The organism is Dyadobacter sp. CY261, assembly GCF_021440085.1.
Taxonomy (GTDB): domain Bacteria; phylum Bacteroidota; class Bacteroidia; order Cytophagales; family Spirosomataceae; genus Dyadobacter.
The window spans coordinates 230,687-288,357 of the sequence record NZ_JAKCPW010000002.1 but is presented as its reverse complement, the minus strand read 5'-3'; the positions used below and the strand labels follow the sequence as shown (position 1 = coordinate 288,357).

The 57,671-nt window shown below is 48.5% G+C and carries 49 protein-coding genes and 1 riboswitch (2 of these 50 running past the window's edge); of the genes, 28 read left to right on the top strand and 21 right to left on the bottom strand.

What is annotated here, in order from left to right; translation table 11 throughout:
- Window positions 1-502 carry the 3' portion of a sterol desaturase family protein gene (locus LZD49_RS08490; protein WP_234666913.1) on the top strand. The gene continues 452 nt to the left of window position 1, outside the view, so the window shows 502 of its 954 coding nt (coding positions 453-954); the start codon falls outside the window, past its left edge; it ends in the stop codon at window positions 500-502.
- 79 nt (window positions 503-581) lie between these two features.
- Here LZD49_RS08490 and LZD49_RS08485 read toward each other — a convergent pair whose 3' ends face one another.
- The gene (locus LZD49_RS08485; RefSeq protein ID WP_234666912.1) at window positions 582-1,745 is read right to left on the bottom strand and encodes an acyl-CoA dehydrogenase family protein; all 1,164 of its coding nucleotides are present in this window, start codon (window positions 1,743-1,745) and stop codon (window positions 582-584) included.
- 92 nt (window positions 1,746-1,837) lie between these two features.
- Window positions 1,838-2,761 (bottom strand): sugar phosphate isomerase/epimerase, encoded by a 924-nt coding sequence (locus tag LZD49_RS08480; protein ID WP_234666911.1) that lies wholly within the window; start codon window positions 2,759-2,761, stop codon window positions 1,838-1,840.
- 177 nt (window positions 2,762-2,938) lie between these two features.
- Between LZD49_RS08480 and LZD49_RS08475 the strand changes: the two genes are divergently transcribed.
- The 6 genes from LZD49_RS08475 to LZD49_RS08450 all read left to right on the top strand — a co-directional run bounded on the left by LZD49_RS08475 (window position 2,939) and on the right by LZD49_RS08450 (window position 11,743).
- A complete protein-coding gene (locus LZD49_RS08475; protein WP_234666910.1) occupies window positions 2,939-4,522 on the top strand; it encodes an NAD(P)/FAD-dependent oxidoreductase in 1,584 nt (527 codons plus the stop codon).
- A 116-nt stretch (window positions 4,523-4,638) separates the two neighbouring features.
- On the top strand, window positions 4,639-4,803 hold the full coding sequence (locus LZD49_RS08470) for a hypothetical protein (protein WP_234666909.1): 165 nt from the start codon (window positions 4,639-4,641) through the stop codon (window positions 4,801-4,803).
- A 60-nt stretch (window positions 4,804-4,863) separates the two neighbouring features.
- Window positions 4,864-5,517 carry a CoA pyrophosphatase gene (locus tag LZD49_RS08465; RefSeq protein WP_234666908.1) on the top strand — a complete coding sequence of 218 codons (654 nt, stop codon included), beginning with the start codon at window positions 4,864-4,866 and terminating at the stop codon, window positions 5,515-5,517.
- A 167-nt stretch (window positions 5,518-5,684) separates the two neighbouring features.
- A complete protein-coding gene (locus LZD49_RS08460) occupies window positions 5,685-8,447 on the top strand; it encodes a DNA gyrase/topoisomerase IV subunit A (protein ID WP_234666907.1) in 2,763 nt (920 codons plus the stop codon).
- Between the two features lie 177 nt (window positions 8,448-8,624).
- Window positions 8,625-9,230 (top strand): vancomycin high temperature exclusion protein, encoded by a 606-nt coding sequence (locus LZD49_RS08455; protein WP_409021309.1) that lies wholly within the window; start codon window positions 8,625-8,627, stop codon window positions 9,228-9,230.
- Window positions 9,227-11,743, top strand: coding sequence for a DUF5686 and carboxypeptidase-like regulatory domain-containing protein (locus tag LZD49_RS08450; protein WP_234666906.1), 2,517 nt, complete (start codon window positions 9,227-9,229; stop codon window positions 11,741-11,743). The genes LZD49_RS08455 and LZD49_RS08450 overlap by 4 nt, the downstream gene beginning before the upstream one ends.
- A gap of 4 nt (window positions 11,744-11,747) precedes the next feature.
- Here LZD49_RS08450 and LZD49_RS08445 read toward each other — a convergent pair whose 3' ends face one another.
- Window positions 11,748-12,725 carry an ABC transporter ATP-binding protein gene (locus LZD49_RS08445; protein WP_234666905.1) on the bottom strand — a complete coding sequence of 326 codons (978 nt, stop codon included), beginning with the start codon at window positions 12,723-12,725 and terminating at the stop codon, window positions 11,748-11,750.
- 2 nt (window positions 12,726-12,727) lie between these two features.
- Entirely contained in the window at window positions 12,728-13,306 is a 579-nt protein-coding gene (locus tag LZD49_RS08440) for a nitroreductase (protein ID WP_234666904.1), read from the bottom strand.
- Window positions 13,307-13,528: 222 nt separating this feature from the next.
- Here LZD49_RS08440 and LZD49_RS08435 point away from each other — a divergent pair, with 222 nt between their 5' ends.
- Window positions 13,529-13,849: a heavy metal-binding domain-containing protein gene (locus LZD49_RS08435; protein WP_234666903.1), complete on the top strand. Its 321-nt coding sequence runs from the start codon at window positions 13,529-13,531 to the stop codon at window positions 13,847-13,849.
- 46 nt (window positions 13,850-13,895) lie between these two features.
- Here the strand turns inward: LZD49_RS08435 and metF are convergent, their stop codons facing one another.
- Both metF and LZD49_RS08425 read right to left on the bottom strand, forming a co-directional pair.
- A complete protein-coding gene (metF, locus tag LZD49_RS08430) occupies window positions 13,896-14,852 on the bottom strand; it encodes a methylenetetrahydrofolate reductase [NAD(P)H] (RefSeq protein WP_234666902.1) in 957 nt (318 codons plus the stop codon).
- Between the two features lie 438 nt (window positions 14,853-15,290).
- A complete protein-coding gene (locus LZD49_RS08425) occupies window positions 15,291-15,764 on the bottom strand; it encodes a GNAT family N-acetyltransferase (RefSeq protein WP_310590476.1) in 474 nt (157 codons plus the stop codon).
- 100 nt (window positions 15,765-15,864) lie between these two features.
- On the opposite strand from LZD49_RS08425, the gene LZD49_RS08420 reads away from it, so the two are divergent.
- Entirely contained in the window at window positions 15,865-16,578 is a 714-nt protein-coding gene (locus tag LZD49_RS08420) for a YebC/PmpR family DNA-binding transcriptional regulator (RefSeq protein WP_234666901.1), read from the top strand.
- On the opposite strand, the gene LZD49_RS08415 is transcribed toward LZD49_RS08420, so the two are convergent.
- On the bottom strand, window positions 16,575-17,021 hold the full coding sequence (locus LZD49_RS08415; protein ID WP_234666900.1) for a transcription elongation factor: 447 nt from the start codon (window positions 17,019-17,021) through the stop codon (window positions 16,575-16,577). The genes LZD49_RS08420 and LZD49_RS08415 overlap by 4 nt on opposite strands.
- Before the next feature lie 348 nt (window positions 17,022-17,369).
- Between LZD49_RS08415 and LZD49_RS08410 the strand changes: the two genes are divergently transcribed.
- Window positions 17,370-20,981, top strand: coding sequence for a CotH kinase family protein (locus tag LZD49_RS08410; RefSeq protein WP_234666899.1), 3,612 nt, complete (start codon window positions 17,370-17,372; stop codon window positions 20,979-20,981).
- 47 nt (window positions 20,982-21,028) lie between these two features.
- On the opposite strand, the gene LZD49_RS08405 is transcribed toward LZD49_RS08410, so the two are convergent.
- Window positions 21,029-22,744: a T9SS type A sorting domain-containing protein gene (locus tag LZD49_RS08405; protein WP_234666898.1), complete on the bottom strand. Its 1,716-nt coding sequence runs from the start codon at window positions 22,742-22,744 to the stop codon at window positions 21,029-21,031.
- Window positions 22,745-23,205: 461 nt separating this feature from the next.
- On the opposite strand from LZD49_RS08405, the gene LZD49_RS08400 reads away from it, so the two are divergent.
- Complete coding sequence (locus LZD49_RS08400) at window positions 23,206-24,126, top strand: aspartate carbamoyltransferase catalytic subunit (RefSeq protein WP_234666897.1); 921 nt, start codon at window positions 23,206-23,208, stop codon at window positions 24,124-24,126.
- Here the strand turns inward: LZD49_RS08400 and LZD49_RS08395 are convergent, their stop codons facing one another.
- Entirely contained in the window at window positions 24,127-24,837 is a 711-nt protein-coding gene (locus LZD49_RS08395; protein WP_234666896.1) for a DNA alkylation repair protein, read from the bottom strand.
- Between the two features lie 83 nt (window positions 24,838-24,920).
- On the opposite strand from LZD49_RS08395, the gene LZD49_RS08390 reads away from it, so the two are divergent.
- The 3 genes from LZD49_RS08390 (at window position 24,921) to rlmB (ending at window position 27,928) form a co-directional block, all read left to right on the top strand.
- The gene (locus LZD49_RS08390) at window positions 24,921-25,811 is read left to right on the top strand and encodes an SDR family oxidoreductase (RefSeq protein ID WP_234666895.1); all 891 of its coding nucleotides are present in this window, start codon (window positions 24,921-24,923) and stop codon (window positions 25,809-25,811) included.
- Window positions 25,812-25,961: 150 nt separating this feature from the next.
- Window positions 25,962-27,182 carry a GWxTD domain-containing protein gene (locus tag LZD49_RS08385; protein WP_234666894.1) on the top strand — a complete coding sequence of 407 codons (1,221 nt, stop codon included), beginning with the start codon at window positions 25,962-25,964 and terminating at the stop codon, window positions 27,180-27,182.
- Window positions 27,158-27,928: a 23S rRNA (guanosine(2251)-2'-O)-methyltransferase RlmB gene (gene rlmB / locus LZD49_RS08380; RefSeq protein ID WP_234666893.1), complete on the top strand. Its 771-nt coding sequence runs from the start codon at window positions 27,158-27,160 to the stop codon at window positions 27,926-27,928. The genes LZD49_RS08385 and rlmB overlap by 25 nt, the downstream gene beginning before the upstream one ends.
- A 102-nt stretch (window positions 27,929-28,030) precedes the next feature.
- On the opposite strand, the gene mnmA is transcribed toward rlmB, so the two are convergent.
- Both mnmA and LZD49_RS08370 read right to left on the bottom strand, forming a co-directional pair.
- Window positions 28,031-29,140, bottom strand: coding sequence for a tRNA 2-thiouridine(34) synthase MnmA (gene mnmA / locus LZD49_RS08375; protein WP_234666892.1), 1,110 nt, complete (start codon window positions 29,138-29,140; stop codon window positions 28,031-28,033).
- A gap of 131 nt (window positions 29,141-29,271) precedes the next feature.
- Window positions 29,272-30,315, bottom strand: a complete 1,044-nt coding sequence (locus tag LZD49_RS08370; RefSeq protein WP_234666891.1) for a hypothetical protein — start codon at window positions 30,313-30,315, stop codon at window positions 29,272-29,274.
- 49 nt (window positions 30,316-30,364) lie between these two features.
- Between LZD49_RS08370 and LZD49_RS08365 the strand changes: the two genes are divergently transcribed.
- The 5 genes from LZD49_RS08365 to LZD49_RS08345 all read left to right on the top strand — a co-directional run bounded on the left by LZD49_RS08365 (window position 30,365) and on the right by LZD49_RS08345 (window position 35,363).
- Complete coding sequence (locus LZD49_RS08365; protein ID WP_234666890.1) at window positions 30,365-30,988, top strand: molybdenum cofactor guanylyltransferase; 624 nt, start codon at window positions 30,365-30,367, stop codon at window positions 30,986-30,988.
- Complete coding sequence (fdhD, locus tag LZD49_RS08360; RefSeq protein WP_234666889.1) at window positions 30,960-31,787, top strand: formate dehydrogenase accessory sulfurtransferase FdhD; 828 nt, start codon at window positions 30,960-30,962, stop codon at window positions 31,785-31,787. The genes LZD49_RS08365 and fdhD overlap by 29 nt, the downstream gene beginning before the upstream one ends.
- A gap of 2 nt (window positions 31,788-31,789) precedes the next feature.
- Window positions 31,790-32,155 (top strand): DUF7009 family protein, encoded by a 366-nt coding sequence (locus LZD49_RS08355; protein WP_234666888.1) that lies wholly within the window; start codon window positions 31,790-31,792, stop codon window positions 32,153-32,155.
- Between the two features lie 3 nt (window positions 32,156-32,158).
- Window positions 32,159-34,471 carry an FdhF/YdeP family oxidoreductase gene (locus tag LZD49_RS08350; protein WP_234666887.1) on the top strand — a complete coding sequence of 771 codons (2,313 nt, stop codon included), beginning with the start codon at window positions 32,159-32,161 and terminating at the stop codon, window positions 34,469-34,471.
- 121 nt (window positions 34,472-34,592) lie between these two features.
- Entirely contained in the window at window positions 34,593-35,363 is a 771-nt protein-coding gene (locus tag LZD49_RS08345; RefSeq protein ID WP_234666886.1) for a glycerophosphodiester phosphodiesterase family protein, read from the top strand.
- Between the two features lie 82 nt (window positions 35,364-35,445).
- On the opposite strand, the gene metX is transcribed toward LZD49_RS08345, so the two are convergent.
- Window positions 35,446-36,498, bottom strand: coding sequence for a homoserine O-acetyltransferase (gene metX / locus LZD49_RS08340; RefSeq protein ID WP_234666885.1), 1,053 nt, complete (start codon window positions 36,496-36,498; stop codon window positions 35,446-35,448).
- Between the two features lie 131 nt (window positions 36,499-36,629).
- Window positions 36,630-36,738: riboswitch (SAM riboswitch) on the bottom strand.
- Between the two features lie 146 nt (window positions 36,739-36,884).
- Here metX and LZD49_RS08335 point away from each other — a divergent pair.
- The 3 genes from LZD49_RS08335 to LZD49_RS08325 all read left to right on the top strand — a co-directional run bounded on the left by LZD49_RS08335 (window position 36,885) and on the right by LZD49_RS08325 (window position 40,330).
- On the top strand, window positions 36,885-37,826 hold the full coding sequence (locus LZD49_RS08335) for a M20/M25/M40 family metallo-hydrolase (RefSeq protein ID WP_234666884.1): 942 nt from the start codon (window positions 36,885-36,887) through the stop codon (window positions 37,824-37,826).
- Between the two features lie 39 nt (window positions 37,827-37,865).
- Window positions 37,866-39,416, top strand: a complete 1,551-nt coding sequence (treA, locus tag LZD49_RS08330) for an alpha,alpha-trehalase TreA (protein ID WP_234666883.1) — start codon at window positions 37,866-37,868, stop codon at window positions 39,414-39,416.
- 125 nt (window positions 39,417-39,541) lie between these two features.
- The gene (locus LZD49_RS08325; RefSeq protein ID WP_234666882.1) at window positions 39,542-40,330 is read left to right on the top strand and encodes a PhzF family phenazine biosynthesis protein; all 789 of its coding nucleotides are present in this window, start codon (window positions 39,542-39,544) and stop codon (window positions 40,328-40,330) included.
- Between the two features lie 38 nt (window positions 40,331-40,368).
- Here LZD49_RS08325 and LZD49_RS08320 read toward each other — a convergent pair whose 3' ends face one another.
- Window positions 40,369-41,253 (bottom strand): DMT family transporter, encoded by an 885-nt coding sequence (locus tag LZD49_RS08320; protein WP_234666881.1) that lies wholly within the window; start codon window positions 41,251-41,253, stop codon window positions 40,369-40,371.
- A 73-nt stretch (window positions 41,254-41,326) separates the two neighbouring features.
- Here LZD49_RS08320 and LZD49_RS08315 point away from each other — a divergent pair, with 73 nt between their 5' ends.
- Window positions 41,327-42,724, top strand: coding sequence for an OmpA family protein (locus LZD49_RS08315; protein ID WP_234666880.1), 1,398 nt, complete (start codon window positions 41,327-41,329; stop codon window positions 42,722-42,724).
- 589 nt (window positions 42,725-43,313) lie between these two features.
- Here the strand turns inward: LZD49_RS08315 and pth are convergent.
- A complete protein-coding gene (pth, locus tag LZD49_RS08310) occupies window positions 43,314-43,874 on the bottom strand; it encodes an aminoacyl-tRNA hydrolase (protein WP_234666879.1) in 561 nt (186 codons plus the stop codon).
- A 63-nt stretch (window positions 43,875-43,937) separates the two neighbouring features.
- On the opposite strand from pth, the gene pyrR reads away from it, so the two are divergent.
- Window positions 43,938-44,480 carry a bifunctional pyr operon transcriptional regulator/uracil phosphoribosyltransferase PyrR gene (gene pyrR, locus LZD49_RS08305; protein ID WP_234666878.1) on the top strand — a complete coding sequence of 181 codons (543 nt, stop codon included), beginning with the start codon at window positions 43,938-43,940 and terminating at the stop codon, window positions 44,478-44,480.
- Between the two features lie 8 nt (window positions 44,481-44,488).
- Here the strand turns inward: pyrR and LZD49_RS08300 are convergent, their stop codons facing one another.
- Window positions 44,489-46,009: a hypothetical protein gene (locus LZD49_RS08300; RefSeq protein ID WP_234666877.1), complete on the bottom strand. Its 1,521-nt coding sequence runs from the start codon at window positions 46,007-46,009 to the stop codon at window positions 44,489-44,491.
- 202 nt (window positions 46,010-46,211) lie between these two features.
- Between LZD49_RS08300 and argS the strand changes: the two genes are divergently transcribed.
- The 4 genes from argS (at window position 46,212) to LZD49_RS08280 (ending at window position 50,056) form a co-directional block, all read left to right on the top strand.
- A complete protein-coding gene (gene argS / locus LZD49_RS08295; protein ID WP_234666876.1) occupies window positions 46,212-47,990 on the top strand; it encodes an arginine--tRNA ligase in 1,779 nt (592 codons plus the stop codon).
- 137 nt (window positions 47,991-48,127) lie between these two features.
- Entirely contained in the window at window positions 48,128-48,685 is a 558-nt protein-coding gene (locus tag LZD49_RS08290; RefSeq protein ID WP_234666875.1) for a glutathione peroxidase, read from the top strand.
- 118 nt (window positions 48,686-48,803) lie between these two features.
- Window positions 48,804-49,139, top strand: coding sequence for a DUF5618 family protein (locus LZD49_RS08285; protein ID WP_310590475.1), 336 nt, complete (start codon window positions 48,804-48,806; stop codon window positions 49,137-49,139).
- 23 nt (window positions 49,140-49,162) lie between these two features.
- Window positions 49,163-50,056, top strand: a complete 894-nt coding sequence (locus LZD49_RS08280; RefSeq protein WP_234666874.1) for a 1,4-dihydroxy-2-naphthoate polyprenyltransferase — start codon at window positions 49,163-49,165, stop codon at window positions 50,054-50,056.
- A gap of 3 nt (window positions 50,057-50,059) precedes the next feature.
- Here the strand turns inward: LZD49_RS08280 and LZD49_RS08275 are convergent, their stop codons facing one another.
- From LZD49_RS08275 to LZD49_RS08250, 6 genes are all read right to left on the bottom strand, one after another.
- Window positions 50,060-51,841 (bottom strand): SGNH/GDSL hydrolase family protein, encoded by a 1,782-nt coding sequence (locus tag LZD49_RS08275; RefSeq protein WP_234666873.1) that lies wholly within the window; start codon window positions 51,839-51,841, stop codon window positions 50,060-50,062.
- Between the two features lie 73 nt (window positions 51,842-51,914).
- Window positions 51,915-52,355, bottom strand: coding sequence for a DUF4920 domain-containing protein (locus tag LZD49_RS08270; protein ID WP_234666872.1), 441 nt, complete (start codon window positions 52,353-52,355; stop codon window positions 51,915-51,917).
- 173 nt (window positions 52,356-52,528) lie between these two features.
- The gene (locus LZD49_RS08265) at window positions 52,529-55,990 is read right to left on the bottom strand and encodes a gliding motility-associated C-terminal domain-containing protein (protein ID WP_234666871.1); all 3,462 of its coding nucleotides are present in this window, start codon (window positions 55,988-55,990) and stop codon (window positions 52,529-52,531) included.
- A 21-nt stretch (window positions 55,991-56,011) separates the two neighbouring features.
- Complete coding sequence (locus LZD49_RS08260) at window positions 56,012-56,632, bottom strand: ABC transporter ATP-binding protein (RefSeq protein ID WP_234666870.1); 621 nt, start codon at window positions 56,630-56,632, stop codon at window positions 56,012-56,014.
- A 24-nt stretch (window positions 56,633-56,656) separates the two neighbouring features.
- Window positions 56,657-57,547 (bottom strand): class A beta-lactamase, subclass A2, encoded by an 891-nt coding sequence (gene bla, locus LZD49_RS08255; RefSeq protein WP_234666869.1) that lies wholly within the window; start codon window positions 57,545-57,547, stop codon window positions 56,657-56,659.
- 30 nt (window positions 57,548-57,577) lie between these two features.
- Window positions 57,578-57,671, bottom strand: partial view of a hemolysin family protein gene (locus tag LZD49_RS08250; RefSeq protein ID WP_234666868.1) — the end only. The gene runs 1,121 nt beyond the window's last position; 94 of the gene's 1,215 nt are visible here — the last part of the coding sequence; the start codon falls outside the window, past its right edge; the stop codon is at window positions 57,578-57,580.

The following is a 57,671-nucleotide window of genomic DNA, read 5'->3' as shown; positions in this document are numbered from 1 at the left end:
TCCGCTTGCATTAGTTGGGTTCGATCCCGCTGATATTATCGTCATGTATTCGATTACCCAGATTTACGGCATTGTCGTGCATACCGAATACGTACGTAAGCTGGGTTGGCTTGAATATATCTTCGTAACGCCCTCGCACCACCGCGTGCATCATGCGAGCAATGTGCAGTATCTCGATAAAAACATGGGCATGTGCCTCATCATCTGGGATCGCATTTTTGGCACATTCCAGGAAGAATTGCCCACCGAGCCACCGCGTTACGGCCTCACCAAACCCATTGATCAGCAGGGACTGACCGACACCGTTTTCCACGAATGGAAAGCCATCGGAGAAGATTTCAAACAGCCCATAGACTTCAAAACAAAGCTAAAATACCTCTTCAAAGCACCAGGCTGGTCACCGGACGGGTCGAGGGAGACGAGTAAGGATTTGCAGCGAAAAATGGCTGCTGCGCAGCCGACGATGGACCATGGACCATCGACGATGGATCGTGTATCCTAATTTTGTCGTGGTGTGATCTCATCAAAGTGATGTTCAAGCCAAATACCTGGTCTATGGCCCATAGTCAACACCGCAGCGTTCATTTAAACGCCGCCACCCCCGTAATCTCAGCCCCCAAAATAAGGAGATGAATATCATGCGTCCCCTCATAGGTAATCAGCGATTCGAGGTTCATCATGTGGCGCATAATGGGATATTCGCCGGTAATGCCCATGGCGCCGAGGATTTGGCGGGCTTCGCGGGCAATGTTGAGCGCCATTTCCACATTGTTTCTTTTCGCCATCGAGATTTGCACCGTAGTCGCCTCTCCGGCATCCATTAGATTTCCTAAGCGCCAGGCCAGCAATTGTGCCTTTGTAATCTCCGTGAGCATTTCAGCCAGCTTTTTCTGTGTTAATTGAAAGGCAGCAATCGGTTTATCGAACTGAATGCGTTCTGCGGCATATTTCACAGCGGTTTCATAACAATCGATCGCCGCACCGATGGCACCCCAGGCAATGCCGTAGCGCGCTTTGTCGAGGCATTTCAGAGCGGCTTTCAATCCAACTGCGTCGGGAAGTATATTTGTTTGGGGGATGAATACATTGTCAAAAACCAGCTCGCCGGTCGCACTTGCCCTTAACGACCATTTGTTATGAATTTCGGGCGTTGTAAAACCTTCCATCCTTCGTTCCACGATCACACCCTGAACTCTTCCTTCCTCACTTCTGGCCCACACCACGGCAATATCCGCGAATGGTGCGTTGGAAATCCACATTTTGGAACCATTGAGCGTATAACCATTGTCGGTTTTAGCCAGATATGTTTTCATTCCGGCGGGATTGGAACCGTGGTCGGGCTCCGTTAATCCGAAGCAGCCAAGCCATTCGCCCGTAGCAAGTCTAGGCAGATATTTCTGTTTCTGCTCTTCCGAACCGAATGCATAAACGGGCCACATGACCAGCGAACTCTGCACCGAAACCGTCGACCGCATTCCCGAATCGCCTCTTTCAATTTCCTGGCACATCAGGCCATAACTGGTATAATCAAGCCCGCCTCCGCCATATTCAACCGGAATCGTTGGCCCGAAAACGCCCAGCTCTCCGAATTTCGGGATTAAATGCCGGGGAAATTCGGCTTTCTGGGCCAGCTCTTCAATAATAGGTTTGATTTCCCGATCCGAAAAATCACGCACAGCCTGCTGAATGAGGCGTTGCTCCGGGGATAGCAGGTCGGAGATATTGAAAAAATCGGTGCTAGGCATGATAGAATCAGGCGTACATCAGTTTAACTTTGGGTTTGGGGATTTCCCTTCCAAGCTCAATTTCAAAATTAATCTTACATCATCAAAGCAAATCAAACCCCAAAAACCTTCTTCACATACACCAAATCCTCTTGATGCGCCTGAACGCCATCCATCGTTTTCGGCGAAGTCTTTTCGAGGCATTGTTCCAAAACCAAATGCGGCTTCACACCCAGGCCATCGAGCATTTGCACTAAACGCGGGTAGTCAATATCGCCTTCCGTAAATGTCTCCTGCCAGATTCCGCCTTTCGATTGCCGCAAATGCAGCTCCGAAATGCGCTTGCCGTACAATTTCACAATGTCGAATAACGCCACCTGCGAATTTCCAGATCCGCGGTACACCCAATGCACATCCAGGCAAAGCGACACGTTTTTCGGATCGGTCGCGAGGAGCATGTGGTGAAACTCACGCGCCGCTGCACGGAGCTCTACGTCGTGCGTGTGGTATGCGAGGGTCATTCCTCGTTTTTTGAGTTCCGCACCCAATTTGTCGAGATTTTTGGCTTGCTCGGTAAGCTGCTCGTCGGATTTGTTTTTATCACTTCCCCACTGAATGGGATTCGGGTTGGTTACGATAATTTTCGTTTCTGCCGGTTTCAGCGCGTCGGCAATGGCTAATACAGATTCTATGGATTTCGAGGCGTCCGCTGCCTCGTGCAATGCGGTGTTTACATAAACAGAAGGCATTGCCAGTTTGTATTTTTTGAGCAAAGGCAACAACTTCGGCACCTCTTCGGCATGGTTAAATGCAGGTTCATAGGCTTTCAAACCAGTTGACGCAAACTCCGCAAGAGAGGCGTCCGGATCCTTTCCCCAGTCTTTGCCATCACGGGCGTAGAATGTGATCCAGGAATATTGGTTGCATGATAGTGGAAATGGTGTGGCATGCTGCCCGGCCCGGGCGACTTCGGACAGTGCGGCTACTCCGGCCGATACGGCGAGTGTGTTCAGGAATTGGCGGCGGTTCTGCGACATGGTTGAATGTTTTGAAGTCTTCTTGATCGTCGGTATGCAGAAAAGAAAATCTCTGCAGTTTGCTACCCGGAAGCTGGTCAGAGGTGATCAAAAATGGTCAGGGGGGTGATCAGAGATTGTCCGCTTCAAAAGTCTGCTTACCTTTGCGGTATTAAAGGATAAATCCCTTTCTGTACCATGCATCAAACACTTCAACTGACCCTGGCGCCCGAAATTGCGCTGGACGAAGACAATTTCCGTCGCCACATTATTCATAAACTCCGCCTGCGCGACGGCGACAATCCCATTATCCGCAAAACACGCCAGTCGATAGATGCCCGCAGCCGACAGGTAAAAATCAATGTTCAAGCGGAAGTTTATGTAGGCGAAACGCCTCCTGCACTCGCTGGTGAGCGAATAATGTACCCGGATGTAAGCAACCGCCCCCAGGCACTAATCGTCGGTTGTGGCCCCGCAGGAATGTTCGCAGCATTGCGATTGATCGAACTGGGTATCAAACCGGTGCTTTTTGAAAGAGGCAAAGACGTCCGCACGAGGCGACGCGATTTAGCGGCAATCAATAAGGAACATCAGGTCAATCCCGAATCCAATTACTGTTTTGGCGAAGGCGGTGCCGGAACTTATTCGGATGGAAAACTTTATACGCGCTCCAACAAACGGGGCGATATTCGGCGTGTACTTGAAATATTCGTAGCCCACAGCGCCAGCGAACAAATCCTGATTGACACGCACCCGCATATCGGCACCAACAAACTGCCGGTGGTAGTTTCGGAAATGCGCGAAACCATTCTGAAAGCAGGGGGAGAAATTCATTTTGATAACAAAGTAACCGATCTGATCATCCGCGACAATCAGATCACGGGTGTGGTCACCAACGATAAAGACGAGCACACCGGCATCGGCGTCATCCTGGCGACAGGCCATTCCGCACGGGACATTTACGAGCTTTTGCATTCGAAAAACATCCTGATCGAAAGCAAATCCTTCGCCATGGGCGTGCGTATTGAGCATCCGCAAAATACTATCGACAAAATTCAATATCACTGCGAGACCGATCGCGGGCCATATTTACCCGCGGCATCGTATAGTCTGGTCACGCAAACCCGCTATAACGGCGTGCAGCGGGGCGTCTTCTCTTTCTGCATGTGCCCCGGCGGCTTTATCGTTCCGGCAGCGACGGCATCGGGTGAAGTGGTGGTAAATGGGATGTCGCCTTCCCGCCGCGATTCTCCCTATGCCAATTCGGGCATGGTCGTAGCCATCGAAGAAGCCGATCTCGCGCCCTACAAGGATTACGGCCCGATGGCCGGTTTGCAACTGCAACGCGAATTGGAACAAGCCGCCTGCAAACTTGCAGGGGCTACTCAAACAGCGCCCGCCCAGCTCGCCCTGGATTTTGTCAAAGGCCGTACGTCGGCCCGGTTGCGCGATACTTCCTATCAGCCCGGCCTGCAATCGGTAGACCTGTACGAAGTTTTGCCCGCGCACATCGCATTCCCGTTACGCGATGCATTATCGGATTTCGGCCGCAAAATGCGCGGCTACCTCTCCGGCGACGCACAACTGATCGGTGTTGAAAGCCGCACTTCCTCCCCCATCCGCATCCCGCGCGAACGCGAAAGCTGCGAGCACCCCGAAATCAAGGGCCTGTTCCCCTGCGGCGAAGGTGCAGGCTATGCAGGAGGCATTATGTCCGCTGCCATGGATGGCGAAAGATGCGCCGAGCAGCTGGCGACGTTGTATGCGCACAGGCCGGTGTAAGCCATTACAATCATTACTGGTAATTGTTATATTTGCATCTATTGATCCAATCAAACCACACTATACTATGCCAGAAATTTTCCGGATGTTCGGGCTGAGGTTCTTCTTTTTGAGATATGAAAATCAGCAAAGTGTGGTTCGACGAAACCAATAGATATCTGGTACTCGACAGCGGTCATACGATCGGCAATCCGCTTGCGTGGTTCAAGCGGCTGGATGAAGACCTGAGCCTCGAAAGCTTCTTTGATTTCAAAAGAGAGCTTCATTATGCAAAAATTTAGGTTGGATAGTTTAAATTACAAAAATGTCCGTCACCTAAGTATCCCATTAACTCCGCCAAAATGGCCGCACTGGAATCATTTTCCGCATTTACCGAACAGCTAACCCAGAAACTTAAATTCCCTCTGCCTGGTGAAACGGCCCACCAGCTCATGATGTCGACCAGCAAACTGCGCCTCACGTTTAAACCCAACACACGCACCCGGAAGAGCGCGGTATTGGTTCTGTTTTATCCCTACCAGAACGACATTTATTTCCCGCTTATCCTTCGACCAGCTTATGACGGCGTCCACAGCGGCCAGGTGGCATTTCCGGGCGGGCGTTATGAACTGAGCGACGAAAACCTGATCCGCACGGCTTTGCGTGAGGCGCAGGAAGAAATAGGTTTAAGGCTTAATGATGTCAAAATCCTGGGTGCATTGACGGAGCTATTCATTCCTGCCAGTAATTTCCATGTCCTGCCGGTCGTGGCGGCCATGCCTTATCGACCCGGCTTTTATCCTGATCCGCGCGAGGTCGAAGATATTTTTGAGATCAAACTTGAAGAGATTTCTGATGTTAATATTATCGGTTCGAGTGACATTCAAGTGCGTGGGGAACAGGTACATGCACCGCATTACATGGTGCAGGGTTACAAAATTTGGGGTGCTACGGCGATGATGATCAGCGAACTGTTGGCCGTCCTCAACGCGTCTGAGCCGGGCGCTGAAAGCTGAGTTTTATCGCTTATTTTGCTATATTAGCAGTTAATTCAACCCAATCTTCCGGCAAACTTCACCCTGTTTCTTCCTTTTGGATTGAGCCAGTCCCCTAATGAAGACCGGGAAATCGGAAGGTCAATTAATTTTTACTGAATTCTTAAAACCTGGTTCCTCCTGCATTTATGGACGAAAACGGAGCTACGCCCGAAGTAGAAGATAGCGGATTGCATGATAAACTGCCCATTTCGGGCTTATACGAAAACTGGTTTCTCGATTATGCTTCTTATGTAATTCTGGAACGTGCCGTCCCGGCGATCGAAGACGGCCTGAAACCCGTTCAGCGGCGCATCATGCACGCGCTCAACGAAATGGACGACGGCCGCTTCAACAAGGTGGCCAACGTCGTCGGGTCGTCGATGCAGTACCACCCGCATGGCGATGCTTCTATCTATGATGCCATTGTCAATATCGGGCAGAAGGAGCTACTTTTTGACACCCAGGGTAACTGGGGTGATATCCGTACCGGTGACGGTGCCGCTGCGGCCCGCTACATCGAGGTGCGCCTTTCCCGATTTGGCAAAGATGTCGTTTTCAACGACGACACCACCGAATGGCAGCTATCCTACGACGGCCGTAAACGCGAACCCGTTACATTGCCGGTCAAATTCCCCATACTGCTCACGCTGGGTGTAGAGGGTATCGCAGTGGGCTTGTCTACCAAAATACTCCCGCATAACTTCTGTGAACTGATCGAGGCTTCAATCGGCATTTTGCAGGGGAAAGATGTCATTATTTATCCCGACTTTCTGACCGGCGGCCTTGCCGACATCTCCAATTACAACGATGGTCACCGTGGCGGCAAGGTCCGTGTCCGTGCCAAAATCGAGGAGGAAGACAAAAAGATGCTCGTCATCCGTGACATTCCCTTCGGCACCACCACCACTTCGCTGATCGAATCGATCATCAAGGCGAACGACGGGGGCAAGATCAAGATCAAGAAAGTGGTGGATAACACCGCCGCCGACGTGGAAATCCAGGTACATCTGGCACCGGGCGTGTCGCCCGACATTACGATGGACGCGCTCTATGCGTTCACCGAATGCGAGGTCTCCATTTCGCCTAATGCCTGTATAATTATTGGCGAGAAGCCTCATTTTGTCGGTGTTACCGAGATTTTGAAATACAATACCCAGCAAACCGTCCATTTATTACAGCGCGAGCTGGAAATCAAGCGGTTGGCATTGCTGGAAAAGATCCTGTACGGCTCACTGGAAAAGATTTTCATCGAAAACCGCATTTACAGGGATATCGAAGAATGTGAGACTTTCGAAGCAGTGATCCGCACGATCGACAAAGGATTAGAGCCTTATAAAGCACAATTTTACCGCGTGATCACCGACGACGACATTGTGGAACTGACCGAGATCCGCATCAAACGGATCTCGAAGTACGACGGTTTCAAGGCGGATGAGCTGATGCGTAAATGGGAAGAAGACCTTGCCGAAACCGAGGATAACCTGGCCAACATCACGCGTTTCGCCATTGAGTATTACAGGGAATTACTCAAAAAATATGGAAAAGGAAGGGGCAGAAAAACCGAGATTCGTGCATTCAATCAGATTTCAGCCAATGTCGTTGCGGCCAACAACCAGAAATTGTATGTCAACCGCACGGAAGGTTTTATAGGTTATGGCCTCAAAAAAGACGAATACGTAATGGATTGCTCGGATATCGATGACATTATCGTGTTCCGTGGCGACGGCCGCTGTGTGGTTACCAAAGTGCAGGACAAAGTCTTTGTCGGCAAAGACATTATCCACTGCGCCGTTTTTCTTAAAAATGATGAGCGTAAAGTTTATAACCTGGTTTATGTGGATGGTAAAACCGGTGTTTCTTACGCGAAACGTTTCCAGGTAACCGCCATCACCCGCGACCGCGAATATGAGCTCACGCAGGGCACGCCGAAATCGAAGATTACCTACTTCACGGCCAACGACAATGGCGAAGCGGAGATCATTACCGTCAACCTCACCGCGCAGAGCAAAGCCAAGGTCAAGCAATTTGACTATAATTTTGCGGACCTGCTGATCAAAAACCGCAGCGCAATGGGTAATATTCTGACGAAATATCCGGTTAGAAAACTCACCCTGAAACAGGCCGGACGTTCGACGCTGGGCGGCGTGGATATGTGGTTCGACCCGATCATCGGCCGCTTGAACCGTGACGAGCGCGGCGAATACCTTGGCAATTTCGGCCCGAGCGACAATATCGTGGTCGTTTATAAGGATGGTTCGTATGAGCTAACCAACTTCGACCTCACCAACCATTACGAACCGCACGACGTATTGCTCGTCAAGAAGTTTGATACCAAGTTACCCATCACCGCCATTTATTTTGATGCGGGCCAGAAACAGCACTTTATCAAAAGGTTTAACATCGAAACTTCGTCGCTCGACAAGAAATTCCTTTTCATCAGCGACACTAAAAACAGCAAACTGATCCTTGCCAGCACGGATATACGCCCGCGACTGGAAATCGTGTATCCAAAAACAGCTCAAAAAGAACAAGCCACAGAGGAATATCTGGTAGAAGATATGGTCGACATCCGCGGATGGCGGGCACAGGGTAACCGCATTCCGAACGACAAGTTCAAGGAAATCCGTTGGCTCGAACCGTTGGCCGTTCCCGTGGAGGAAGTCGCCGAACAAGCGACTGACGATATTCCGGACGATGAACATAGCGGGGAAGAAGCTGCCGGCGACGCGCCGAATGCTTTGGTTGAAAATACTGTTAACCAGGAAGGCGACGATGCCGGCGAAGATACCGGGATCGATGAGGAGCAAGCTGATGACGACCCCGACACAGAGTCTAAGACCGAACCGAAATCGAAAAAAGATTCAAAAAAAGGATCGGACCCTAAAAGTCAACTCGGATTGTTTGAATAAGCCAGAATATTATAATTTCCAGATCAGCAGCAACAGAAAGAGCCGTTGATCGCGTATATCAGATCAAAAAGCACGATCATCGGGGTGTACGCGATCCGGCGACTTGAAATTTACAAGGCAACGCGTATACAGGTGAAAAAATTGATCAAAGTCATATTAGCCTTATTATTCGCCTGCATGGTTTTTATCCTGCTATGTAATTTCTGGGTAGTTTATTGCACGCGACAATACTCCTACTTTTCCATCGGAAACCTGCCACCGAATGACGTGGCGCTGGTGCTAGGCACCAGTAAAAAATCTGAAAAGGGTGCTGAAAACCTTTTTTTCAAATACCGGATGGAAGCAACCGCCCGGCTTTTCAAGGAGGGAAAAATCAAATACATCATCCTCAGCGGGAATAACGATTCGCAATACTATAACGAACCGCTGGATATGCAGCGCGCCCTGCTAAACCTGGGCATTCCCGAAAACGTGATGACGCTGGATTATGCCGGCTTCCGCACATTCGATTCGATCGTCCGTTGCAAACAGGTTTTCAACCAGGATAATTTCACCATCATTTCCCAAAATTTTCACAACGCAAGAGCATTGTATATTGCTCATAATGAAGGAATTAATGCCATATCCTTCGCCGCTCAGGACGTTCCTGACGGTTACTCGTTCCGCACGCTTATTCGCGAATACCTTGCTCGCCCGAAAGCCGTGCTCGATGTCCATATCTTGCGTCCCGCTGCGGACGTGACTTCCAATACCCAGATCGGCAAAAATAAGCATGACGAATGAGGCCGCGCGTGTACATAGCCGCCTTCATTCTCTTCGCGACGATCTGCCATAAAGGCATCTCGCAGGCAGTTTACGCCATTAAAGGCAAGGTTACCGATGCCACAACGGGTGATCCCATTCCGTTTGCCAATATCGGGATCCGCGGGCAGCTCGCCGGAACGACCACCAGTTTTGACGGCGTTTATCAACTCACATTTACACCTCCCGCCGATTCGGTCGTCGTTACGTATGTGGGTTATACAGGCCGGAGCAAAGCCATCGCGCCGGGATTGAAGGAGCAGGTGATCGATATCCAGCTTTCGCCGGGAACAACCCTGCTTCGGGAGGTGAAGATCCTTGCCGGTGAAAACCCCGCCTATGCGATCATGCGTAAAATCATGGCCCGCAAAAAAGCCAACAATCCCGACGAGCTTACAGCTTACGAATATGAAGCCTACAACAAGATCCAGATCGACATCGATAATCTTTCCAAAGGGTTCAGAAGCCGCAAGCCGGTCAAGAAAATGACCCATATTCTCGACAAGTTCGATGAAGTGAAAGGCGAAAATGGCGAGACGATCATCCCAATCTTTATCTCCGAATCTGTTTCGGATGTTTTTTACCGCCGCGACCCGCAGAAGAAGAAGGAAGTGATCAACAAAACCAAAGTCTCCGGCGTCGGATTGACAGATGGAAGCATGGTTTCACAGCTGGTCGGTTCTACTTTCCAGCAATATAATTTTTACAACAACTGGCTGAATATCCTTCAAAAGGACTTCGTCTCGCCCATTTCGGACAATTGGCGGCTTTACTATGAATATTATCTCGCCGACAGCATTGCCAATGGCTCCGGCTATGATTATCAAATCGATTTTGAACCCCGGCAGAAGCAGGACCTCGCATTCTCCGGTTCGATGTGGGTCGACAGCGAAACGTTTGCATTGACGCAAATCGACGTGAGTGTAGGAAAAGAAGCCAACCTGAACTACATCGACCGCATCAAAATCCAGCAATCCTATGAATTGTCAGAAGACGAAAAAAATTGGTTACCCCGTAAAACGCGCGTAATGATCGACGTCGACGAGCCAACACCGCAAGCGGCAGGAATGCTTCTGAAATTCTATTCGGCTCAATCTAAATACAAAACAGACGCGCCGCGTGAATCCCGGTTTTACGACACGGCCATTGAGCTTAAAGAGGATTACCTCGACCACGATTCCGCTTTCTGGATGAAAAGTCGCCCCGAAGGCCTGAGTCCGTCCGAAAAATTGACCTTCGAGTTGATCGATTCCTTGAAAGCACTGCCGGTAGTAAAAACGTATACCGAGATACTGAACGTTTTTGTAAATGGCTACAAAAGGATCGACAAATGGAATATCGACCTCGGGCCATACCTTTTTTTGTATGCCAACAACAAAGTGGAGGGCCATCGCTTCCGCCTGGGCTTCCGGACTGATCCCGGGTTTAGTAAAAAATGGATTTTCAGTGGTTATGGCGCTTACGGCACACGTGACGGCGAGTTCAAATACGGCGGCGGTCTGGATTACATCATCAGTCGTAAACCCTGGACAATGGCTGGTATCTCCTATTCCAAAGATCTGGAGCGCCTTGGACTAACGGCCGAGACCATCGGTCCGAGTACCATTTTCGGGGCCTTGTCGCGCTTCGGGGCGTTTCGCCGGCCATACTGGCAAGAGGATGTTTCAGCTTATTTGAAAAGGGAGGTCGTAAAGGGCCTGACTGGTAGCGTGCAAGTCCGACATCGCACTTTTGACCCGCTGTTTCCCTTCACTTACCGCACTAATCCGACGGCAGGTGACGATTCGCCAGTCAAAAGTGCATTCGATATTACGGAAGTCAATTTCGAGGCGCGCCTTGCTCAGAAGGAGACATTCCTTCTTAACGATAATGAGCGTATCAGCATGGGAACCGGCAATTCCCCGGCATTTACCTTGCGCTATACGCATGGCTTCAAGCGTCTGCTGGGCGGGGATTTTAACTACAATAAATTCTCTTTCAATATCCGGCAGAGTTTCCGGGCGGGCGTCATCGGGCGTACCTATTATAATGTTACGTTCGGGTATATTCCCTCTACCTTGCCCTACCCGCTGCTTTACACGCCGCTGGGTAATGAGTCGCTGTTTTATGTCGAGAATGCCTATAATCTGATGCGCTATTTTGAATTTATCAGCGACCGGTATTTCGCTTTGCGCATGGAGCATAATTTTGAAGGATTTATATTGAACCGCATTCCGGCAATCCGGCGGCTGAAATTGCGAATGCTCGCCACAGGCAGGCTGTTTTACGGCAGTCTCCGAAATGCCAATCAGTCGCTGACGACCACTACCGACGAGTCAGGACAAAAAATACTCACATTCAGCCCGTTAAACGACAAGCCCTACGTGGAGCTAGGCTATGGGATCGACAACATTTTCCGCACCGGCCGGGTCGATTTCATTCACCGGCTCACGTATCTCGACAATCCGAATGTGACGCCTTTCGCTGTGAAAATTTCCTTCTGGTTCAAATTGTAATGCATCAAATGCGTTTGAGGTCTTTGGATGCATAGGTGAGCTTTACCTCTTGCCCGATTTCGAGGTCGGGTTTGTTTCTGTAAAAGGATATTTGTTCTTTGCCTTTTACACAGCGGATCTCCCAATGATTACCATGAAAGCGTACGGCTTCCACCTTGCCTGCCCAGCGGCTTTTCTCCGGATTGCGCGTTCGTTTTATCTTTTCCGGGCGAATGTAGAACTGCTTTTTACCCTGTTCCCCCGCGATCCAGTTAATATCGCCAGTCAGTTCCGCCACATAACTGTTAACGGGCTGGTCGTAGACTTCCTGCGGGGTTCCGATCTGAATGATCTTGCCGTCGCGCAGGACCGCGATCCTGTCCGACCAGGCCAGGGCATCGGCCGCTTCGTGCGTTACGAAGATGCAACTCATTTTCTCTCGCTTTCTCAGGCGCTCGATGGCATCGGCGAGTACGCGGCGATTGTGGTTATCCAAATGGGCGAAAGGCTCGTCGAGCAACAACACATCGGGCAGTTCAGCAATCGCTTTGGCAATAGCTGTGCGCTGCTTTTCTCCTCCTGACAGCAATTTTGCCTTGCGGTCTTTTACGCTTTTCAATGCGGTTGTTTCCAGCAGTTCCGCCACTTTTTCGAGCCGATAGTCAGGCTCATAGAAACGTAGCGAGTAAGCGATATTTTCCTCTACCGTCTGGTTTGGAAACAACTCAAACTCCTGATGAATGAGTTTTATGGCCTCATGCCCGGGCATCAACTCGCTGGCAACGGATTTGAGTAGCTGTCCTTTGAAAAAAACATCACCTTGCTCCGCATCCAGGAAACGTCCCAGAATGCGTAGCAAGGTGCTTTTTCCCGATCCGCTTTCGCCCAGGATCCCCAGCCATTCGCCCGGCGCCAATTCGAGGTCGATGCCGGAGAGGACAGCGTCGGTACCAAATGTCTTGGTGATTTGCTGCGCGCGCAGGGTCGGCTGGACCTGTTTCATGATCAGGCCCAGGTAATTTTGTCTTCGATAGGGCTATTGCGGCGTGCTGGTACTTCGGGGGCATTGTGATACCCCAGGTAGTACAATCCCAGACATTTCTGGCCTTCGGGCAAGCCCATGTATTCGGCCAGTTCTTTTAACACCGCCGGGCTGCTCCAGTACGATCCAATCCCGTAAGCGGTGGCAGTTAGCCACATATTTTGTACCGCACAGGCCACCGCCGCGATTTCTTCCCATTCCGGCAGGTCGTTCGGATGGAGTTCCGCATTGACAGCGATCACGCAGGCCGATTTCAGGATTTTCTCACCCGCAGCCTCGTAACGCGCTTGTGAAAATGATTCAGCGGGCGTATTGTTGCGGTAACGCTCCATGAAGAAACTGGCCAGATGCTGTAACTTTTCGTCCCCTCTGAACACCATAAACCGCCATGGCTCCGTACGCTTGTGCGTGGGTGCGTAATTGGCGTTTTCAAGGATGTTTTCAATGACTTCCTGTGGAATTTCCTTCTGGATATAGTTTGGCGGGAAAATGCTCCGACGTGTGCGGATAATATGGTTAATAACTTCTACTGTTTGGTCCATTTCAGAAATTTTGCTGCTTTTCAATTTGTCAAAGGCCAAAACTAACGATTATTAGGCCGTTTTCCGTCAAATCAGGCGAAGTACTACCCGTTTTTCAAATCATAACTAAATTTTACCCCGAAGGCATGCTAGTTTGCCGCTAAACCATTATTTTCAGCCTCTTCTTTGGCAAAAACCGTAATTTGGCCCGTCAAAATCAACACCAACCAAACCTGAAATCGCATGCTCGTTACTACTACCCCGAATATCGAAGGTAAAAAGATCATCAAGTATATCGGACTGGTGAATGGTGAAGCCATTATCGGGGCCAACTTTGTAAAGGACTTCCTGGCAGGTATTCGCGACGTAGTAGGCGGTCGCTCAGGCTCTTACGAGCAGGGGCTCCGAGAAGCCAAAAGCATCGCAATCCGCGAAATGATGGAACAGGCGCAACGCCTTGGGGCCAATGCAGTAATCGGTGTGGATATAGATCTCGAAACGATCGGAAATGGCAGCTCGATGCTTATGGTGAGTGCCAATGGCACTGCGGTGTGCTACGAATAAACATGGTACGCCGGGCACCGCAGTATCAAATATGCCACATACTGGATTAAAACACGCCCCGGGCGATCTGCGACACGTTGTCGGATTTGCCCATTGTATAAAAATGCAGCACAGGCACGCCGTAAGCCATTAATTCCTTACTTTGCTGTATGCCCCATTCAATGCCTACCTGACGGACTTCTTTGTCGGTAGCACACTTTTCAACTTCTTTCACCAGGTCCTGCGGGAATTGCAAATGGAAAATATCTGCAAGAACGGTCAACTGTTTTCTGGTTGATAACGGTTTCAATCCCGGAATGATAGGAACCGTGATTCCCTCTGCGCGGCAGCGTTCCACAAAGGTGAAATATTTCTGATTATCGAAAAACATCTGCGTCACAATGTAGTTGGCGCCGAGATCGACCTTCTTTTTCAAAGCCGCATAATCGGAATCAAAAGAAACGGCATCGAAATGCTTTTCAGGATAGCCAGCCACACCGATACAGAAGTTGGTCGGCGACATTTCTGTTTCTGCATTGAGCAGGATTCCCTTATTCATATTATCCACCTGAGTCACGAGCTCCGATGCGTAGGTATGTCCGCCTTGTTTGGGTTTGAAAACGCCCGCGGACTTCTCGGGGTCGCCACGGAGCACCAATACATTGTCTATACCCAGGTAATGCAGATCGATCAATACATCTTCGGTCTCATCTTTGGTAAATCCTCCGCAGATCACATGCGGCACCGCATCCACTTTGAAACGCTCCATCAAACGTGCGCAGATACCGACCGTTCCCGGCCGTTTCCGAATCGGAATGCGTTCAATGGTCCCATCCGGGCCGACACGGTCGATCAGTTCCTCGCGGTGGTAAGTAACATCTACAAACGGGGGATTGAATTCCATCAGAGGCTCGATGGAATCGAGCAAATCATTGATATTCTGTCCTTTCAGTGGGGGGATAATCTCGATCGAGAACAGGGTTTTTCCTTCCGCGCGGCTGATGTACTCGGTAACTTTGGTCATGTATTGAATGATGTGGTGTGTCCCAAAAAATTACAAATGAACACCATTTCATTCTCCTAACCAATGTAGGGGCACAAAAAAATGGCCTACCGCATTACAGTAGGCCATTCCACGTAAACCCTCCTCTATCAGTGTTCGTCAAAAATGTTAATTGGGTTGCTGACGGGCGTCAGTCCCAAAGCAACAATTTGCTTGACTGAATACTAATAACTAAAATTCTGTGCCAAATTATGAAAGAAAGAGTTCGCGAACAATTTATATCAAACTTTTTTTATCTAATTGTAGATCGATTACTACGCTTTTCACCAAACATCCTGTTTTATCCCGGATTAGTTCCTTTTTGTAGTCTCGTTTAGACTGTCATCGGTTACAACCACTGTTTCTTATTTCAACACTTTTGGGAAACGATTCCCCAAAAAGTTACACAGTTTGTAAAATCTACCTGTTTTGCCGCGTCATTTCGATATGCTCGATCTCATCTTCGAGGTAGATTTCACTTGACTGCCTGAAACCGAACGACTCATAAAACCTTTTGAGGTATAATTGCGCGCCAATCCGGATTGGGACTTTGCCATACAATTCCTCCAATTTTTGGATCGACATATTGAGTAGCTCCACCCCGTAACCGGCTCCACGTCCCTGCGCCGAAACAACAATCCGCCCAATCGCCGGATATTCATACGATAAACCCGGCGGGACAATGCGTGCGAAAGCAAGCAGCTTCCCATGGCGGTAGCCCGAGAGGTGATGGCACTGCTGGTCCTTGTTATCCATGTCGAGAAAGCAGCACCGCTGTTCCAGCACAAATACCTCGCTTCTCAGCCTGAGAATGTCGTAAAGCGCTGTATTTGTTAGTTCTTCGAAGGTCTGAAAGCGCCAATCCAGTTGATAATCCATGAAAGTGTTGTCCAAAAGAATTTATTTTACCTGATATTCCCCGTTTTTATAAATTTGCGGGACAATTTACAATATCAGGGTACCAACATTAAAATAACCAATAATACATTATAGTATGGGAAGGGCTTTTGAATACAGAAAGGCGCGGATGTTCAAGCGGTGGGACAAGATGGCCAAAACTTTCACGAGGATTGGTAAGGATATTGTGCTCGCGGTAAAAAACGGCACTGCCGACCCCGCCACCAATTCCAAACTCCGGGTTCTCCTGCAAAACGCAAAGGCAGTGAACATGCCCAAGGAAACCGTGGAAAGGGCGATCAAGCGTGCCAGTTCCAAAGATCAGGAGGATTATAAGGAAATGGTTTATGAAGGCTACGGCCCTCATGGCATCGCTGTCCTGGTTGAAAGTACCACTGATAACCCAACCCGCACGGTGGCTAACGTAAGGAGCTACTTCAACAAACTGGGCGGCAGTTTGGGAACAATGGGAATGCTTGATTTCATTTTCGATCGCAAATGCATTTTCAAGATCAAGAATACCGGTAAAGATCTCGAAGAACTGGAATTCGAATTGATCGACGCAGGCGGTGAAGAAATTTTTTTGGACGAAGAGACCAACCTAATCAACATATATGGTGAGTTCCCTGCCTTCGGAGCATTACAGCATTATCTTGAAGAAAACGGGTACGAGATTGTCGAAGCTGATTTTGAGCGGATTCCAAATGATACCAAGACATTAAGCGACGAACAGATCGCGGAAGTGGAAAAACTGATCGAGAAGATCGAAGAAGACGACGATGTACAGCGTGTTTATCACAATATGGCTTAATGCAGCGCCACGATCCGGTGTTGTTTTTTCATAAATTCAAAATAGGCCCCGGTTTCCTTTCCCAATAAGGAAGCGCCTACCGGCGAAGAAGATGAGACTGCTAAAACGGTCTCATTTTCTATTTTGACGGCCCCCAGGCTTACCGCAATAAAAAACCAGCCGGCCGTCGTTTCCAACAATGTCCCTACCGCACTTCGCACGGACACATCACTTTCGCTGACCTTTTCCAATATCAGCCGTTCCTGCCTTGCAAGCTCGTACTGGCGCGCATGCATATTCCTGTCCAGTTGCCCCATCGAGCGCGAGGTTTCATATTTGTCACCCATTGAACTTTTGCCCTGGTCATTAGCCGATTCCTGCGCCGCCTCCATTGCGTTCCAGGCTACCTGCATGCGTTCATCTAAAAGAGATTTCAGGTGAGCGACTACCACTGTTCTTTCCATTATTAAAATAGTTACCGCACGGACGGTTTGGTTTACTGAAAGGTTGCAAATATAAGAACCAACCGCAATATCTCCGGCTGTTACCGCCTTTGGGTACATTCTACAACCGACACTAACGATATCGATACTTAATCGCAAAGTATTTCGTAAAATTCGCCTATCAAAAATCAGGATAGTGCAATACTATTAGAAGTAATTCACAGCACCTTGAGCATTCCATTTACCGAATACTCAACTGTCTGAAAATTAGGATAGTATACGTCAAAATAAAGTGAATTGCACTTGAAATTATTAGCATTTTAGTTTCAAAAAATTTAATTTCTAACAGCATTATCCCTCTCTATCATCATGAAATACTTATACTACACGTTATCGCTGGCGATGTGTGTTTCTTGCGTCGTCTGCCAAGGCCAATCTATCAAAATCAATGAGTTGATGGCCTCCAATTCCACTTCTTTCACCGACGAGACGGGTTCGGACGAGGACTGGATCGAGCTTTACAATGCAGGTGCGGCGGCCGTCGACCTGAGCGGTTACTATGTTACCGATGATGCAGGCGAGCTGAAAAAATTTCAATTACCATCCAACGCCGGCAGCCTGACAGTCCAGCCAGGCTCATTCCTGATCCTCTGGGCCAGTGGCTTGCCGTCCCGTGGCCCCCGGCACCTGGGTTTCGGCCTGAGCGGCGACGGTGAGCAATTTCTGCTTGTAGCTCCAAACGAGTCCATTATCGACCAGGTAACTTTCACCAGGCAACGAACGGATGTGTCGTATGGCCGAAAGACGAATGGCAGCGCGGAATTCGTGTACTTTCTGCCGTCATCGCCCAATGCGAATAATGTACAGACAAATTCCTACACCGGGTTTTCCGCTGCGCCGGTAATGAGCGCCGCGAGCTGTTTTTTTCAAACCGATTTTACGCTCACCATTTCCGCGCCCGTCGCCGGAGCAGAAGTTTATTATACCACAGACGGCTCGGAACCTGACAAGAACAATATTACAGCACCGGGTAAGGCCTATCAACACAAAAACCAGTACCCGAGACATCCCGGCGACCCGACGGAACCGATTTTAACTAAATATTTCCTGACACTGAAACAGAATTCGCCGGTTAATATCCCGATCAGCAACAAATCGTTGCAACAGGATGTCTATGCGTCTATTTCTACAACTAATGATTATATACCGACTTACAGCTTAGTACCCGTCAAACCGGTTTACAAAGGGACGGTCATCCGCGCCAAAGTTTATGAAGCAGGAAAACTGCCCAGCGAAACCGTATCGAGGTCGTACTGGCTCACACCAAATGGTCAGCCAAAATCGAAACTTGCCGTCTTTTCGATCAAGGTCGACCCCGACGATATGTTCGATTATGAAGACGGTATCGGCGTTGCCGGAAAGGACTTTATGGACTGGCGGAATACAAATTCTACCACCCCTTCGCTTGGGGTGCCTTACGGGAACTACTACCGGGGAACGGAAATACCGGCCAATGTCGAAATACTGATCAACGGCAGTTCGGTTGTTAACCAGCAATTGGGCTTGCGCATTCATGGGCAAGGTTCGCGTACACATGACAAGAAAAGTTTCAGACTCTACTCTACCGGTGCAAACGCATCACAAAGCGATATCGACTATCCTCTTTTTCCAAATCAAACATTCCATACCTTCAAAAGACTTGTCCTCCGGAACTCGGGCAACGATTACGAGCGGACGCTGATGAAGGATTCCTACATCCATCAGATTGCCGAAGGTTTGAATATCGAATTGCAGGATTACCGGCCGGTCAGTACTTACCTGAACGGAGAATATTGGGGCCTCTATGACCTTCGTGAACGGCAGGACGAATATTACTACGCCAGCCATTATTCCCTGGAACCGGAAAATATAGAGTTTTTCACAGACGACGGGATCGAAAACAATTCAGGGCATTATGCGGACCTGTCAAATTTCATAAAAACTCACAACATGGCCGATGCGGGCAACTACAATTACGCATTACAGCGAATGGACATGGACAATTTCGTCGATTACTGCATTATGGAACTATACGCCGCTAACTGGGACTGGCCTTATGGGAATATCACTTACTGGCGACACAAAGTACCGTACAACCCCTCGGCCGGGAAGGGTAAGGACGGTCGCTGGCGCTGGGCCCTTTTTGATGTAGACCTGAGTTTCGAAGAACTGGATGCGAACCAGTTCTCCAAAGCATTGGGTGCACCTGATTTCCTCCTTAGTTACTTGCTGCCGAATACGACTTTCCGAAACAAGTTCATCAATCGCTATGCCGACCTGATCAACACCCATTTTCTGCCGCAGCGATTGTTGGATCAGATCCAGGTATGTAAAAATCTCATCAAAGATGACATTCCTGAAAACATCAACCGTTGGAACAGGCCGTCCAGCTATGCTACATGGGAGTCGAACATCAATCTAATGGTCAACTTCGCTACTAACAGGCCCAATGTCGCCAGGGGGCATATCCAGAGCCAGTTTGCACTCAATGACGGCACCCAGGTCATCGATGTAGATGTCTCGAATAAGGCGCATGGCTATGTACGGGTCAACACCATCGACATCCAGCCGGGCACATTGGGCGTTTCCGCCGACCCGTACCCCTGGAGTGGAACATACTTCAAAAATGTGAACATTGCATTAACGGCCATCCCGAAGCCGGGATATAAGTTCCTGCAATGGGAAAATCTCACTACGCACATTGTTTCCAATACCGCAACCATAGAATTCGCTCCCTCGTCAGGATCCAAATATCGTGCGGTGTTCGCTGTGGACGTGGCACCGTTGCAGATCCCCGCTCCACTGGACGACGGTGCATGCGTATACAACTTCAATGCATGGCTTGCCACCGCTGCTGAAAATACCTTTCCGGACAACATGCGGTTTGTTTATATGGAAAACGACGATCCGGGACTTACTTCCAACGTAGTCGGCTTTACAAGTGGTGTCTACAACCTCACCAGCCGCACGCGTATCAATGGCCTAGGCGATCAGGGTATTTCGCTTATCAATACCGGAAATGCGGCCGGTAACCCCGGCTATCCGGGCATGAAACTCGGAGGAGCCATTCTCGCATTGAAGACAACCGGGAAAACCCAGGTTAATGTAAAATGGACGGGCGGCACGGTGATGCCGAATACAAGGCCGTATGCGATCCGCCTGCAATACCGCCTGTCGGAAAGCGGGCCTTTTACTGATGTACTCAATACCAGCGGACAGCCCGTACAATATATGCGGGCAGCTACTGCCGGGCACCAGCAGGTCATCGACTGGGTGAAACTGCCTTCCGATGCCTTGAACAAACCGTACGTTCAATTACTATGGCGATACTATTGCACAGATGCCTCGGCGTCCGGCGCGAGGGATGAGCTACGTCTGGACGACATTGCCATACAATCCTGCTCCAATCCATTACCTGTAACACTGATACGGTTCAATGCCGAACCGGCGGAAGAAAAAGTGGTGCTGGACTGGACGACAACTGAGGAGACAAACAATGAATATTTCGATGTGGAGCGCTCACAGAATGCTGCGGGTTGGCTTGCAATCGGTAGGCTGCGAGGCAAAGGTACCATATCTGCGATCAATCAATATCGGATGAATGACCTTGAACCACTCCCGGGGACGAGCTATTACAGGCTTAAACAGGTTGACACCGACGGATCTTATACCTACTCGCAAATGGTATCCGTCAAACGTGCCGATTTCGCGGCCAGCGTTTTCCCAAGCCCAGCCGACCAAGTACTACATATCGCATTACCTGATCAGCAGCAACCGTTCAGCTACACCATCTCCGACGTATCAGGCAAAATAAAAGCTAGCAATTTGTCGCAGCCGGGTAAACCTGCCGTTCCCGTGGGAAGCCTGTCGTCCGGAGTATATGTGATTAGTATACAAACAAAGAACGGGGCATCTACTTCCCTGAAATTCATCAAGAAGTAAATACCCCGCACCAAACTCTGACCTTTCCGGCACAAACAACCGGGAGGTCAGAGTTTGGATATTTTTTTGCGGACCAGCTCACCGCCGGCGTTAAACTCTACAATGTATTCGCCACGGTTGAGTCCCGAAACATCCAGCTCATTCCCCTGCGATTGCTCGAGCAGTATTTTACCATTCAGGTCCATTACCTTCAACCTACTGACTGCGGAACCGTTACTGGTTGACACTTCGATGACGTGTTGCGTGGGGTTAGGATAAACAGAAGAAGCAGATTCTTCGGAGTCACTTTTGATAGCGATGATCCTGGAAAGCGTCGCAGTACCATCAAAATCGACCTGGTTGAGACGGTAATAAGTCGTGCGGGGAGCTGGCGACTCATCGGTAAAATGATACCGGTTTTCCTCCTTGCTATCCCCCACGCCCTTCACGATCCCGACCGGGGCAAAGCGGACGGCATCGATGCTTTTTTGAATTTCAAAATAATCGTTGCTTGTCTCCGAAGAGGTGACCCATTCGAGTTCGTTAAAACCATTGAGTGTTTTTTTGCCATTGAAACTCACCAGTGTCACAGGAAGCGGTGGCGGGGGTAGCGGGGGTGCGGAGGCCATGAGCGATTTGGCATTACCCAGTATATTCACGGAGGGATTGATAATCGCATCGCGCCACAGCCCAGCTGCCATTCGCTGGCCCTGTTCGTTGAAATGCAGTTTATCGTACCGCCCCTCATTGCCGATAGCGTTCAAATCCGCCCCCCGGAAAGTATTGGGTACGGTGTTGATCAAGTCATTCTGGGCGTTCGTAATTTCCGGTTTAACCCCGTCATTGTAACAAGACGTCGCGACCATCCAGGCCAGTTCCTGATAATTGGCCTCATTACGGCTCTTTTCCATCACTTTCAGACTTCTGAAATAGAAACCTGCGCCTGTTGTATCGCCATCGTTGATACCATGCGCCGATAACACAGCCCGTAAGCCGGTGCGGGGTACATATTTGTTCAAGGTATTCCGGATATTGACATAGGGCATCCTGATATTATACTTGATAAACCCATGGGAGAAGGGGATATCGTAAGCCGCTTTATAAAAATGTCCCATGTTGCTGCCTCCGAATGCCGCGCTGTAAAAAAGAATGGGGACATTCAACGCCTTTACTAACGAGTCGCCCAGCTTCGGCCAGAACCACGGCTGGTCGGCCATTGGAGCAATACCGCAGCTCTGACAAAGATGCGTCGGTTCCAGTGGGGGAAGGTCATCCGGACTGCCCGTTTGCAAATAGAGGTTTCTTTGCCCGGGGTTACTCATCGGATTTATAGAGTTGACGAGATCGCTGGCGGCACCGGTCATGGCCCCTTCCGCGGCGGCGGCGTTGGAATGGCCTACGATCAAAAACACCTCGCCCACTCCCACTTTTTCGACGGTAATTACATCCCCGACCTGTTGATTACCTGCATTCATCGCCCTTACTTCGAGATCGAAGCGCCCACCTGTCGAATTCAGAAAACCACCGTATGTTCCGTTGCTGAGACTGGATGCAATCGTTGTCCAGTTTATGGCATTGCCGGGTTCACCTCCCCGGGTGTTTAATCTGGCTTCGATGCGCGTAACCTGATTCCCGAAATAAGTGCCCGTTACAAACACATTCGCATGACCGGCCGGGTCGCGTTGATAAACCATTCGTGCCGGTGGGAAACTCACACTTACCTGTGCCCGCACCGTCGGGTAAGCCAGCAAGAAAATGAAAGATAAATAGAGCTTTACTCGCATAGAAAATTGTTTAAGAATGAAAAACTGAAAACGAACGAATGTAAAAACGACCGAACGGGCGGTGCCCTTCCGTCCTCGCGGACAGTCCGTACTGAACTACAATAGAATGATTTGCATTCCGCCACGACCATACTTTCTCGTCGAGCCAATATGACATAGCAATGCCACAGGGCTATCAGAGCCTTTTAAAGATAAATGCTACGTATGTACTTGATTATGAGGAAATAGGGAGGAGATAAACTTGTTTAAAGAGATCAGCAGCCGAACCTCTTTAAACAAAAATAGCAAGAGAGCGGAAGAAATAACCTCATCGTATTAAATAAATTATTCTAATAGTACCAAAGCTTATTCTACGGTCAAAGCGGAACTTTATTTAGCATTTCCTCAGTCGAAAATCACCCTCATATTTTCTCATTGACGGCTTCCTTGTTATCTTTGCCAAACTTTCTTGAATACCAACAATGACACAACTTTCGGTCCGGCACTTACTTGGAATCAAAAACCTGAACGAGAATGACATTCAAACTATCTTAGATACGGCGACCCAGTTCAAGGAAGTCATCAACCGGCCTATTAAGAAAGTCCCTTCCCTGCGTGATATTACCATTGCCAACGTTTTTTTCGAAAATTCCACCCGCACAAGGTTGTCATTCGAACTCGCGGAAAAAAGGCTTTCTGCCGATGTGGTCAATTTTTCTGCTTCCGGCAGTTCGGTAAAAAAAGGGGAAACGTTGCTCGATACGGTCAACAATATCCTTGCGATGAAAGTGGATATGATCGTCATGCGGCACAGTAGCCCCGGAGCACCGCATTATTTATCGACCCGCATACCTGCCAATGTTGTGAATGCCGGCGACGGCACGCATGAGCACCCCACACAGGCGCTGCTGGACGCATTTTCGATGCGCGAAAAGCTGGGCGACCTGACCGGAAAGAAAATCGCGATCATTGGCGATATCACCCACTCGCGCGTAGCCTTATCCAATATATTCTGCCTCCAAAAACTCGGGGCCGAGGTAATGGTTTGTGGCCCCTCCACGTTGATCCCCAAACATCTGGGCGAGCTTGGCGTGAAGATTGGCCATAATGTAAAGGAAGCCCTGCAATGGTGTGACGTGGCCAATGTGCTGCGTATACAGTTGGAGCGGCAGCAGATCAAGTATTTCCCATCGTTGCGTGAGTACTCTTTATATTATGGTATTGACAAAGCGATGCTCGACGAGTTAAACAAAGAGATCGTGCTGATGCACCCCGGTCCCATCAACCGTGGGGTAGAACTTTCCTCTGACGCGGCGGATTCAAATCATTCGATCATTTTGAATCAGGTCGAAAACGGGGTTGCTGTGAGAATGGCAGTACTGTATTTGTTGGCTCAGCAATAATCAGCACCTGACCTCTTTTCGCTTTCTACCGAGAAGCCCTTTATCCCAAACCTTCTGAATATAATCGGGTGGGTAAGGTACTTTGCATTCGGTGTTACCCATATTGACCTTTACTCTGCCGATCCTTTTACCCACTTCCATCGCTTTCTCTGCCAGCGGCTCGTAATACGTGCCTACCGCGATCACAAAACCATTCATAACATACCGGACCTGATTTTGTGCCGAATGTATTTCGCGCTCCACCCGATCGAGTAGCTGGTCTATCTCCTGCTTGTCGAGCTGATCGTCCGGTGTCAATGCCAGGATGCATCCCCAGGTCGACCACCCCGCATCGGCCGTCAGTTCGTCCTCGGATTCGATCCACTTTCTGGCCATTTCAAATTTGTAGGGGCTTTCGGCCGCGTTCCAGGCAACGGTATACTCGCTGATCATATGCCAGGATGCGCCGTCGATCCACTCATCGAGAACCTCGGGCGTCATGAGCGCGGGATTCGATATTAATCCAGCAAGGTACATCGCATCTGAATTTCCGGTTTTAAACAGTTCCAATGCCAGTTTGTGGTCGTTTTTATGCCTTTTAAGAATCGGTTTCATATCCCCTATTCTCACCCCGTAGATGGGATCCACCGCTCCATGGTTCCTGAGGGTTTTAAGCGTCTGTTCAGTCCCGAGCAATGCCAGCTCGTTCATAATTTCCTTTACCTGATCCATTTCCGGATGATTTGTTTTACATTCATAATATACTGTTTTTAAAGAAAAATTACTGTTCATCCCATTCTAAAAATACATGTATTATGATATTTAGCGAAGGAATGCTCCGAGATGGAGCGCTCGAAAACAAGACAATTATCGTCACCGGCGGCGGTACCGGGCTGGGGAAATCAATGGCGGCCTACTTTCTCAGATTGGGCGCCAATGTCGTGATCTGCAGCAGAAAGTTTGCCGTGCTGGAAGAAACCGCCGCGGAGTTAGCCCAAATTACAGGCGGAAAGATCCTCCCTGTGGCGTGTGATGTAAGGAACACCGAACAGATCGAAAATGTGATTGCGAAAAGCGTTGAGGTATTTGGCCGTGTCGACGGATTGGTTAATAACTCGGCAGGGAATTTCATCAGTCCAACAGAACGGCTTTCGTACAAAGCTGTGGATACGGTCGTCGATATCGTGTTGCGCGGAACCTATTACTTTACGCTGGCTTTGGGTAAATACTGGATAGACAATAATATCAAAGGCACAGTGCTGAATATCGTCACAACTTACGCCACTACCGGCTCCGGCTGGGTCGTTCCTTCGGCCATGGCAAAAGCAGGTGTGCTCACGATGACCAAGTCGCTCGCATTCGAATGGGCGCGGCATGGGATACGCCTCAATGCCATTGCTCCCGGCCCATTCCCTACCAAAGGTGCCTGGGACCGGCTATTTCCCGAAGAACTAGCCAAAAAATTCTCCTTCGAAAACCGCATACCGCTCGCGCGCACAGGCGAGCATCAGGAACTGGCCAACTTGGCGGCATACCTCGTTTCTGATTTTTCGGCCTACATGACCGGCCAGGTCGTCACCCTGGATGGAGGCGAGGTGCTGGCTGCCGGACAGTTCAATTTTCTCAAAGAAGTGACTGACGATCAATGGGATGCCATCGAAGATCAGATTAAATCGGCGACCCGTGGCGGTAAGAGTCCTGAATAAAAATTTTATTACCGTTTTATTGGGTAATTTTGCCCGTTACTTCGTTATTTGACAAACGATGACGACACGTACATGAGAACAAATTTTCGCTTTTGCATCTATATAATGTCTGTTTTGGTGATGGCCGGGTGCGCATCATCCAATAAGCCAATGAAGCAGATTCCCGAGGCACAGGTACGGCCAACGGAGCAGCAGCAACAGCAAATGTCGGCCCCGGTGAATGAAGAACTTGCGTTGGTTGCCATTCAGAGCAAATATCTGCTGAAAGACACGACACAAACGCAGGTTTTCCTGTATATAGATGCATTTAAGGGCAAAAATGCGATTAGCGTGGCGGACTTCGTCCGACTTTATAACCTCAACTACGTCATTTATTCAGACTATGGCACGCGGGAACGCCTCGGTTACGGCAATGTAAAGCTGGATTCGACCAACGTTTCACGCACAGGCGATAAAATTGTCATCTCCTACGAGTTGAAAAGCCCGAACCGTGATTACGGCGTTTTGCTAAGCGAAATCAGCCAGACCGGAACCCTGAAAAAAGTATTGAACGATCTCACGATCCGTTTCAAGAAGCTGGCAGTCAACCAGATGTACGGCGTTTACACAGGCACCTCGACCCAGCCTCTTCAACGGCATTATGTGAACACCAGCGAGCTGTTTACTGTCAAAAAAGCGGGTGAAGGCTCCGAGCAACTACACGTTTACTATTATAACCACGACTTTGAGCCAGCAGGCTCGCCTATGAACATCGCTCCGAAAAATGTGGGCAAATCACTGGAAGTCGATAGTACATTTACCATTAGCGCCAATCAACCTCTGCAATTCAGCAAAGAAGGTCTTTACAATATTTTTGCAGATACGACACAATCGGAAGGACTGGGCATCCTGGTCGTCAATGAGCGTTTCCCAAAAGTGACGCGCCCGCAATTGCTGTTGGAACCGCTGCTTTACATGAGCACAAACAACGAGGTCAACGAGATTAAGAAAGCAGAAGATTATAAAAAGGCACTGGATAAATACTGGCTGACGCTTATGAACGGCAATGCGCCGCTGGCACAGCAGTCTATCCGTTCGTTTTACGGAAGAGTTGAAGAGGCCAATCAGTTATTTACCACCTATAAAGAAGGCTGGAAAACGGACAAAGGCATGATTTATATTGTGCTCGGCCCCCCCGACAAGGTACAGCGCAGCAAAGACCGCGAAGTTTGGACGTATGATCATAAAGGCAACGCCCAAAACGTCAATTTTACATTTAACAGGAGAAACAATCAATTTGTGGATGATCATTATGAACTGGTTCGCTATGCCGAATACCAGCCGATTTGGTATCCAGTAGTAGAAGCATGGAGAAACGGAAGTATACGGTAAGAAAACCAGCCCCAAGACAGTCCCAGGCCGACATGGTTTTTGGTACGCAGTCAGTATTGGAAACCCTTCGTTCGGGAAAAGAAATCGAACGTCTATTTATTCAGCGCGAGTTTGGGCTTGCGGAAATTGAAAAACTCGCCAAAGAACTTGGCGTCCCCTATCAGCGTGTACCAGTCGAAAAACTAAACCGGGTAACGCGCAAAAACCACCAGGGCGTTATCGCATTTGTATCGCCGATCCAGTACATGCCGCTGCACAATGTGCTCACGCAGGTATACGAGGACGGTAAAACCCCGCTTCTGCTGCTGCTCGACCGTGTTACGGACGTTCGTAACTTCGGTGCTATCGCGCGCACAGCGGAATGTGCTGGTGTACAGGCCATCATCGTCCCAACTAAAGGCGGCGCGCAGATTAATGCGGATGCCATGAAAACCTCTTCGGGCGCATTGAACTTCTTGCCTATCTGCCGCGAGCCCAATCTTTGGGAAACACTTATGTATCTCAGAAATAGTGGATTGCAGATCGTTGCTTGTACGGAGAAAACCGACAAATCACTTTACGACATTGATTTCACTGTACCAACAGTGATCATCATGGGCTCAGAAGAAGATGGAATTTCCAAAGAATTCATCGATCTCGCCGATAGCGGCGCCAGAATCCCACTCAACGGACAAGTGGAATCGCTAAACGTGTCGGTTGCGAGTTCGGTTGTTTTGTATGAAGCTGTCAGGCAGAGAATTAAATAATAGAAGGAGATTTAAGCGTATTACTTAAATTGAAAAACACCTGAACCGGCATTGGATTGAACCTCCTCTAAGCACGTCAGGTGTTTTTCTTTTATACTCAAACTAGGCCTCCTGCCGGAAGCTCTTCATAATCCAGCCGCCGCCGATAACATCATCGCCTTCATAAAAAACAGCCGCTTGCCCCGGTGCAATGCCATTGACACCATCATGGAAACGGGCTACGATTTGATCCGGGCCGGTTTGCTCGATGATAGCCGGCGTACCATCATGTTTGTAGCGCACCTTGGTTACCGTTTCGAGCGGTTGGTCTATTGAAGCATATTTTTGCAAGTTTAACTTACTGACATTCATGCCATCGCGGAACAGATCGGGCATATCGCCTAGCACTACTTCATTAGACTCCTTCCTGATTTCGGTGACGAAAACAGGACGGCCCAATGCAATGCCAAGGCCTTTTCGCTGACCAACGGTGTAGAAAGGGTATCCTTCATGTTTCCCTACTACCGTTCCGTCGGCGTAGACGAAGTTACCACCTGCCACTTCCGCTTCCAGGCCAGGAATGCGTCTTTTAAGAAAACCGCGGTAATCGTTATCGGGAACGAAGCAGATCTCGTAGCTCTCGGATTTATTGACCAAATCGATAAATCCTCTTTGGCGCGCCATTTCGCGGATCTCGGTTTTATGCAAATAACCTAATGGCAACTTGGTACGCGCCAGGCTTTCCTGCGACACGCCCCAAAGCACATAGCTCTGATCTTTCCAGGCATCGACACCCTTTGAAACATAATGACGACCGTTGTTGAACTGCATATTGGCATAATGGCCGGTCGCGATAAATTCACAATCGAGCCTGTCGGCGCGGCGAAGTAATGCATCCCACTTGATATGCGTATTGCACAGGACACAAGGGTTAGGCGTGCGTCCTTCGAGGTATTCACCTGTGAAATGATCGATTACGTAATCTCCGAACTCGGCGCGAATATCCAGGATATAATGCGGGAAGCCAAGTTCCACCGCGATATTGCGGGCATCGTTGATCGAATCCAGCGAGCAGCAGCCGGTTTCTTTTTTAGTACCACCACTACTGGCGTAATCCCAGGTTTTCATGGTCATACCAATGACCTCATAACCTTGTTCGTGGAGAAGAACAGCTGCGAGTGAGCTGTCGATGCCGCCACTCATGGCGACAAGAATGCGTCCGTGTTTACTCATTGTAGGAATCTGCCGAAGGTTGAATGCCTTCCGATCGTGATTTAAATTGAAAAACCGTAACGGCTGAGAATAGCCCTTCGGTTCCGCAAAGGTAGGGATTAATTGGCATAAACGGGCATCAATCAGCAGGCCTACGCTATTACCTGCCGTATCACATTCTTGATATTCAACTCGATAAGCTCCGTCATTGTTTCACATTTATGGTAATGATGATCCGAGAAATGTCTGCTGAGGCCCTCTCTTAGCTGGTGAATGTTTTCCTGGGTTGAAATTTTGTCCTTGATACAAACATCCCGCAGTTCCCGCAAACGGTAACGTTCGGCGCGGGCCTGGTACATGATCGACGATTGTTCCTCCTGCTGGTATTGCACCACCGTTTTATCGGTCAGATATTCCATCGCCAGTTGCACATAGGGCAGGTTTTCTTTGAAGAACTGGGGCATATATACTCTTAGATTACCCTCATAGAACTGCTGGTCGAAGTCGATGGCGCGGAGGCGAAACTGGACATCGTCGAAATCCGGGGTGATTTGCATGACGAAGTTATAAGAACGCATGTCGCCTAGTAACGTGATCATACAGCGCTCATTGAACTTCACGAATTCCTTTGCAATCCGGATCGGGTTATAATCGGGATCGCGCATACGCGTACGTGCGAACTCGTCACCAGGAATGCCCGCAATGTGCTCCTCAATAAGCGTTTCCCCGTCGACGATATAATTTACCTGGTTTGGCGAGAAAATCTCTTCAAGTTCCAGCCCGTATATCCGCGACGAATCGGCTTTTTTGACATAGAAATAGTCGTAAATATCGTTCAGCCTATTCACGATCTTGACGCGAAACGGATTGGAATTGCCAAACTTACAATAGTCGATACGATCAATATATTTGTGCTCGACAATGCGCAGGTTCCCGGAGGCTTTTAGCATTGCATACACTTTTTTCAGGCCGCTATGTAGCCTTTCTAGCTCGTGCGGTGGGTAAAGCGGACTTTCCCAGAGTGTGTCTTTGCCATTTTTGTCCGATATCGAGAAAGATTCGTAGAAATTCAGCAGATCGTGGTAAGCCACAGGCAGCTTGGCATCGCGCTGATACAAACGAAGGTATTTGCGTAACTCCGGGCTCACCGGATAGATCGGCTTTTTCTTTAATATTTTAACATCACCCATTTCCATACAAGGAAGTTACGGATATTTGACCGATTAAATCCACCAACCAGCCATTATGAGCTTATACGGACTCGTGATCTGCGGCGGCGAAAGCACAAGAATGGGCACCGACAAAAGTCTTTTGGTTTATCACAAAAAACCTCAATACGAACACGTTGGCGATCTGCTGGCACCCTTGTGCGAGCACGTGATCCTCTGTTGCAATACAGAACAAAACGATACATTCCGAACAGACTATCCCAAACTCACCGACCTGCCTCAATTTGCGGACGCGGGCCCGATGACCGCTTTACTCAGCGCTTTTGAAACGTTCCCCGGAAACGACTTCCTCATTGCAGGTTGCGACTATCCTTACCTGACCACCGATGAACTGGTCAATTTTCTTCATTCCATTGATAAGGAATTGCCGGCCGCGGCCTTTTACAATGAGGAAGGTTTTTACGAGCCATTGCTGGGATGGTATTCCAAAGCAGGCGGCAAGGCATTGAAAGAAGCATTTGAAAACGGCGCTCATGCATTGCAGCATTTTCTTCGGGCACAAAATGCAGGAAAATATCTGCCGTTGACGAAAAAAACAATGATGAGCGTGGATACGCCCGAGGGGTTTCGAAATGTAAAACAAGCATTGGCAAAGCAGGACGACATTCAAAATGGAAAACAGTTCGGTTCTATATCATAAAATCACGCGGATCAGCGGAGAGAACACCGAAGAGCTCGACGACTGTCTGGCTATCGAAGAACCGCTTGAAATACAGCTTGCCTATCACACTCCGGATGGCAAACAGCGTAAAAGCATTTCAGTAACCATGCGTACGCCCGGAAATGATCAGGAGCTGGCGGCCGGTTTTTTGTTTATCGAGGGCATCATCCATACCAAAAGCCAGATAGCAGGCATTCACCATGCCCAGCTCGATGAAAACAAGGTACTTGTAACCTGTTCGGAAGGGTTCGAACCACAAATCGGGTCGCTCGAACGAAACTTTTATACGACTTCGAGTTGTGGTGTATGCGGGAAGGCGAGTATCGATGCTATTAAGACACGGTCGGCCTACGCGGGCATGCGCGACGATCTGGTTTTGCCAAAAGCCCTGTTTTATCAATTACCGGAGCAGATCAGCCATCATCAGGATGTTTTTGAAAGCACCGGCGGGCTACATGCCTCGGCATTATTCGGCCTTAATGGCCGGTTTCTGATGCTCCGTGAGGACGTAGGCAGGCATAATGCACTGGACAAACTCATCGGCGCGGCATTGCTGGCTGATCACCTCCCGTTGCATAATCATGTACTTTTGCTTAGCGGTCGGGCGAGTTTTGAACTTATCCAGAAGGCGGCCATGGCTGGTATCAGGATCGTTGCTGCGATTGGTGCGCCATCGAGCCTGGCTGTGCAGCTCGCGCAGGAAAGCGGCATTACACTCGCAGGTTTTCTCAAAAAAGACAAATTCAACATTTATACCGGCAAACACCGGATCCAGTAACAATGAAAATCCGCATTCACGCCAATTCCGTGCGTTTCAGACTTTCCAAATCGGAAGTCGGTACGCTTGAAAATGAAGGGTATCTCGAAGAAACGACCGATTTCGGGCCGACGCAATTCGGTTATGCGATCCAAAAATCAACTGATAATGAACTAAATGCCCGGTTTGAAAATAACAAAATCATCCTGGGATTTCCTGCAAATCTCCTGGCGGGCTGGACCGCAAACAACACCGTCGGCTTTGAGGCTAATATGCCGCTGGGTGACGGCAATTCGTTATATCTGTTGATTGAAAAAGATTTTAAATGTCTAGACAATGCCCATGAGGACCAGTCCGACAATTATGATAACCCCAACCAAACCTGCTGAGCCATGTCCGAAAACCCGCTTCCGATCCCAGGTGCCGAAAACCCTGAAAAACTGACCGGCTTAAAAAAGGGCAGCATTAAAAAAGTGGCTGCGGGTATTCCGGCGGTGGTATCGGCACTTGAAATGACCGTCGGCGAAGCAGGCTTCCAGCGCGGTATGAAAGCGCTGTTTAATCTGAACAAAAAGGGCGGGTTCGACTGCCCCAGTTGTGCCTGGCCCGATCCGGACGATGAGCGCTCAGGAATTGCAGAGTATTGCGAGAATGGTGCCCGCGCTGTGGCCGAAGAAGCCACCGCGAAAAAACTGACTGCGGAATTCTTCTCCCAACATTCGGTACAGGAATTGGCCAAATTGACTGACTACGAAATCGGCGGCCAGGGGCGCATTGCCCAGCCGATGTTCCTGCCTGCGGGCGGTACGCATTACCAGCCTATCACTTGGGAAGCTACATTTGAAAAGATTGGCCGGGAGCTCAACAAGCTCGATTCACCCGATGAAGCCGTATTTTATACATCCGGCCGCACCAGCAACGAGGCTGCATTTCTTTACCAGCTTTTTGTCAGGGAATTTGGCACCAATAACCTGCCCGATTGCAGCAATATGTGCCACGAAAGCAGCGGTACAGCATTAAATGAATCGCTTGGGATCGGCAAAGGCTCTGTTACCCTAAATGATTTTTACCAGGCAGAGGTAATTATGATCCTTGGGCAAAACCCGGGCACGAATCACCCGCGGATGCTCACCGCATTGCAAAAAGCCAAAGCGAACGGCACCACCATCATTTCCATTAATCCGCTTCCCGAAACCGGACTAATGGGTTTTAACAACCCGCAGACTGTCGCCGGCGTGCTAGGATTTAAACCGGGATTAACCGACATCTTTCTTCAAGTGAAAATCAATGGCGACATGGCCTTAATAAAAGCCATTGAGCTGTTGTTGCTGGAAGCGGAAAATGAAAACCCAGGGACCGTTTTTGATCAAAAATTTATTCACCAAAATACCGAAGGCTATTCCGGGTTCATCCAAAGCCTGAAACACCACAATGCCGAACAGCTTGCCGCGCAGGCCGGCGTTCCATATGCGCAAGTGCAGGAAGCCGCACGCGTGCTGGCGGGTAAAAAGAAAATCATCGCATGCTGGGCAATGGGCCTTACCCAACATAAGAATGCTGTTGCGACCATTAAAGAGATAGTGAACCTGCTCCTGCTCAAAGGCAGCATCGGCAAACCAGGCGCAGGCACTTGCCCCGTGCGTGGCCACAGCAATGTGCAAGGTGATCGTACAATGGGCATTTTCGAAAGGCCCAGTGCAAAGTTCCTGGATTCGATAGAGCAGAATTTCCATTTCGCGCCTCCAAGAAAACATGGGTACGATGTGGTGGAATGCATTAAAGCCATGCATGCGGGCGAAGCGAAGGTTTTCTTTGCCATGGGTGGCAATTTTCTTTCCGCGACGCCCGATACCCGGTTTACAGCTGAGGCATTGCAAAAATGCCGACTGACCGTCCACGTTTCGACCAAACTGAACCGCAGCCATTTGGTACACGGCGAGGAAGCACTGATATTGCCTTGTCTTGGCCGAACCGACAAGGACATGCACGAGGGCGAAAACCGGTTTGTTTCCTGCGAAAATTCGATGGGTGTCGTGCAGCTTTCACGAGGTGTGCTCACTCCCGTTTCGGACCAGCTCCTCAGCGAGCCGGAGATTGTGTGCAGACTGGCGCAAGCCACATTGGGAGCGCGCAGCAAAGTCAATTGGAACAGGTATGCGGAGGATTACGACCTGATCCGAAACGATATCGAGCGCACCATTCCCGGATTTGCCGATTATAACGAACGGGTACGGCAGCCGGGAGGGTTCTATTTACCTAACTGCAATCGTGCAGGCAGCTTTGACACGCCTGACCGCAAGGCGCATTTCCACATTGCCTCGCCCGAAGTCCAGGCGTTGAAGGATGATGAACTGATCATGATGACCATCCGCAGCCATGATCAATTCAACACCACTGTTTACGGCCTGAACGACCGCTATCGCGGTATTTACAACGAACGGAGGGTGATCCTCATGAACACGCGGGACATCAAAAACCGAAATTTGAAAGACGGGGACCTCGTGGATTTGCATAACCATTATGACGGCGTTGACCGTGTCGCGCACAAATTTGTGGTAGTGGAATACCCTATCCCCGAACAATGCACCGCGACCTATTTTCCAGAAACGAATGTGCTGGTTCCGATTACGAGCGTCGCCGAGAAAAGCAATACACCTACATCCAAAATGGTGATCCTGACGGTGACGCCGCACCAGGCATTGTAGCATAACTTAATATTGTGCTAACAAACGACGGCCAATCTTACCGTAATTTCGCCGCTGTTTGGGCCCAAAGAGGTAAAATGCGTCGAAAACGGTCTTTTTAAGGAAGTTAAAATTGAATACAATGAAAAAAGGATTTTTAATGCTTGCAATCGGGCTGATGAGCCTGGTGTCGATGAATGGTATGTCTCAAAACAAAAACAAGGTGATCGCGCACCGCGGCGCCTGGAAAAATACCGGTGCTACCGAGAACTCGATCGGTGCACTCGAACACGCGATCAAACTGGGCTGCTATGGCAGCGAATTTGACGTGCATATGTCCGCGGATTCGGTGTTATACGTCTTGCACGACCATTCCATTCAGGGAACTAACATCGAGAAAACGAATTCCGCAGAGCTTTCGCAGATTAAACTGGCCAATGGCGAGGCATTGCCTACATTGGAGGCTTACCTGAAAGCCGGTTCGAAACAGAAGAAAACACGTTTGATCCTGGAAATCAAAACCTCACAAGTAAGCAAGGAGCGCTCACTGGCATTGGCGACCAAATGTGTGGAGTTGGTAAAAAAGATGAAAGTTGAAAAAATCACCGATTACATCGCATTCGATTGGGATGTTTGCCTTAAAGTAAAAGAACTTGCACCCAAAGCGCATGTGGAATACCTGAACGGCGATAAAACGCCGGACGAAATCCAGGCAGCGGGCCTCGACGGTCTCGATTATCATTTCAGCGTTTTGAAAAAGAAAGAGGATTACATTCCGGCCATGCGTCAGAAAAAGCTGACTACCAATGTCTGGACTGTTAATGACGAAGCTACTTTGAAATACTTCCTCGAAAAGGATGTGGATTACATTACTACCAACGAGCCCGAGCTGTTGCTGAGCATTTCTAAGTAAGTATTTGAAACACATGATAACAAAACTCCCGATCGATAACCGACCGGGAGTTTTGCTTTTATTAATATTAGTACAAAACAGACTAGCGAATGCGCGCCATTTGCAACTGCCCGTTTGTTTCCTGCCATGCCCTGATCACCTGTGTAAGCTGCTTGTACTCGATCAGGAAGCCATCGTGGCCATAAAGTGAGTCGATTTCCTGAAATGCCGCGTCGGGAATGTGCCTGGCGAGGAATTGCTGTTCGGAAACCGGGAATAGCAGGTCGGATTTGATGCCGAGTACCAGCGTTTTTGCTTTTACCAAACCGAGCGCGTGCACAATGCCGCCGCGGTTACGCCCCACGTTGTGAGAGTCCATTATTTTGGATAAAACCCAATACGAGAATGCATTGAAACGCTTCACAAACTTGTCGCCTTGGTATTGCTGGTACGACGATGCCCGGAAATCGTCGATCTGATCGGGATTGTCGCGTGCTTGGGTAAAATTGTAAGTATCGTAATTGCGGTAAGAAAGCAAAGCGATCGACCGCGCTGCACGCATGCCCATGGCACCTGCTTCCGCATGCTCTTCCGCATAAGTGGGATCCGCGGCGATCGCCATACGCTGCGATTCATTGAATGCGATGCCCCAGGGTGAATGCAGTGCATTGGAAGCGATCAGGATCAATTCTTCAAACAAATCCGGTTTCTCCACCGCCCATTCCAGCGCCTGCTGCCCCCCTAACGACCCGCCGATGCACATCTTGATCTTGCTGATCGCCAGTTCCTGCCGCAACAAATCAAGCGCCCCCACAACATCGCGCACGGTGATCGTCGGGAAGTCGCGGTAATAAGGTTTGTTTGTTTTCGGATTCACAGAAAGTGGTCCGGTGGAACCATAGGCCGAGCCCAGCACATTGACGCAGACGATAAAGTGCTGCTTCGGGTTGAAATATTTGTCGTCGCCTACCAGGCCGTCCCACCAGTCGGTTGGGTTGGAGGTGCCAGTGAGCGCGTGGCAGATCCAAACGATATTGGTATCACTGGCGTTGCGTTCACCGTAGGTAGTGTATGCGAGCTCAAATCCCGGCAATTCGCCCTCAATTTCGAGTGCGTAGGGATAAGGGTACTTAAATGTCTTTTGTTCCGCTTGCATAAGAGCCACAGCAGGTGGTTAAATTCAACACATGGTAAAGTTGACAGCCGAAATGGAAAATTTCGGTTGTAGCTGCGAGACTAAAGCCAATCGGCTTACGGAAATTTCTAACTGTAAGAGCACACGAATTGATTTTATATCTCCTAAATAATTTAGGTGGGAATTAGCACCTTTCTCCTATGTGGTAGCAGGTTGCCAGAGGTTCGTTGAGCCCATTCTCTCGCCTCTTCTTTATAAATCAACCGCGTTCAAGGGAAGCAATTGATTGATGGTGCAATATTACGCCCGGTTGCCTGAAAATACAAACAAATGCAAAAATTCTGTGGCTCGCCCTGCCCTCCCGGAACGCAGCGGTGTATCTTTGCCGGATAACTATTTTTAATCGAATGAGAATCTTTTTTAATAGCCTGCTGCTCGTTTTCGGCGCTATGCAGGCATTTGGACAATCCGCTTCACCCTCCCCGGTAATTATCCGCAAACACATTTCCTATCTAGCATCCGATAACATGAAAGGCCGCGGGACAGGCAGCAAGGAAAATAAAAAGGCCGCGAAGTATGTGGCGAAACAATTCAAAAAGTACCATCTTTTACCCAAAGGTACCGACGGCTTTTACCAGCCTTTCACCGCGAAAATAAGGCGTGTAACCGTGCCCGACAGCATCCGGGATGCCCGAAATGTGATCGGCTTTCTCGACAACGGGGCACCATATACCATCGTCATAGGCGCTCATTTCGACCATCTTGGCCTCGGTCGCCAGGGTAGTTCCAAAGCCGACAAACCGGAGGGCCAGATCCATAACGGCGCCGACGATAATGCTTCGGGTGTGGCTGGTTTGCTTGAACTGGCGCGGTATTTTTCAGAAAATGATAAAAAGGAGCCATACAATTTCCTTTTTATCGCATTCGGCGCGGAAGAACTGGGGCTCATTGGTTCGCGTTATTTTGTCAACAACCCGACATTACCATTGGCGGAAATCAATTTTATGTCGAATATGGACATGATTGGCCGCTATGATCCCAACCGAGGCGTAGGCATCGGTGGGTATGGCACCAGCGCGGAATGGCCACTCGTTTTTAAGGGCGTGAAAAGCGATACGAAGTTTTTTACCGACAATGCGGGAAGCGGTGGTTCGGACCACGGTTCGTTTTATGCCAAACAGATCCCGGTGCTGTTTTTTCATACCGGCGGGCATGACGATTACCACAAGCCAACCGACGACACGGAAAAAATCGATTTGAATGCGGAAGCAGGAATCTTGAATATTCAAATCAGGCTTATCGAGAATGCGATGTCATTACCAAAACTTAAATTTACTGAGGTCAAATAGCTCAGCGTTCATTCGGAAACCCTTTAAAGTCAGTTTGTTTTGTACGGTTTTGTTGCCCCCTCATTTACTTACGGCCAGTCCCACGTCTCTCCCGAAGAGTTGTACGGATCGCTATTCCGCGATGTCCAGAGTAGCCACATTTTTCCCGATTCCAAAACATTCGCCGATGCTATTCCGCTGGAAGATCCTGTTCTGATCATAGAAAAATATCACCAGGAAAAGCATCAGCCGGACTTTGATATGGAAAGCTTTGTGCGCGGCCATTTTCGAATGCCTGCACATATTGCCTCTAAGTTCCAGTCCGACAAAACTGAAACGGTATCTGAGCACGTCCGCAAGCTCTGGTCGGTACTGACACGCCAGCCCGAGAACCAGGAGCGCGGTGGCTCGCTCATTCCACTGCCTTACCCTTATGTGGTTCCGGGCGGGCGCTTCCGTGAAATCTATTACTGGGATAGCTACTTTACTATGCTGGGTCTCAAAGAATCGGGAAGAGTAGAGCTGATTGAAAATATGCTCAATAACTTCGCCTACCTGATCGATACATTGGGTTTTATACCAACCGCCAACCGCACCTATTATTTAAGCCGCTCGCAGCCGCCGTTCTTTTCCTTAATGGTGCGGCTTTACAGCGAAATGGAGGGCAAAAAGGTATTGAAACGATACCTTCCCCAAATGCAGAAAGAATACGACTACTGGATGGACGGTGGCCATGAACCCGCCGAGCCTTTCACTGCGCACCGCCGCCTCGTGCATTTGCCCGACGGAGCCATATTGAACCGATATTGGGACGACAAGGCCACCCCACGCCCCGAATCGCACATTGAGGATACCGAACTCGCACACGAAGCTCAGGAAAAATATGGCATGCCACCCGAAGAACTGTTCCGTCACATTCGCGCGGCCGCCGAATCCGGTTGGGATTTCAGCAGCCGGTGGTTTTCGGATGAAACCGACTTTGCTTCGATCCATACAACGGATATTCTGCCGATCGACCTGAATTGCCTCCTTCACCATCTTGAAAAAACATTGGCGGAAGCCTATCTGCTTTGTGATAACAGGCGTATGCATTTGCTTTATGAAGAGAAAGCGAGGCAAAGGAATATAGCCATTCAGAAGTACTTCTGGGACGAATCGAGGCATTATTATATGGATTTTGATTTCAAGAAGCAGGATTTTACCAATTCCATTACCATTGCAGGAGCATTTCCGTTGTTTTTCAAACTTGCTCCAAAGCCCCATTCGCATTATGTGAGAGCTTACATACGGTTGAACTTCTTAAAATCGGGCGGGTTACTCACGACGATGATACGCACCGGCCAGCAATGGGATGCGCCTAACGGCTGGCCGCCGCTGCAGTGGATCGTTTACAAAGGCTTACGCAACTATAATTTCCACCGAACCGCCAATGAACTAAGCGATGAATGGCTGAACCTCATCGAGAAAGAGTTCAGGCACTCGGGTAGGATGCTCGAAAAATATAATGTGTCGGACACCAACCTGACTGCGGGTGGAGGAGAATATGAAGTGCAGGAGGGATTCGGCTGGACAAACGGTGTCTATCTCCGCATGAAAAACCGGAACCGCTAACCAGATTAGCCAGCTAGCGGTTTGGATTTATCTATTTCCAATAAATTATATTAAAAATTAATAAGAAAATCTTCCCGTAGCAGATATTTTTAATACATTGCCATCACCAAGCCCATTTGACTTCCATGAAACTTCCCATATACCAGATCGACGCTTTTACCGACAAGTTGTTTGGTGGAAACCCTGCCGCGGTAGTCCCATTGGAACAATGGCTACCCGAGGAAACAATGCTCGCCATTGCCGCCGAAAACAACCTGGCCGAAACTGCATTTTACGTCCCGACAGAATCAGGCTTTCATATCCGCTGGTTTACGCCACTCGTAGAAGTCGAGCTTTGCGGGCATGCCACACTTGCCGCAGCATATGTGATATTCAATGTTCAGAACTATGAAGGGCATTCGATTAATTTCGAATCGAGAAGCGGGGTTTTAACCGTCGACTGCAAGGAAGACTGGCTTACGCTAAACTTTCCGGTAGACCAATACCACATCGCCGTTCCACCTCCGGGATTGGTAGAAAGTTTGAAAAGCACCACGCTGGTGGAAGTTTACAAGGGCAAAACCGATTATCTGGTCGTGCTCGAATCCGAGGATGTTGTCAAGAACCTTGATTTGGACATTATCATCCTTTCAACTATTCCCGCACGTGGCGTGATCGTTACTGCGGCGGGCGAAGAGGTGGATTTTGTTTCACGCTTTTTTGCACCGCAATCCGGCATCGATGAAGACCCTGTAACCGGCTCTGCACATACTACATTGATCCCCTACTGGGCCGAAAAACTTTCCAAGACAAAACTGACAGCAAGACAGCTCTCACGCCGCGGCGGATTTCTGAAATGCGAGCTCTCCGGGGAACGCGTTTTTATCGGCGGCCAGGCGCAACTGTACCTTAAAGGCGAAATTCTGGTAGATTAGGCGTCCCCGACTAGGCGTCCCCAACTAGGCGTCCCCGCCTAGGCGGTTTTGCCGGCCGAAAGCTTCGTACGTTGCCCGGCATACAAGCCTGCGATTACGAGCAGCGTTCCAAAAATGGTGTAAACGGTCACCGGCTCATCCATGAGCCACCAGGCGAAAAAGAATCCAAACAGCGGGCAAAGGAAAAGCCAGAGCGATGCTTTGACGGTGTCGATGCGCAAGAGGTAAAACCAGCAGATCAAACCGGCTATTGAAACGGCAAGGCTTAGCCAAAGCACTGAACCCCAAAAAACGGGGTTCCAGCTTGTAGCACCGAAGTCGGCAAGAAGCAATGTCGTCGGCAGCAGGAAAACACCCCCGAGAAAAACCTGCCAGCCGTTGATGAGCAAATTAGGCAACTCCCATTTGATGGTCGCATAATAAACGCTCGCCGCGGACACTGCGATCATGCTGATCAGCAACAATGTTATCCCTTCGACGGTGGTATAACTATCAGCCAGCAAGGGATAAGTTGCTACACATACCCCGCCCATTCCCAGAATGATCCCCGTCCATTCTTCCGCCTTCGGTTTCCGGTTAAGCCACCAGGAAGAAAGCAGGACTATGATCAACGGATTGGTTGAAACAGCCAGACTACCAATTCCGGCGGCGGTATATTTCATCGCGTACACGTACAGGCCCAGGTAAAGCGTTGTATTCAGGAAACCGAATAGCGCCAGTTGCCTCCATTCTTTTTTGGTAGGCAGCCGATACGATTTATTTTTGGCAAACAGGTATGAAAATGATAGCAGCAATATACCGGCTATAAAAAAACGAACGTTTGCCAGGATCAATGGGGACGCATATTGCACCCCGAATTTGGTTGCGACAGATGCCGAAGACCAGAGAATGGAAAAGAGAAGACCGATACCAATGTTTTTCACACGCAAAAAGAATAACCATTCAAAATTACAAGTTGTACCTCGGCTTCCGCGCCCAGTTTTTATATTTTTGGGTATGATTAACAAAAAAAATGCGCTGCGCGCCACGCTTAGCCTTCTGCTTTGCGCCACAACGCTACACATATATGCCCAGAACCAATGGACCTACGATTTTAACAACGGCCTCGTTCCGATCGAAAGTGGAGGACCTTCATTGAAGCCGCTAGGGCAGCCTGGACAGATCATCAAAGAGCAAATTCCCGGCTCCGACTACCTCTCACGCTCAATCTACCTCTTTGAAAAAAACAGCGGATTACAATTCAATAATGCGGAAACCAAAGGATTTCTGAATAAATCTTTCACGGTCGAGATCTATTTCAAAATGACCGAGCTCGACAGCTGGAAGCGTGTGCTCGATTTTAAGAACCGCAAAAGCGATTACGGCACCTATATCTACAATGGCAAGCTCAATTTCTACGATTTTGCCGTAAGCGAAAAAGCGCCTGTACGCGCTAACCAATACGTTCATTACGTGTATTCGCGCGACCACGAGACAAAGACTATTAAAATGTACATTAATGGTCTTTCAAAACTGGAATTCAAAGACCCAGGTACCGAGGGCGTGCTCGACGTGGACCAGGTGCTGAACATGTTCCAGGACGACCTTATCGCCGGCAACGAATCCAGCGCAGGGGCGATCGCGTTGATCCGTCTTTACGATCGCGTCATGACACCGGTTTTTGTGCGCCGGAGTTACCAAACGATCAGTAAGAATTTCAAAGAGCCGGTAGCTAAGTCGGAAGAGCCCAAGGAAGAGCCAAAAGTCGTGGAGGAAAAGCCGGAGCCTGCTCAGAATAGAAATCTTGCCCAGGTTACCGGGCGGGTTTACGATGGCCGCAACCTGAAACCGGTTAACGATGCAGAAGTACACGTACGCAAATCGGCCAATGATTCGCTTGTGGCGCATACCAAAACTGTCGGCGGCATTTACACGGTAGAGCTGCCGCCACACGAAACTTACCGCATTACCGCGCAGGCCGACGGATTTCAGTCCAAAAACGTCATTGTTCGCACTAATAGCCGCTCTGAGGAGATCAAGGCGCTCATGAACATGGCACCCGAAACGCATTCAACGGCACTTTCGACGCTGTATTTCAGCCAGGGAACAGAAGTGTTGGAGGACAGCGCCCTCGCCGACCTTGATTCTATTGTCTCTTATTTTCAGAAGCGGCAGGATTTACGGGTGGTGCTGAAAGGTCATACGGACAATACCGGGGATTTCGAGAAAAACCTTGAACTGTCTAACAGACGGATGGAAACAGTGAAGGAATACCTGATCGGTAAAGGCATTATCGCGGGGCGTATTGAAGGATCGGGCTATGGCTCTGCACAACCAAAGCGCATGAACCAGTCGGAAGCTTTAAAAAGATCGAACAGGAGAGTGGAAGTTTGGGCAGAGCCAGTAAAAAGATAAAGCCACCTCATTGAGATGGCTTTATACTGACTATTCCTAAACCCTTAACCTTTTCTTATCTTATATATCTTGCAGCTTTTCAGCTTTATTTCTCTTTTCCTTGTTAACACATCAGTCGACCCGATCGTTTCATTCATTTGTAAAGTAAGAATACTATCAATAATACTCCAATTTTTCTTCTTTACAAAATTCGAAGAACTTAACCAATATACGCTGTTAATTATTCTCCAGATCTGACGAAATCCTGATCTACTAACCTTCGACACTACTGGGTTAACCTATTTTGCCAACTTTTAAATCAAAATCCTGTTTTATTACAAAGATAACAGCATTTTAATTTAGCGTCATGGATTTATTCTATTTTCCTTTCGCCTGATGACACTACAAATGTCCGAATTAATTTTGAAACTACAAATCTCATTAAAATAGCTTGTCAAAATTTTATTTGGAATTTTATCGCAAAATCAGCACCTCATAACTTATTTTCTACTAATAATCAGCAAAGAACTTTTATTAAATTTTGCTATTTATTCATAAAACCAAATAAATACAATTCTTGAAATATTTATATTTTCTTTAAAAAGTACAATCATTGGTTATAATTGTTCATTGTCGATTGTATTCCCAAAGTGCAAAACGATGTAACCATGTCTCCCGCGTTATCCAAAATGATGGGTAGCTCAGCCATTTCCTCATGGGAAAAAGGTTTCAACACATAATCTACTTGCCTGCCACGTGGAAAATTATTGCCAATCCCAAAACGCAATCTGGGGTATTCTGTGGTGCCCAGTAACTCTTCAATATTCTTGAGTCCATTGTGCCCACCATGGCTTCCCTTCGGCTTAATCCTCAGTGTTCCAAACGGCAATTGTAGCTCGTCTACGATCACAAGCGTGTTTTCGGCGGTCACTTTATACTGGTCCATATAGTACCGGAGCGCCTTCCCGCTGAGGTTCATATAGGTCGTTGGCTTGATAAAATAAATATGCCTGCCCTTATATTTCCACTCGGCTACAAACGCTAATTTTTCGAAAGAGAATTTGAAGTCGTGCTGCGCAGCAAGGCGGTCGAGTACCATAAAGCCTGCGTTATGTCGGGTAAAAGCATACTCCGGACCGATATTCCCTAGTCCGGCAATCAGATATTTCATTGAATAAAAGTTTTAATTTCGTCTAAGAGCACTTTAATTTAGGCTAAAATTCAGGGAAATTTCATGATACCCCAAAAACGATTAGTACTTAGCAGCCCCCTTCTGGAAATAATGATCAGCCGGCTTTGCCAGCAACTGATTGAAAATCACCAGGATTTCTCGAACACGGTTGTCATGGGTTTACAACCCAGGGGAATCCACTTTGCCGAACGTATTGTGCAGGAGCTCCGGGACAGAACCGGACAGAATATGCTGTTAGGGCATTTGGATGCTACGTTCTATCGGGACGATTTCCGCCGCCGCGAATCTCCGCTTGTTCCCAACAAGACAAACGTACCTTTTTTGATCGAAGGTAAAAAGGTGGTTCTGATCGACGACGTACTTGCGAGCGGAAGGATGGTTCGTGCAGCCCTTGATGCCATGACCGCATTTGGACGCCCCAAAGCCGTAGAGTTACTTGTGTTGATCGACCGCCGCTACAACCGCGAACTGCCGATCTATCCCGATTACGTTGGGATGGAGGTAAGTACCGTGGAAACCCAGCGCGTTCTGGTAGAATGGAAAGAACAGGGTTTCGGAGCCGATCATATCTGGTTGGTTGACTAGCGCCCGTTTTATGGCTGGTGCCGCGGTCGCGAGGCTTCCTCTTTGGCTTCCATTTTACCGATATCGTCGGTTTTATAGGTAAGCTTGTTCACATAAAACACTTCACGCCCCTGCCCGATCGACGATGTGCCAAGCCGCTGCATACCGTACGCGACAAAATATTGCCCGTACCAGGGTGAAAGATAGCCATCCTCATTATTCAGCACCTTTTCTTTTTCAGACTTCGGATTGATTTTGAATTTCTCCGTTTCGACCACCACTTTATTACGGCTGATCACCTCGGTATGGATTTCCCCTTCCTGTGGATAAGCCAATACGAAATAATCGTCGACCGGCGTCACCTGCACCATTTCCTGCAAATCGAAACTCGTCAAATCCTTGATGCTGATCGTGTTATCCCACATAAATTTACCACTCCTGTCAAAACCACACACGATCGCGTGCGTGTAGCGGTAACCTTCGAGCGAGCGGGCAACATATGGGCGCGAAATGCCTCCCGAGATAATCGGGCTGGTCGAGCGCTGGTTAGGATAATACACTTCGGCTACGAGCACGATTTCCTTTTCTGTCTGGATCAGCTGGTGCACGAGCAGGCGGTACCGAAAACGGTTTTCCTTGCCGAGACTTTTCCGCTTCCCGATCTTTTCGAGTACCCGCGCCCGCCGCTTGGGTTTCATGTAATTGAAAAAGTTTTGCAGCTCCGAAAACTCAATGAATTGCGGTTCCTCGGGTGTATCATCCGAAATGTGTGTGACGTAAAGGCCTTGCGAATACTGTGTACACCCTACCGAATAATTACCGATCAGGTAGGAGTCGTCCGGATTCAACGGGACTATCTGCCCTGAAATAAAACTGTAACGAGGGTCACTCAGCGTGGTCTTTTTCAACATCTTACCATCATAGTTGTAAGTTTTTATTTCAAAAACGCAGTTTTTTTTACGGTAGGCATAAGTGATCACGTTAATGTACCCATCTATTTCATTGATGTCGACATTGTTCAATTCGGTATTCTTCTCGAACAGGCCCGGCAAAACGCGTGTAGTGTGGTCAAAAAATGAATGCACGATCACAATCGGCCTCGACCGGTAATAGCCCGAAACCAATGCCTTGCTTCCGATTACCTTGAAATGCTGTACATCCACCCCCGAAAGCAGGTTACCTTTGTAAGTATCAATCGAGCCATCCTGAAAATTTAACTGTAAGAACAAAAATTTGTCGGTGTCAGGCTCCGCAAAAAGCCAGTAACCGCTCTCCTCGGCTTTGTAAGCCATTACCGGGATATATCGAAAATCGAGTTTGTAAGAGGTTCGCCAGAGCGCTTTCAACGTAGTGTCGTATTTCACAAACTCCCATTGCTCGTTGCGATTCGAGAATTCGCTGCCTCTTACTACCGACAAAATACCGCGCTCTCCCAGGGTAAAAACCTCAAATTCTTCGGAGGACGAAGAATTAGTTGGGATTTCAAGGCGGTCGGATTGCTGTAATTGAGCCCAAGCGCCCCATAGCGGCACAAAGACCAGTGAAAGCAATAATATTAACCCGGAACAATTTATAGAACGGTTATGCATAACTTCTTCCTTCAGGGGTGTAACTCACATCAATAATTAGCCTAATTTTGCATACTGCTTGGCTCACAATGCTATTAATATTAGAAATAATTTCACTTAAATAAAAACTTGCCGGGATGTATCTTGAAAAGAAAGAAGGCATCACCGGATTACCCGATTTTTCATGACAATTGAAGCAATACTCAGGGAGGATATTCAAAAAGCGGTCCAAAAACACTTCCAACTGGATGACCAGGAAATCTCCTTGCAACCTACCAAGAAAGAATTTGAGGGATTTTACACATTCGTTACTTTCCCATTGACCAAAACGGCACGTAAGGCGCCCGCCGAAATCGGGCAAGTTATTGGCGATGAACTGGTTGCTTCGTCATCGGTCGTTGCGGGTTTCAATGTCGTACAAGGTTTTCTGAACATCAGCCTCAAAGACAGCATCTGGCTGGAACTGTTCGGCGGTATTGCAGGTAATGAAACATTCGGGACATTGCCGTCAAATGGTAAATCGGTGATGGTTGAGTTTTCATCCCCCAACACCAATAAACCGCTGCACCTGGGTCATTTGCGCAACAACTTCCTGGGCGATTCACTTTCCAGAATCCTGAAAGCGAGTGGTTACGACGTGGTCAAAACATGCCTGGTCAACGACCGTGGTATTCATATCTGCAAATCCATGCTGGCCTATCGCGAGCTTGGCAATGGCGAAACGCCGGAGTCCAGCGACATTAAGGGCGATCACCTGGCCGGCAAATATTACGTACTGTTTGATGTTGAGTACAAAAAGCAGATCAGAGCGCTGGTTGAACAGGGACTGAGTGAAGAAGAGGCCGGCAAAAAGGCCCCCTGGATCCTGGAAGCACAAAAATTGCTGCTACTTTGGGAAAACAACGACCCTGAAACGGTCGCGCTCTGGCAGAAAATGAACAATTGGGTGTATGCCGGTTTTGCAGAAACCTACAATAAAATCGGGGTAAATTTTGATAAAACGTATTATGAATCAAATACTTACCTGCTAGGAAAGGACATTATAGAGGATGGTCTCCAAAAAGGGGTGTTTTTTAAGAAACCGGATAACTCCGTATGGATCAACCTTACCGAAGAAGGCCTTGATGAAAAACTCGTGCTGCGCGGCGACGGCACGTCGGTTTACATTACGCAGGATTTAGGCACTACAGAACTTAAAAACAGTGATTTCGGCAATGACCGTTACCTGTGGGTGGTGGGCAATGAGCAGGATTACCATTTCAAAGTCCTTTTCGCCATCCTGAAGCGTTTGGGCAGAACTTATGCCGACGGCTGCTACCACATCAGCTACGGCATGGTTGACTTACCGTCCGGCAAAATGAAGTCCCGTGAAGGCACTGTTGTGGATGCCGACGACCTCGTCGCGCAGATGATCCAAACAGCCTCCGATCGCACGCAAGAACTCGGCAAAATTGACGATTTCAACAGCGAAGAAGCCAAACTACTTTATAGCCAGCTGGCGTTAGGCGCATTGAAATACTTCCTCCTGAAAGTCGACCCAAAGAAACGGATGCTTTTCAATCCGGAAGAATCTATTGATTTTCAGGGACATACAGGGCCTTTTATCCAATATACCTACGCACGTATCCGCTCGATTATGCGTAAGGCTGAGCAAGCAGGCATTTCCGCCGAAATTCCGGGCGACAGCTACGTTATGCACCAGGCGGAACGTGAGCTGGTTTTCACATTGTCACAGTATCCGGTGAAAGTGTTAGCTGCTGCCAATGAATTCGCACCTTCGCTCATTTCACAATACGCATTCGATCTCGCGAAGGTTTATAACCAATTCTACGCCGAAGTTTCGATCTTCTCCGATCCGGATCCCGAAGCGGTGAAATTGCGGGTTGCATTGTCAGGCGCCGTTGCGGAAACGATTCGCAAGGCTTTGGGGTTAATGGGCATAGACGTCCCTGAGCGGATGTAAGCAACTTTTATTAAAATCGGGCCGTATAGTGTTTTGATGATGGTGATACCCGATCCGTGAATGCGATTTCACTTTCTAACTATATGTACTAACCGTAACCAAAACCGATTATGAGCCTCGTTAAAACACTTTTTATTATGATTACTTCTTTGATTACCGGGCTTTTTGCCGATAAATCAGAAATCGCAAGCCGCCCGGAAAATGCGCCTGTTGCCAAGCAAACGCTTTACGATTTCAAAGTAAAACAGCTGGTAGGTGGTAAAACCGTTGATTTGAGCAAATACAAGGGCAAAAAGGTTGTGATCCTGAATGTTGCGTCAAAATGCGGTTACACAAAGCAATACGCCGATTGGGAGAAGTTTTACAAAGATCACGGCGACAAAGTTGTGGTACTGGGCTTTCCAGCCAACAACTTCGGCGGCCAGGAACCAGGTACCAGCGAAGAAATCGCCACTTTCTGCTCTGCAACCTACGGCGTAACTTTCCCGATGTTCGAGAAAGTATCCGTGTTAGGCGATGACCAGGCACCTATTTACAAATGGCTGAGTAACAAAGACCTGAACGGCTGGAACGACAAAGTTCCTACCTGGAATTTTTGCAAATATGTAATCAATGAAAAAGGTGAATTGACCAACTTCTTTGCCTCGAAAGTACTACCTACCGACGCGGAGTTTACGCAGGCCGTAGGAATTTAAGTATATTCACTGTCGGAGGTGATCCCTAAATTCCTCCGACAGATTTCTTTCCAAAGTCAACTATACGCAACTATGAAAAACACTAACTCCGTTGACGAAGCCCGCCGCTATCTTACTAATGCCAAAGAAATCCGGCGAAAAGGCTATAAAGGAAGATGGATTTTATAAGGATCGAAAGTATGTTAAAATGGCGGGCCATACCGCCTATTCCGGCGTATTGGTTGCATTGGACGCGGTTTTTGGTGATAAGAAAAAAGGAAGGAAAAGTATTGACTGGTACAAGGAAGAGTTGTCCCAAGTAGACAAAAAGATTCTTTCAGCATTCGTCGGGGCTTACGATACGCTCCATCTCGCTATGAGCTATGATGGAAACCTTGTTGCCGGCATTTCGCGGGAAGGCCTTGACCTCGCAGAAATAATAATCAATTGGGCCGAGCAGAAAACAGCGGCCTGATATTACCTGATTAATCATAAAAAATGAATCCCTGGATTGAAGCCGCACGGCCCCGAACACTTCCTCTCGCACTTTCCTGTATTTTAATGGGCTGCTTCCTGGCCGCCGCCTCTGGGCACTTTAGCTGGCCTGTGGCTGCATTGAGCGTCCTTACCACTATTATCCTGCAAGTCCTTTCCAACTTCGCCAACGATTACGGCGATGCAGTCAATGGCAAGGATACCGAGTTGCGCGAAGGGCCACGTCGGGCTGTGCATTCTGGACATATCACGGCTGAGAAAATGCTGCGTGCCATTATCATTTTTTCTGTCCTGGCATTGATTTCGGGCATCAGCTTGCTGACGATCGCATTGAAAAGCGCCCCCGCTGATACATTCTGGGTGTTTCTCGGGATTGGCATTGCCTGCATTATTGCCGCGATCACTTATACAGCGGGCAAGCGGCCTTACGGTTATGTGGGCCTTGGCGACCTCTCCGTACTGATCTTTTTCGGTTGGGTGGGCGTGCTTGGCAGTAATTTCCTGCACACGCACGTTTGGGACTGGGGCCTGTTACTACCTGCTTCAAGCTGCGGACTTTTTGCCGTAGGTGTTTTGAATATCAATAATATCCGTGACATCGAGTCGGATCGCGCTACCGGTAAGAATTCCATTCCCGTCCGCGTTGGCCGCGAAATGGCGATCGTGTATCACTGGTGCATTTTGTTGGTTGGAATGCTTTGCGTGACGATTTACACCGCCGAGCACTTTTCAAGCTATACCAGCCTTATTTTCTTCCTAAGTTTCCCGTTATTCGTCAAAAACGGCCTGGCCATTTCCCGTCTTACCAAAGCCAGCGAACTTGATCCCTATTTGAAACAGATGGCGCTTTCGACGCTGCTGTTTGTGATATTGTTCGGAATAGGGATTGTACTTTGATCCCTATTTGACATACGGCTTGATCGCATTACCAAGCAGACTATAACCTTTATCGTTCGGATGCAAACCATCCGAGAACAGCGCTTCATCTATTTTGCCATCGGGTTTCAAAAACACCTTTCCCGGATTCAGGAATGTCACATCGGCTTCGCTGGTGATTTGTAGTAGCTTATCATTCAATGCCGCTACGCGATGCTCCTGTTGGCGGCGGGGGTAAATGCCCATCATGACGATCTGCGCTTTCGGCTGTCGTGATTTCATCGCTTCGATAAGCAATTTCCAGCCGGCCACTATTTCTTCGTCACTGTTGAAACCCAGGTTATTAGTCCCAATATTCACAAAAATCTGTTTCGGAGCGAAGCCATCCAGTTCGCCGTGGTAAATGCGCCAGAGTACATTCTCAATCCGGTCCCAACCATAACCCATATTCACGGCATTTTTGCCGAAAGTACTGGTCCATGACGATTCGCCGGTTGCTCTCGGGCCTTTGGGCAATCCTCCCCAGAAGTGCGTGATGGAATTACCTATTACGACGGTTGCCGGTGATGTTTTACGGTTTAATTCCAGTACTTCCGAGTGCCGTTTTTCCCAATCATAGTTGTGCAACTCGCGCATCTGGCTTACCGGGCGTGTCGTTGAAACCTCGCCGACCGGTTCATACTGGATTTTTCTCAAATGCTTTTCGTAGCCGTCAGCAACTTGCAGCATCCCCAGATCCGTAGGATGGGTGCCATCGACTGTCGATTCATAAGTTTGGCCGAAATCCTCTTTGGGTATCAAGTAGATGTTTGAAATACCCTGCGATTTCAAGGCGGCAAAAGCATCTTTTAAAACCTCATTTACTTCCACATAGAAATGCTTGCTTTGCGGGTTGATGGCCTCATCCGTGTACCCTGCGTGCTCCGCCAGTACAATCGGTATCTCAGGCCGCTTCTGACGCAATGCCGTGACTGTACTAACAACCCGTTTTTTGATTTCGTCGGTGGTGAGAGCCAGCTTTGAATCGGGCCGGATGGTCAGGTTAGGAAGGCAATCCAGCACATAAATTTTCGCATCGATCTCCCCTAACAGATCGACCACTTCCTTCTCCAATCGCCCATTTCCGGAAAAGCCAAGATTGATCAGCGGCCTATCCATTTTCCTGCTTAGTATGGATGTCCAGGCCATTCCCGGTCTCGAAGCGCAAGCGCCCTGGGCGATGGACGTGCCATAAATGACAATTGGCTTATCCGGCCTTACAGCCAGCGGAGCGAATTCAGTTCCAGCGGGCGTCCCGATTTCCAGCCATTTTACATTATTATAAAGTGGCAGAAACAGGCGGTATTCTCTTCCGTGTTTATGATAATCGTCATTGGGGGAGAGGTTTTTGAAATCATAAGTAATCGTATCCCCAAATGCATACTTACCGGCACACCAGCGCCATTCACCGTCGTTGCTTACCGCATACAAGTCCACGCCGCTCACTCCAGTTGCGGGCATATGCGGAAGCGCATGCTTTCCCCCCACCGCATACCGGATTTTGATTTCGGAAGAATTAGCCCGAAACCGGATCATTAGTCCGGCCGATTGAGTGGACAAATTCCAAACCACATCCCGCACCTGCTTTTCGGCCCGGGCAGGAAGGCGATCATAAGGGTTTTTCAGCTCTTTGGGCCAGCCTTGTCCTTCAACAACAGGAAATGTGGCCGACTGAGGGTTCCACCAAACGTAATCGTTGTTTTGGGCAAATACCTGAATGTTCAGCAACAGGCATAGCCACACACTTGAAATGGATCTGGAAAGCATAGAAATGAAAACGGACACCGATGTATCGCTACAAAAGTGTCCGCAGAGCCGTTTCTCCCGTTTCGGGAAAATATTATTTCACAATTACGCCATCGGCAATAAATGTCAATTCCTCCTTCGGTTCGGTGATTTTTGCTATTTCTTCCTTGCTCTCACCGGCATCCTGCGCATAGTGCTTCAAATGCTCGACGGGCACCGTCGTTTTCTTCGCTTCTCCCTCGAAAACTACCGTTTTTCCGGTAATGTCTTTTGGTACAAAAAATCCGTAATCCTTAAACATCACCCGCATGGTTTCGCCATTATCGAGGTTTACCTTCATCCAGCAACCTTTGACTTGACAAACAGACTCCACTGTGCCTATCACTTTAGCCTGTAATTCGCTTTTATCCGCCATTTTAGCCGGAAGTGCCGTCGCAGCAAGCGCTTTTTTATCATCGATCTGCTTGCCAAAATTACTTTGCGCTTTCGCGAATGAAATGGTCAGGACGAACAGAAGTATTGAAAAGGTTTTCATGTTTGCCTATTTAAAAGTGTGCTAAAAAGCTGTTGAATTTAAAATTGCTCATCTACAAATTCCAATACCTGGATACGCTTTTCAAAGGACACGTATCTATCGAATTTGCTTGTGAGAAAATAAGTGAAAGATCAACTTAAAGTTAACATCTCTTCCCATTTAATCAAAACCTACTATTCCAGCACCTCGACCCACCCTTTACAATGGTTCCCTTGCGGGGTATCAACTACGTACAAATAGGTGCCATTCGCAATGTCTTTACCCCAATCATTCTTATAATCAGCACTTTTGAAGATGGATTTACCCCAGCGGTTGAATACTTCCAGCGAAGACGACGCGACCGGAACAATGAACGAATCATTCTTACCATCGCCATTTGGCGTGATGACGTTGCTTAATATAAATGCAGGTTCCGCGCTGATCTTTTTGGAGGCAGTGAGCGAGCATCCTGCCGCATTATACGCCGTAAGCGTGATCGTATACTCACCAGGGAGCTCGTAAATATAGTTTTTTACGTCCGGATCATTCATCGGGTTGCCTGATCCCAAATTCCATTCGTAGCGCTGAGCGCCAGGCGTTTTGTTAGTGAATGAATAGGAAAATGGCTCGTTGCAGGCTCCTCCGGATTGCACGACATCAAAATCCGGTGCATAGGAGTCGTCCACCTTCACCGTGATCTCCCGCAACGGCCGACAGCCATCCTCATACAACCCTTCAATAATATAAGTCGTTGTTTTTGTGGGCTTTACAGTCACCGATTTACCGATCGTCTCTTCAAGGCCCGTAGTAGCATGCCATTTATATTGCGGTGCATTGCCGGAAACTGTTAGAGTGACAGTCGCACCCTGGCATACTTCGGTATCAGGCATATCAACAAAATCAGTCTTTTTCTCAACGGCCAGCTTTACCTGCTCGGTTACTTTGCAACCCGCCGCATTGCTGATTTCAACGGTGTATTCGACAGATTCTTTCACTGTCGCAACCGGGGTAGCGGTATTCGCATTGTCCAGTCCGGCGGCGGGCGACCATTTGTATTGGGAGCCTCCACTGGCACTCAGTTTCACAGCGGTATTCTCGCAAACCGTCGTATCACCGGTAACTTTGGTAGCCAATGTTTCGATCAGAATTTTCTTTTCCGCAACATCCATTCGTTTACAACTCAACCGGTTGTAAGCAGTCAGCGTCACGGTATATTCGCCGGGTTTGGTGAATGAATATTCCGACTGGCCCTCCTCGCGGGAAATCGTGGCGCCGTTTACTTCCCATATATAATCGACGCCTCCCTCACTGGTATTGACAAATGTCAGATCCAATGGCGCGCATCCTTTCAGCACATCCTTGGTTTGGCCTGAATAGACATCAAAATCAGCCTTCAAACGATCGATATCGATCTTGAACGCGGCATTATTACAGTTTTCGCTACTATTCGTTTGAGACCATGCCTGAGGCGTCGTCGGGAAATGGCTCCCTCCGCAGGCGCAGGTCGCGTGGTAGATCATTCCATTCTTATCGAAGCGGCTGGTACCACCGTCAACGTGGTCTCCCTGCAAACGTGGATCGCGGCTCAGGCTTCCGAAAAATGTCGCATATAACAATGATTTCGCACCTTCTTCCAGGATTGCGATGTAAAAATTATTGCCATTTGTGGTGGGCTGAATGGCATCATCCGTCACCGCCAGGCCGGCTGTGCTGCTGGCGCCGCTGTTACCCGTGCTGGAATTGACATTGCCACCCCAACCCGCCAGATAAATATTACCGCATTCGCTTACCAGAAAAGCAGTTGGTGAGATATCAGGCGTCCCCCGGCCCGAGCCGATGACCGTCGAAAACACAGTTTGGGATAATGTTGCATTCAATGCATGCACGAACTGACTGCTTTTGGCATTCTGATAAACACCCTGACTGACAGGATAACTGCCCATTGTCAAGCCGTAAACATATACTAGACCCGCTTGATCAAGATCCAGCAGGTAGGCGCCATCTTCCTTATCAGTACCTAAATAGGTCAGTGCCGAAAGCTGGTCATTTGCGAAACGGGCCACGAAACCGTCCTCAGCACCTTTCAATGCCGCCTGATACACGCCGGTTTTGGTCGGAAGGTTACTGCTTTGAGAAATTCCGGCAACGTAAACTTCCCCATTACCCGATACTTTCAGTGAATAGGCCGCATCCCATTTATCGCCACCGAGGTAAGTTGCCCACAACAATTGGTCGAGCCCTGCGGAGAGTCGCAGCACCACTGCATCCTGGCCGCCTCCCAGCTTGTTTTGTGAAGGATTTTTTAATGGAAAATTAGTCGAGTTGGTGGACGATACCACATAAACCTGATCATTCTGATCAATCCCTACTTCACCCCTGAAACTGTCTCCATAATTTCTGATGGTAACAATATCGGTCATGCTGACGCCGTCGTTGCCGTTTCCACCAACAAAAGTGGAACCCGTGAGCTGGCTTCCATCCGCATTCAATTTGGAAATAAAAAGATCCCCGCCATTGATCAGTTCCAATCCGGAAATAGGCGTTACGCGTGCTCCTCCTCCAAATGTTTTCTGAAAAGCATTCGTCCGGATCGGGAAGTCTTTGGAAGATGTGGTACCGAGAATAAGCAACTCATTTTTACTGTTCACGATCAGGCTGGCAGGAACGTCGGTATTATCACCTCCAAGGAAAGTGGCGTAGAGCAGATCGGAACCGTCGGGATTGAATTTCATGATCGAAACGTCTACCAACCCTTCAAATTTAACCTGAAAAGCGCCCGTAGTCGCAGGAAAGTCGGTGCCGAAGACTGTCCCTCCCGAGTAGAGGTTACCATCCCCATCATACGTAGCGGTATGGCCCCAGTTGTCGGATACCGATCCCGAATAGGTAGAAAAGATCAGTTCCGGATCGATTGTCAGCGGTAATGATCTATTATAACCGTTTGGCAGGTCAAAATGGGCAATATTTTCGCTGTTAAGACGGAAAGTCGAAGCAACCTCCACCGTCCGCGCATTAGCTGATGATTGAAACGAATAGGGCTGCGCTTCCTTAAACTCTCCTACCGAGGTTTTGATCACTATTTGCCCTAACTCGTTCAAAGAAACCTTCTCAGCTCCCTTATATTGCAAACTGATCTGCGAAGCATCCGCACCGGGTTTGACGATAAATTCATATTTCAATTTCGCCTGGTTCAGGTAAACCCGCAGATTGATGTTCGGATAAATGTTTTCGTATACTACCTCTTCATAGCCTTTCACCCCGGCAGCCCATGTTTGGGCATGATTACCCAGGAAATAATTGAATGAACCCTTGCTTTCCCTGACGGGTTTATACGTCACATTGCCCACTGTATTGCCGAACAATACTTCCACCCCGTGCGCACGAATGCCGGGCGCATTTATATCTTCACGCACAGCAGGTATTCCATCATGCCCTTTTCCGTGCAATGTGGATATCTTCGCACCGTCGTAAAGCACGTAGAGCAGAGAGTTGTCCTTTAAGAACAGAAAGCCGCCGGGAATGGCAGCACGAAAACGGACTTCCTTATCCCATTGTCCTTTGTTTTCGATAAAATAGGCTGAAGCAGCTTGCGAGTAGCCAGCTGCGCGGGCGATAATCAGAAACGATAAAAGAAGAAGCCGTAGAGTTTTCTGCATATTCCGTGACGGCGGGTTTTTCTATTTGAACGCAGAAACCGAAATGATATTTTCACAAAATTCGTATTCCTGCTGCACATTTGAACCTAGCAAAACGAGCTGATTCTGTGTATTTGCCATTACGTGATCGAGGTACCAATTGATGCCCTGCACATCCAGATTTGTCGTTGGCTCATCCAGAAAAACCACCGGGACATCCGAAAGGAGTGCCAGCCCAAGCTTCACCCGCTGTTTCATGCCCGAAGAAAAATGGCGGATAATTTTGTTGCTGGCGTGAGATAATTGAATAAACTCCTCGAAATCCTTGGCCGAAATGCCGTTTTTGAAAGCCTTGAACTTGCCGTGAAACTCGATCTGTTCCCGCAATGTAAATTCTTCGATCAATTCGAGATATGGGGCTGCGATTACAATGTGTTTATACCAATGATCGGTTTCCACCTCTTTGCCGTTACCATCAGTATAAATAATCTTCCCCTCCGAAACCGGTATCATGCCAGTCAGCAATTGCAGTAATGTCGATTTTCCGCTTCCGTTTGGTCCTACAAAAACATATTTCTCACCGGCCGCAAGCTCGAAGCTCGCATTCCGTACGATCCATTCTTTGATAAACTTTTTGCCTATTTTCTCGACTGTAATCTGCACTGGTTCTCTGTAATGTAGTCCTGATTAATTGCCGCCGTAGTAGTTCCACGCCGCCTTCGCGATCCGGGCAATCACCAACTCGCGCGCATCGCTGTCCGCGGCAGCGTCGGAAACGAATACGACCACCGCGATCGCCTTGCCATTCGGTAATTTCATGATGCCCACGTCGTTCGTTGCAGCAGTTATTCCCTTTTCGTTGGTATTGGAAGTTCCGGTCTTATGCGCTACTTCCGTGCCTTTTGGAAGTTGTCCTTTGATCCTTTTCAAACCCGTAGGCCCTTCCACCAATATTTTCCAAAGAAAATCGTGGCTCGTCTCCGACAATTTCTTGCGCTCATAGGCGATCTGCAATAGTTGCAGATATGCCGATGGCCGCGCATAATTGGTATACTGAACGTCCCAGCCGGTCGACATTTGCTTTTCCGTGGCCACGATGGCAATATCCTTCACGCCCAACGAATGGATGTAATCATTGACCTTTTTGGTCCCTCCGGCGAGCTCGAAAAGTATGTCGCAGGCATTATTGTCGCTTTCAGAAACCGAATAGCTGAGCAGCTCGGCTATGGTAATGTCAAAATCCTGATCAGGGTATTTACCCAGCATCGGGCTGTGCGTTTTCTTGTTGACTTCCGCCTGGGTAACGTGTATCTTCTGATCCAGTTTGTATTTCCCTTTATCAATCAAATCCAGCACCGCAATGGCAAGTGGGAACTTGAACGTGCTCTGCATGGGAAACTTATGATCTTGGTTGATCAGCAAAGCTTCCTTTGTTTTCAAATCCATAATCCCTACTCCCACAATACCCTGCGCCAGCTTGCTGATGGTTTCGATTTCGGATTTAAGCTTCGTCTGCTGGGCAAATGCAATATTTTGTATAAAAAGAAGGGCTACTACAAGTGGAATGAACCGGCTCATGGGAGTGATTTAATGGTGCTTGATTAAAGGCTAATTATGGCTGCTTTTTTCCGTTTTACGCTCTTTTTCTTCCAAAGTCAGTTTCACTAATTCGATGCGCGTGTCTTGTACGGAAACTATCTCG

What these genes read in the sequence shown, in the direction of transcription:
- LZD49_RS08290 (WP_234666875.1), top strand. Translation starts at nt 48,128, where the DNA reads ATGATTACTTCTTTGATTACCGGGCTTTTTGCCGATAAATCAGAAATC.
- bla (WP_234666869.1), bottom strand. Translation starts at nt 57,547, where the DNA reads ATGAGCCGGTTCATTCCACTTGTAGTAGCCCTTCTTTTTATACAAAAT.
- LZD49_RS08465 (WP_234666908.1), top strand. Translation starts at nt 4,864, where the DNA reads ATGGCCGCACTGGAATCATTTTCCGCATTTACCGAACAGCTAACCCAG.
- LZD49_RS08350 (WP_234666887.1), top strand. Translation starts at nt 32,159, where the DNA reads ATGTCCGAAAACCCGCTTCCGATCCCAGGTGCCGAAAACCCTGAAAAA.
- LZD49_RS08345 (WP_234666886.1), top strand. Translation starts at nt 34,593, where the DNA reads ATGAAAAAAGGATTTTTAATGCTTGCAATCGGGCTGATGAGCCTGGTG.
- LZD49_RS08410 (WP_234666899.1), top strand. Translation starts at nt 17,370, where the DNA reads ATGAAATACTTATACTACACGTTATCGCTGGCGATGTGTGTTTCTTGC.
- LZD49_RS08440 (WP_234666904.1), bottom strand. Translation starts at nt 13,306, where the DNA reads ATGGACCAAACAGTAGAAGTTATTAACCATATTATCCGCACACGTCGG.
- LZD49_RS08400 (WP_234666897.1), top strand. Translation starts at nt 23,206, where the DNA reads ATGACACAACTTTCGGTCCGGCACTTACTTGGAATCAAAAACCTGAAC.
- metX (WP_234666885.1), bottom strand. Translation starts at nt 36,498, where the DNA reads ATGCAAGCGGAACAAAAGACATTTAAGTACCCTTATCCCTACGCACTC.
- metF (WP_234666902.1), bottom strand. Translation starts at nt 14,852, where the DNA reads ATGACCAAAGTTACCGAGTACATCAGCCGCGCGGAAGGAAAAACCCTG.
- LZD49_RS08315 (WP_234666880.1), top strand. Translation starts at nt 41,327, where the DNA reads ATGATTAACAAAAAAAATGCGCTGCGCGCCACGCTTAGCCTTCTGCTT.
- LZD49_RS08415 (WP_234666900.1), bottom strand. Translation starts at nt 17,021, where the DNA reads ATGGAAAGAACAGTGGTAGTCGCTCACCTGAAATCTCTTTTAGATGAA.
- LZD49_RS08370 (WP_234666891.1), bottom strand. Translation starts at nt 30,315, where the DNA reads ATGGAAATGGGTGATGTTAAAATATTAAAGAAAAAGCCGATCTATCCG.
- LZD49_RS08365 (WP_234666890.1), top strand. Translation starts at nt 30,365, where the DNA reads ATGAGCTTATACGGACTCGTGATCTGCGGCGGCGAAAGCACAAGAATG.
- LZD49_RS08485 (WP_234666912.1), bottom strand. Translation starts at nt 1,745, where the DNA reads ATGCCTAGCACCGATTTTTTCAATATCTCCGACCTGCTATCCCCGGAG.
- LZD49_RS08445 (WP_234666905.1), bottom strand. Translation starts at nt 12,725, where the DNA reads ATGAAACAGGTCCAGCCGACCCTGCGCGCGCAGCAAATCACCAAGACA.
- LZD49_RS08270 (WP_234666872.1), bottom strand. Translation starts at nt 52,355, where the DNA reads ATGAAAACCTTTTCAATACTTCTGTTCGTCCTGACCATTTCATTCGCG.
- rlmB (WP_234666893.1), top strand. Translation starts at nt 27,158, where the DNA reads ATGGAGAAACGGAAGTATACGGTAAGAAAACCAGCCCCAAGACAGTCC.
- LZD49_RS08455 (WP_409021309.1), top strand. Translation starts at nt 8,625, where the DNA reads ATGGTTTTTATCCTGCTATGTAATTTCTGGGTAGTTTATTGCACGCGA.
- mnmA (WP_234666892.1), bottom strand. Translation starts at nt 29,140, where the DNA reads ATGAGTAAACACGGACGCATTCTTGTCGCCATGAGTGGCGGCATCGAC.
- pth (WP_234666879.1), bottom strand. Translation starts at nt 43,874, where the DNA reads ATGAAATATCTGATTGCCGGACTAGGGAATATCGGTCCGGAGTATGCT.
- LZD49_RS08355 (WP_234666888.1), top strand. Translation starts at nt 31,790, where the DNA reads ATGAAAATCCGCATTCACGCCAATTCCGTGCGTTTCAGACTTTCCAAA.
- LZD49_RS08460 (WP_234666907.1), top strand. Translation starts at nt 5,685, where the DNA reads ATGGACGAAAACGGAGCTACGCCCGAAGTAGAAGATAGCGGATTGCAT.
- LZD49_RS08450 (WP_234666906.1), top strand. Translation starts at nt 9,227, where the DNA reads ATGAGGCCGCGCGTGTACATAGCCGCCTTCATTCTCTTCGCGACGATC.
- LZD49_RS08385 (WP_234666894.1), top strand. Translation starts at nt 25,962, where the DNA reads ATGAAGCAGATTCCCGAGGCACAGGTACGGCCAACGGAGCAGCAGCAA.
- LZD49_RS08280 (WP_234666874.1), top strand. Translation starts at nt 49,163, where the DNA reads ATGAATCCCTGGATTGAAGCCGCACGGCCCCGAACACTTCCTCTCGCA.
- LZD49_RS08335 (WP_234666884.1), top strand. Translation starts at nt 36,885, where the DNA reads ATGAGAATCTTTTTTAATAGCCTGCTGCTCGTTTTCGGCGCTATGCAG.
- argS (WP_234666876.1), top strand. Translation starts at nt 46,212, where the DNA reads ATGACAATTGAAGCAATACTCAGGGAGGATATTCAAAAAGCGGTCCAA.
- LZD49_RS08265 (WP_234666871.1), bottom strand. Translation starts at nt 55,990, where the DNA reads ATGCAGAAAACTCTACGGCTTCTTCTTTTATCGTTTCTGATTATCGCC.
- LZD49_RS08475 (WP_234666910.1), top strand. Translation starts at nt 2,939, where the DNA reads ATGCATCAAACACTTCAACTGACCCTGGCGCCCGAAATTGCGCTGGAC.
- LZD49_RS08470 (WP_234666909.1), top strand. Translation starts at nt 4,639, where the DNA reads ATGAAAATCAGCAAAGTGTGGTTCGACGAAACCAATAGATATCTGGTA.
- LZD49_RS08285 (WP_310590475.1), top strand. Translation starts at nt 48,804, where the DNA reads ATGCCAAAGAAATCCGGCGAAAAGGCTATAAAGGAAGATGGATTTTAT.
- LZD49_RS08395 (WP_234666896.1), bottom strand. Translation starts at nt 24,837, where the DNA reads ATGGATCAGGTAAAGGAAATTATGAACGAGCTGGCATTGCTCGGGACT.
- LZD49_RS08435 (WP_234666903.1), top strand. Translation starts at nt 13,529, where the DNA reads ATGCTCGTTACTACTACCCCGAATATCGAAGGTAAAAAGATCATCAAG.
- pyrR (WP_234666878.1), top strand. Translation starts at nt 43,938, where the DNA reads ATGATACCCCAAAAACGATTAGTACTTAGCAGCCCCCTTCTGGAAATA.
- LZD49_RS08405 (WP_234666898.1), bottom strand. Translation starts at nt 22,744, where the DNA reads ATGCGAGTAAAGCTCTATTTATCTTTCATTTTCTTGCTGGCTTACCCG.
- LZD49_RS08480 (WP_234666911.1), bottom strand. Translation starts at nt 2,761, where the DNA reads ATGTCGCAGAACCGCCGCCAATTCCTGAACACACTCGCCGTATCGGCC.
- LZD49_RS08390 (WP_234666895.1), top strand. Translation starts at nt 24,921, where the DNA reads ATGATATTTAGCGAAGGAATGCTCCGAGATGGAGCGCTCGAAAACAAG.
- LZD49_RS08420 (WP_234666901.1), top strand. Translation starts at nt 15,865, where the DNA reads ATGGGAAGGGCTTTTGAATACAGAAAGGCGCGGATGTTCAAGCGGTGG.
- fdhD (WP_234666889.1), top strand. Translation starts at nt 30,960, where the DNA reads ATGGAAAACAGTTCGGTTCTATATCATAAAATCACGCGGATCAGCGGA.
- LZD49_RS08275 (WP_234666873.1), bottom strand. Translation starts at nt 51,841, where the DNA reads ATGCTTTCCAGATCCATTTCAAGTGTGTGGCTATGCCTGTTGCTGAAC.
- LZD49_RS08325 (WP_234666882.1), top strand. Translation starts at nt 39,542, where the DNA reads ATGAAACTTCCCATATACCAGATCGACGCTTTTACCGACAAGTTGTTT.